48 protein-coding genes (2 of these 48 running past the window's edge) are annotated in these 56,547 nt (G+C 61.8%); 24 read left to right on the forward strand and 24 right to left on the reverse strand.

Features of this window, described 5'->3' with window-relative positions:
* On the forward strand, positions 1 to 428 hold the final stretch of the coding sequence (locus QEP12_RS00245; protein ID WP_284213144.1) for an IS5 family transposase. It extends 655 nt beyond the left edge of the window; the window shows 428 of its 1,083 coding nt (coding positions 656-1,083); its start codon lies beyond the left edge, outside the window; the stop codon is at positions 426 to 428.
* A 374-nt stretch (positions 429 to 802) separates the two neighbouring features.
* Positions 803 to 1,381 (forward strand): hypothetical protein, encoded by a 579-nt coding sequence (locus tag QEP12_RS00250; RefSeq protein WP_284212992.1) that lies wholly within the window; start codon positions 803 to 805, stop codon positions 1,379 to 1,381.
* Positions 1,382 to 1,641: 260 nt separating this feature from the next.
* Here QEP12_RS00250 and QEP12_RS00255 read toward each other — a convergent pair whose 3' ends face one another.
* Both QEP12_RS00255 and norR read right to left on the reverse strand, forming a co-directional pair.
* Positions 1,642 to 2,019 (reverse strand): hypothetical protein, encoded by a 378-nt coding sequence (locus QEP12_RS00255; protein WP_284212993.1) that lies wholly within the window; start codon positions 2,017 to 2,019, stop codon positions 1,642 to 1,644.
* Between the two features lie 311 nt (positions 2,020 to 2,330).
* Entirely contained in the window at positions 2,331 to 3,953 is a 1,623-nt protein-coding gene (gene norR / locus QEP12_RS00260; RefSeq protein ID WP_174863135.1) for a nitric oxide reductase transcriptional regulator NorR, read from the reverse strand.
* A 187-nt stretch (positions 3,954 to 4,140) separates the two neighbouring features.
* Between norR and hmpA the strand changes: the two genes are divergently transcribed.
* From hmpA to QEP12_RS00285, 5 genes are all read left to right on the forward strand, one after another.
* The gene (hmpA, locus tag QEP12_RS00265) at positions 4,141 to 5,334 is read left to right on the forward strand and encodes an NO-inducible flavohemoprotein (RefSeq protein ID WP_284213145.1); all 1,194 of its coding nucleotides are present in this window, start codon (positions 4,141 to 4,143) and stop codon (positions 5,332 to 5,334) included.
* 155 nt (positions 5,335 to 5,489) lie between these two features.
* Positions 5,490 to 6,638 (forward strand): HPP family protein, encoded by a 1,149-nt coding sequence (locus QEP12_RS00270; protein ID WP_284212994.1) that lies wholly within the window; start codon positions 5,490 to 5,492, stop codon positions 6,636 to 6,638.
* A gap of 251 nt (positions 6,639 to 6,889) precedes the next feature.
* On the forward strand, positions 6,890 to 8,314 hold the full coding sequence (locus QEP12_RS00275) for an amidohydrolase family protein (protein WP_284212995.1): 1,425 nt from the start codon (positions 6,890 to 6,892) through the stop codon (positions 8,312 to 8,314).
* A gap of 130 nt (positions 8,315 to 8,444) precedes the next feature.
* Complete coding sequence (locus tag QEP12_RS00280; RefSeq protein WP_284212996.1) at positions 8,445 to 9,812, forward strand: uracil-xanthine permease family protein; 1,368 nt, start codon at positions 8,445 to 8,447, stop codon at positions 9,810 to 9,812.
* 203 nt (positions 9,813 to 10,015) lie between these two features.
* Positions 10,016 to 10,606 carry a hypothetical protein gene (locus QEP12_RS00285; RefSeq protein ID WP_174863838.1) on the forward strand — a complete coding sequence of 197 codons (591 nt, stop codon included), beginning with the start codon at positions 10,016 to 10,018 and terminating at the stop codon, positions 10,604 to 10,606.
* A 79-nt stretch (positions 10,607 to 10,685) separates the two neighbouring features.
* Here the strand turns inward: QEP12_RS00285 and QEP12_RS00290 are convergent, their stop codons facing one another.
* The 4 genes from QEP12_RS00290 to hglS all read right to left on the reverse strand — a co-directional run bounded on the left by QEP12_RS00290 (position 10,686) and on the right by hglS (position 14,673).
* Positions 10,686 to 11,390 carry a riboflavin synthase subunit alpha gene (locus QEP12_RS00290; RefSeq protein ID WP_284212997.1) on the reverse strand — a complete coding sequence of 235 codons (705 nt, stop codon included), beginning with the start codon at positions 11,388 to 11,390 and terminating at the stop codon, positions 10,686 to 10,688.
* A gap of 87 nt (positions 11,391 to 11,477) precedes the next feature.
* Positions 11,478 to 11,879 carry a diacylglycerol kinase gene (locus QEP12_RS00295; protein ID WP_284212998.1) on the reverse strand — a complete coding sequence of 134 codons (402 nt, stop codon included), beginning with the start codon at positions 11,877 to 11,879 and terminating at the stop codon, positions 11,478 to 11,480.
* A gap of 86 nt (positions 11,880 to 11,965) precedes the next feature.
* Positions 11,966 to 13,219 (reverse strand): aminotransferase-like domain-containing protein, encoded by a 1,254-nt coding sequence (locus QEP12_RS00300; RefSeq protein WP_284212999.1) that lies wholly within the window; start codon positions 13,217 to 13,219, stop codon positions 11,966 to 11,968.
* Between the two features lie 50 nt (positions 13,220 to 13,269).
* Entirely contained in the window at positions 13,270 to 14,673 is a 1,404-nt protein-coding gene (gene hglS, locus QEP12_RS00305) for a 2-oxoadipate dioxygenase/decarboxylase HglS (RefSeq protein WP_174862536.1), read from the reverse strand.
* A gap of 205 nt (positions 14,674 to 14,878) precedes the next feature.
* Here hglS and QEP12_RS00310 point away from each other — a divergent pair, with 205 nt between their 5' ends.
* On the forward strand, positions 14,879 to 15,844 hold the full coding sequence (locus QEP12_RS00310; protein WP_284213000.1) for a LysR family transcriptional regulator: 966 nt from the start codon (positions 14,879 to 14,881) through the stop codon (positions 15,842 to 15,844).
* On the opposite strand, the gene QEP12_RS00315 is transcribed toward QEP12_RS00310, so the two are convergent.
* The 4 genes from QEP12_RS00315 to QEP12_RS00330 all read right to left on the reverse strand — a co-directional run bounded on the left by QEP12_RS00315 (position 15,834) and on the right by QEP12_RS00330 (position 19,377).
* Positions 15,834 to 16,799 (reverse strand): Bug family tripartite tricarboxylate transporter substrate binding protein, encoded by a 966-nt coding sequence (locus QEP12_RS00315; RefSeq protein ID WP_284213001.1) that lies wholly within the window; start codon positions 16,797 to 16,799, stop codon positions 15,834 to 15,836. The two genes, QEP12_RS00310 and QEP12_RS00315, sit on opposite strands and share 11 nt — an antisense overlap.
* Before the next feature lie 208 nt (positions 16,800 to 17,007).
* Entirely contained in the window at positions 17,008 to 17,904 is an 897-nt protein-coding gene (locus QEP12_RS00320; RefSeq protein ID WP_284213002.1) for a transporter substrate-binding domain-containing protein, read from the reverse strand.
* Positions 17,905 to 18,163: 259 nt separating this feature from the next.
* Positions 18,164 to 19,048 (reverse strand): hypothetical protein, encoded by an 885-nt coding sequence (locus tag QEP12_RS00325; protein ID WP_284213003.1) that lies wholly within the window; start codon positions 19,046 to 19,048, stop codon positions 18,164 to 18,166.
* A 149-nt stretch (positions 19,049 to 19,197) separates the two neighbouring features.
* A complete protein-coding gene (locus QEP12_RS00330) occupies positions 19,198 to 19,377 on the reverse strand; it encodes a hypothetical protein (RefSeq protein ID WP_284213004.1) in 180 nt (59 codons plus the stop codon).
* A gap of 306 nt (positions 19,378 to 19,683) precedes the next feature.
* Here QEP12_RS00330 and QEP12_RS00335 point away from each other — a divergent pair, with 306 nt between their 5' ends.
* Together QEP12_RS00335 and QEP12_RS00340 are read left to right on the forward strand one after the other, a co-directional pair.
* Entirely contained in the window at positions 19,684 to 20,349 is a 666-nt protein-coding gene (locus QEP12_RS00335) for a DUF2760 domain-containing protein (RefSeq protein WP_284213005.1), read from the forward strand.
* 3 nt (positions 20,350 to 20,352) lie between these two features.
* Positions 20,353 to 22,329, forward strand: a complete 1,977-nt coding sequence (locus QEP12_RS00340; protein WP_284213006.1) for an Hsp70 family protein — start codon at positions 20,353 to 20,355, stop codon at positions 22,327 to 22,329.
* Positions 22,330 to 22,667: 338 nt separating this feature from the next.
* Here QEP12_RS00340 and QEP12_RS00345 read toward each other — a convergent pair whose 3' ends face one another.
* Positions 22,668 to 23,285, reverse strand: a complete 618-nt coding sequence (locus tag QEP12_RS00345; protein ID WP_284213007.1) for a hypothetical protein — start codon at positions 23,283 to 23,285, stop codon at positions 22,668 to 22,670.
* Positions 23,286 to 23,773: 488 nt separating this feature from the next.
* Between QEP12_RS00345 and QEP12_RS00350 the strand changes: the two genes are divergently transcribed.
* The 4 genes from QEP12_RS00350 (at position 23,774) to QEP12_RS00365 (ending at position 30,429) form a co-directional block, all read left to right on the forward strand.
* Complete coding sequence (locus QEP12_RS00350; protein WP_284213008.1) at positions 23,774 to 26,665, forward strand: Hsp70 family protein; 2,892 nt, start codon at positions 23,774 to 23,776, stop codon at positions 26,663 to 26,665.
* 235 nt (positions 26,666 to 26,900) lie between these two features.
* Positions 26,901 to 27,884, forward strand: coding sequence for a Bug family tripartite tricarboxylate transporter substrate binding protein (locus QEP12_RS00355; RefSeq protein ID WP_284213009.1), 984 nt, complete (start codon positions 26,901 to 26,903; stop codon positions 27,882 to 27,884).
* A gap of 113 nt (positions 27,885 to 27,997) precedes the next feature.
* On the forward strand, positions 27,998 to 28,816 hold the full coding sequence (locus QEP12_RS00360) for an aldolase/citrate lyase family protein (RefSeq protein ID WP_284213010.1): 819 nt from the start codon (positions 27,998 to 28,000) through the stop codon (positions 28,814 to 28,816).
* 170 nt (positions 28,817 to 28,986) lie between these two features.
* Positions 28,987 to 30,429, forward strand: coding sequence for an NAD-dependent succinate-semialdehyde dehydrogenase (locus QEP12_RS00365; protein WP_174863480.1), 1,443 nt, complete (start codon positions 28,987 to 28,989; stop codon positions 30,427 to 30,429).
* A gap of 208 nt (positions 30,430 to 30,637) precedes the next feature.
* On the opposite strand, the gene QEP12_RS00370 is transcribed toward QEP12_RS00365, so the two are convergent.
* The gene (locus QEP12_RS00370; protein WP_174863481.1) at positions 30,638 to 30,910 is read right to left on the reverse strand and encodes a hypothetical protein; all 273 of its coding nucleotides are present in this window, start codon (positions 30,908 to 30,910) and stop codon (positions 30,638 to 30,640) included.
* 247 nt (positions 30,911 to 31,157) lie between these two features.
* Here QEP12_RS00370 and QEP12_RS00375 point away from each other — a divergent pair, with 247 nt between their 5' ends.
* On the forward strand, positions 31,158 to 31,427 hold the full coding sequence (locus QEP12_RS00375; protein WP_284213011.1) for a DUF2789 domain-containing protein: 270 nt from the start codon (positions 31,158 to 31,160) through the stop codon (positions 31,425 to 31,427).
* A 364-nt stretch (positions 31,428 to 31,791) separates the two neighbouring features.
* Here QEP12_RS00375 and QEP12_RS00380 read toward each other — a convergent pair whose 3' ends face one another.
* Positions 31,792 to 32,850, reverse strand: coding sequence for a YeiH family protein (locus QEP12_RS00380; RefSeq protein ID WP_284213012.1), 1,059 nt, complete (start codon positions 32,848 to 32,850; stop codon positions 31,792 to 31,794).
* 131 nt (positions 32,851 to 32,981) lie between these two features.
* Here QEP12_RS00380 and QEP12_RS00385 point away from each other — a divergent pair, with 131 nt between their 5' ends.
* Positions 32,982 to 33,911: a LysR family transcriptional regulator gene (locus QEP12_RS00385; RefSeq protein WP_174863496.1), complete on the forward strand. Its 930-nt coding sequence runs from the start codon at positions 32,982 to 32,984 to the stop codon at positions 33,909 to 33,911.
* A 101-nt stretch (positions 33,912 to 34,012) separates the two neighbouring features.
* On the opposite strand, the gene QEP12_RS00390 is transcribed toward QEP12_RS00385, so the two are convergent.
* Positions 34,013 to 34,495, reverse strand: coding sequence for a CreA family protein (locus tag QEP12_RS00390; protein ID WP_174863495.1), 483 nt, complete (start codon positions 34,493 to 34,495; stop codon positions 34,013 to 34,015).
* Positions 34,496 to 34,704: 209 nt separating this feature from the next.
* Between QEP12_RS00390 and QEP12_RS00395 the strand changes: the two genes are divergently transcribed.
* The gene (locus tag QEP12_RS00395) at positions 34,705 to 35,928 is read left to right on the forward strand and encodes an MFS transporter (protein ID WP_284213013.1); all 1,224 of its coding nucleotides are present in this window, start codon (positions 34,705 to 34,707) and stop codon (positions 35,926 to 35,928) included.
* Between the two features lie 31 nt (positions 35,929 to 35,959).
* Here QEP12_RS00395 and QEP12_RS00400 read toward each other — a convergent pair whose 3' ends face one another.
* The 3 genes from QEP12_RS00400 to QEP12_RS00410 form a co-directional block, all read right to left on the reverse strand.
* Entirely contained in the window at positions 35,960 to 36,922 is a 963-nt protein-coding gene (locus tag QEP12_RS00400; protein ID WP_284213146.1) for a sensor domain-containing diguanylate cyclase, read from the reverse strand.
* A gap of 207 nt (positions 36,923 to 37,129) precedes the next feature.
* On the reverse strand, positions 37,130 to 39,709 hold the full coding sequence (gene cphA, locus QEP12_RS00405) for a cyanophycin synthetase (RefSeq protein WP_284213014.1): 2,580 nt from the start codon (positions 39,707 to 39,709) through the stop codon (positions 37,130 to 37,132).
* A 78-nt stretch (positions 39,710 to 39,787) separates the two neighbouring features.
* Positions 39,788 to 41,788 (reverse strand): cyanophycin synthetase family protein, encoded by a 2,001-nt coding sequence (locus tag QEP12_RS00410; RefSeq protein WP_284213015.1) that lies wholly within the window; start codon positions 41,786 to 41,788, stop codon positions 39,788 to 39,790.
* Between the two features lie 221 nt (positions 41,789 to 42,009).
* Between QEP12_RS00410 and QEP12_RS00415 the strand changes: the two genes are divergently transcribed.
* The 3 genes from QEP12_RS00415 (at position 42,010) to QEP12_RS00425 (ending at position 45,379) form a co-directional block, all read left to right on the forward strand.
* Positions 42,010 to 44,310, forward strand: a complete 2,301-nt coding sequence (locus QEP12_RS00415; RefSeq protein ID WP_219162904.1) for a cyanophycin metabolism-associated ABC transporter — start codon at positions 42,010 to 42,012, stop codon at positions 44,308 to 44,310.
* The gene (locus tag QEP12_RS00420; RefSeq protein WP_284213016.1) at positions 44,307 to 44,780 is read left to right on the forward strand and encodes a cyanophycin metabolism-associated DUF1854 family protein; all 474 of its coding nucleotides are present in this window, start codon (positions 44,307 to 44,309) and stop codon (positions 44,778 to 44,780) included. The genes QEP12_RS00415 and QEP12_RS00420 overlap by 4 nt, the downstream gene beginning before the upstream one ends.
* A gap of 155 nt (positions 44,781 to 44,935) precedes the next feature.
* Complete coding sequence (locus QEP12_RS00425) at positions 44,936 to 45,379, forward strand: hypothetical protein (protein ID WP_219162902.1); 444 nt, start codon at positions 44,936 to 44,938, stop codon at positions 45,377 to 45,379.
* A 67-nt stretch (positions 45,380 to 45,446) separates the two neighbouring features.
* Here QEP12_RS00425 and QEP12_RS00430 read toward each other — a convergent pair whose 3' ends face one another.
* The 6 genes from QEP12_RS00430 to ilvA all read right to left on the reverse strand — a co-directional run bounded on the left by QEP12_RS00430 (position 45,447) and on the right by ilvA (position 50,908).
* Entirely contained in the window at positions 45,447 to 46,361 is a 915-nt protein-coding gene (locus QEP12_RS00430; RefSeq protein ID WP_284213017.1) for a 5'-nucleotidase, read from the reverse strand.
* Between the two features lie 12 nt (positions 46,362 to 46,373).
* Entirely contained in the window at positions 46,374 to 47,375 is a 1,002-nt protein-coding gene (locus QEP12_RS00435) for an LLM class flavin-dependent oxidoreductase (RefSeq protein ID WP_284213018.1), read from the reverse strand.
* A gap of 111 nt (positions 47,376 to 47,486) precedes the next feature.
* Positions 47,487 to 47,783, reverse strand: a complete 297-nt coding sequence (locus QEP12_RS00440; RefSeq protein WP_284213019.1) for a hypothetical protein — start codon at positions 47,781 to 47,783, stop codon at positions 47,487 to 47,489.
* 81 nt (positions 47,784 to 47,864) lie between these two features.
* Positions 47,865 to 48,461: a histidine phosphatase family protein gene (locus QEP12_RS00445; RefSeq protein WP_284213020.1), complete on the reverse strand. Its 597-nt coding sequence runs from the start codon at positions 48,459 to 48,461 to the stop codon at positions 47,865 to 47,867.
* A gap of 3 nt (positions 48,462 to 48,464) precedes the next feature.
* On the reverse strand, positions 48,465 to 49,280 hold the full coding sequence (locus QEP12_RS00450; RefSeq protein WP_174863488.1) for an adenosylcobinamide-GDP ribazoletransferase: 816 nt from the start codon (positions 49,278 to 49,280) through the stop codon (positions 48,465 to 48,467).
* 68 nt (positions 49,281 to 49,348) lie between these two features.
* Positions 49,349 to 50,908, reverse strand: a complete 1,560-nt coding sequence (gene ilvA, locus QEP12_RS00455) for a threonine ammonia-lyase, biosynthetic (protein ID WP_174863487.1) — start codon at positions 50,906 to 50,908, stop codon at positions 49,349 to 49,351.
* 375 nt (positions 50,909 to 51,283) lie between these two features.
* Between ilvA and QEP12_RS00460 the strand changes: the two genes are divergently transcribed.
* The 3 genes from QEP12_RS00460 to QEP12_RS00470 all read left to right on the forward strand — a co-directional run bounded on the left by QEP12_RS00460 (position 51,284) and on the right by QEP12_RS00470 (position 54,817).
* Complete coding sequence (locus QEP12_RS00460; RefSeq protein ID WP_174863486.1) at positions 51,284 to 51,733, forward strand: OsmC family protein; 450 nt, start codon at positions 51,284 to 51,286, stop codon at positions 51,731 to 51,733.
* 445 nt (positions 51,734 to 52,178) lie between these two features.
* Positions 52,179 to 53,309 (forward strand): porin, encoded by a 1,131-nt coding sequence (locus QEP12_RS00465; RefSeq protein ID WP_284213021.1) that lies wholly within the window; start codon positions 52,179 to 52,181, stop codon positions 53,307 to 53,309.
* 194 nt (positions 53,310 to 53,503) lie between these two features.
* Positions 53,504 to 54,817 (forward strand): porin, encoded by a 1,314-nt coding sequence (locus QEP12_RS00470; protein WP_284213147.1) that lies wholly within the window; start codon positions 53,504 to 53,506, stop codon positions 54,815 to 54,817.
* A gap of 231 nt (positions 54,818 to 55,048) precedes the next feature.
* Here the strand turns inward: QEP12_RS00470 and QEP12_RS00475 are convergent, their stop codons facing one another.
* The gene (locus QEP12_RS00475) at positions 55,049 to 55,897 is read right to left on the reverse strand and encodes a MurR/RpiR family transcriptional regulator (RefSeq protein ID WP_284213022.1); all 849 of its coding nucleotides are present in this window, start codon (positions 55,895 to 55,897) and stop codon (positions 55,049 to 55,051) included.
* A 153-nt stretch (positions 55,898 to 56,050) separates the two neighbouring features.
* On the opposite strand from QEP12_RS00475, the gene tal reads away from it, so the two are divergent.
* Positions 56,051 to 56,547, forward strand: the 5' portion of a protein-coding gene (tal, locus tag QEP12_RS00480; RefSeq protein WP_284213023.1) for a transaldolase. It continues 451 nt past the right edge of the window; the window shows 497 of its 948 coding nt (coding positions 1-497); its start codon is at positions 56,051 to 56,053; its stop codon lies beyond the right edge, outside the window.

Below are 56,547 nucleotides of genomic sequence, written 5' to 3' on the forward strand. Positions count from 1 at the left end.
GCACCGCCAGCGAGCACGATGGACACCACTTTGAAGAAGTGCTTGATGTCAACAACACGGGCAAAGAAGTCAACGCAGACAAAGCATACCCAAGTGCCCAGCGCTTGGCCATGCTCAAGACCTTGGGTTTCAAAGAAGGCATCCAGCGCAAGGCCCAGAAAAACAAGCCGCTGAGCGCCTGCCAGCAGCGGCGCAATCACCGCATTGCCAAGCGAAGAGCCAAGGTTGAGCACGTGTTTGCTGGCATACGGCACATGGGCGGCAAGTTCTTGCGCACCATAGGTCAAGCTAGGGCCAGTGCGACCATGGTGTTAATGGCTGCCTGCTACAACCTCAAACGCTTGGCATCGTTCTTGGAGCGAGGGGTAGATTCCTTCTACAAATCCAAGCCTTCAAAGACACAGGTGCGTGTTCAAGCAGCGAATTGATGGGCAATGCAGGCCCCAAAGGGCCTGCATTGCTTCAAATCGTCGTTTTAAACAGTTGGAACGCTCAATTCACGCCTTTGCTTCTGAAAAGCGTGGGGTTGTGAGAGGTTCCCCATAATTGAATTTTGATTTCAACCGAGGATAAGTAGGTGAAATCTGCAGACTTCTTATGCAGCCGTTGAGGTTGTATTTACAGCGCCGGTATTTCGTGTGTGTAGGTATATGCCCACGGCAGCATGCCTGCCTGCCCGACAAAATGGATTATTGGAGATCGGTAGATTCTGTTTTGTGCCACGCAAAAGTGGTCACCCCTTAATAAGTCTTGCAAAGACTATCTGGGTTCTGATAAACAGCAACGATCTAAAGGAGTGCTCATGCAGTTCACGCAAAAAATTCTCTCGGTATGTGTGGCAACACTGATGGCGTCGTCTGCCTTCGCTTTAACACCTGCGGAAAAAAATGCAGAAAAAACGCGTATTGAGGCGGAGTACAAAGCTGCCAAGCAGCAATGCAAATCGATGAAGGGCAACGCCAAAGATATATGTGAGAAGCAAGCGAGTGGTCGCGAAAAAGTGGCCAAGGCCGAGTTGAATTTTCGTGCAGACGGTAGCGAGTCCAATCGCCATAAACTTGCCAAAGCGAAGGCCGATGCGGACTACGACGTAGCCAAGCAAAAGTGTGACGATCTCTCGGGCAATGCCAAAGATGTGTGTGTAAAAGATGCCAAGGCTGCGCATGTAAAGGCCTTGGAGGCGGCCAAAGTGGCGGAGGCACGCATGGAGACCAATACCAACGCCGCCAGCAAGAAAGCGGATGTAGCCGATGCGCGCCAGGAAGCGGCGGAAAAAGTGCGTGATGCTGAGTACCAAGCCGCCAAAGAACGTTGCGATGCGATGTCAGGCAATGCAAAAGACGCTTGCGTAGCCGATGCCAAGCGCAAGTTTGCGCAATAAGCACGCGACATCAGTGCAACCTGACCCCAGGGGCCTTCGGGCCCTTTTTTATTGGCTGCGTACTGGGGGGCGGAACCCAAGCTCTCGCGGTTTGTCTTTGTGGGTCATGCGCTCAGAGAGCGAAAGTTAACGCAGGGCTTGGCTGAGACAAATCCGGTGCGCATCTTCCTTCGCGCTGGGATTTGTACGCATAAGACAGACGCATTGCCCTGCTTTCGCCACGCCAGCAAAAGCACATAGGGCGGGCTGAAAGCGCTGCCCTAAGAGGTCACAGCGTCAGGGGTCGCTTGTTTCATGGAGGGCTTGGCCCCTAGCTTGGACATCAAAATGGGGTGTGAGGGACTGCTCAAGTCTTGAATCACGAATGCACCGTCTGAGTGCAGGTACAGACACAGTCCAGAGTGCTCAATGCTCTGCAGGTGACAAGGATCGCCTTCTAGGTTTTGCCAGCCATCTTCCGCACGCAGTTGCATATGCCGAAAGGCTTCAATGTCTTTGTCCGGGGTCGCGGACTCCATATTCACCTTGAGCCAAGTGGAGTGCACCAACTCGAACGCTTCCTCTCGGGAAGCGCAGTCGGGTGCTTTTTCTAGCGCCGCCAAAAAAGCAAAGATTCGGCGTATGCGTTGCTGCGGCATATGGTCTCCCTATATTCTTGTCATAGGTCAATGTAGCTGTTTCGTCACAGCATAGCGTGAAAAAAATTAAAGGTTTTTCACAATCGGCCACAGGTAATTTTAAGATGTGATGGGCGTGCTTTTTTCTGATAAGACGCCCAGCGCTTCAAGCCTTGGCGCCTAGGGGCGGCGATGAGGGTGAACGGAATGCGCGGGGCTTGGTAAGAAACCATTTTTTCGTCGGCCGCGTGGGTGTCAGGCCGCTGTTTACGAGCATGTTTACCCAGCGCCGTCGCCTGCGCGGGCAGGGCACGCAGGCCTGGTCTTCAGGGCTATGGGGCATCGGTGGCAGGCATCAGGCCCAGCCGCTTGGCCAGGCGCTGCAAGTTAGCGCGGTCCATGTGCAAGGCCCGGGCCGCGGCGGCCCAGCGGTAACCGTGGGTTTGGAGGGCTTGCTCAACCAACTGGCGTTCGTACTGTGCCACGGCGCTGCGCAAACTCACACCGTCAGCACAAGCGGTGGGGGCGGTGAAATTTACGTCAAATTGGCCTTTGACGCTTGCTGCATCTGCGTTGGCAGCTATCAATGCGGGAGTTAATGCAAAGTCTTGGGCCGTGACCCCCAAGAACTGCCCAGTGGGGCGCGGGCGCCGCAGGGCGTGCAATACAGCGCGGCGCACGGCATGCTCCAGTTCGCGGACATTGCCGGGCCAGTGGTGGGCCAGCAGTGCGGACTGCGCATCGGCCTCCAGCCGCAGTCCATCCAGCCCGAACTGTGAGCGTGTGCGCTCCAGAAAATAGCCCGCCAGCACCAGCACATCCCCTTCGCGCGCGCGCAGCGGCGGCACCTGCAGGGGGTAGACACTGAGCCGGTGGAAGAAGTCTGCCCGCATGCGCCCGGCATGCACCGCAGCAGCCAGGTCTTGGTTGGTGGCGGCGATGATGCGCACATCCACCGTGCGTTCGCGGTCCAACCCCAGCCGCTGGATCTGTCCGCTTTGCAGCACGCGCAGCAACTTGGCCTGGGTGACCAGGGGCAGCTCTCCCACTTCATCCAGAAACAGCGTGCCTTGGTGCGCCTGCTCGAATTTGCCTTGGCGGTCACCCACGGCGCCGGTGAAGGCTCCGCGCACATGGCCAAACAGTTCGCTTTCCACCAGCGTGTCGGGCAGGGCGGCGCAGTTGATGCTGACAAAAGCCTGGTCGGCGCGGTCAGACTGGGCGTGCAGCGCCTGGGCCACCAGTTCTTTGCCCACGCCGGTTTCACCCGTGATGAGTACGGCCAGATCACTGGCCGCGACGGTGGCAATGTCGCGCTGCAAGGCACGCATGGCGGCGCTGTGCCCCAGCAGGCGTGGCGAGGCCACGGGGATGTGACGGCGAAAGTGTTCGGCGCGCTGGCGTTCGTTGTGCACGCTTTGCTCGAGCTGGCGCAGGTGGGCTGCGGTGGCGACGGTGGCTGAAGCCAGGTTGCAGAAGGCTTGCAGCGTGTTCAGGGGGCCATCCCCCGCAAAACGCCCGGGTTGCAGCGCATCCAGCGTCAGCAGCCCCCAGGGTTGCCCGTCAACCTGCAGCACGCAGCCCATGCAGTCGTGTACCGGCAGTGGTGCGCCGGAATGGTGGGCCACCAAGCCGTCATAGGGGTCGGGCAGGTCGGTGTCGGTGGGGAAACGCAGCGCTTGGCCTGCTGCCAGCAGTGCGGCAAAGCGGGGGTGCTCGGCAACGCGAAAACGCCGGCCCAGGGTGTCTGGGCTCAGGCCATCAATCGCCAGGGGGCGCAACCAGTCATCCCCGTTTTCTCCGCGCTCGCAGCGCAATAGCGCGGCGGCATCGCCGGGGAGCACGGCGCGCAGCGCAGCCAGCAAACGGCGGTAGCGCTCTGTCTCGGGCAACCGACTTGGCAACTCCGCCACCAGAGGCAGCAGGGCGTTCAGCAGGGTGGTGGGTGTTGTCATAGCGACATCATATGTTGTCGATATGACATGAATTGATGCGCGTCAAAAAGACATATTTTTAAATAAGTGATTGATATGTTTCAATAAATTTGTTGGCACAGGCTTTGCAAAGTAGATTGCATGAATGCCGATCCGCACCACGGCCCATGGGGGGCCGCACGCAGACGGCCATGGAGAGATGTTCCACATGCTGACCGACCGCCAACGCGCCATTGTCAAATCCACCGTGCCCCTGCTGGAAACCGGGGGCGAGGCGCTGACCACCCATTTCTACCGCCTGATGCTGTCTGAAAGCACCGAGGTGCAGCCCCTGTTCAACAGCGTGCACCAGCAAACAGGTGCCCAGCCGCGTGCGCTGGCCCGCAGCGTGCTGATGTACGCCAAGCACATTGATGACCTGTCCGGTTTGGGCGATCTGCCTGCGCAGATCATCCACAAGCATGTCTCGCTGCAGGTGCAGCCCGAGCATTACCCCATCGTGGGCGGCTTTTTGCTGCGTGCCATTCGCGAAGTGCTGGGTGCCGAGGTGGCCACCGATGAGGTGATTGATGCCTGGGCCGCCGCCTACGGGCAACTGGCCGACATCCTGATCGGTGCCGAAAAAGCCACGTACGACGCCAATGCCGATGCACCCGGCGGCTGGAAGGGGGCGCGCCGCTTTGTGGTGGCCGCCAAGCAGGCAGAAACGCCCGAGATCACCAGCTTCACGCTGCACCCCGAAGACGGTGGCGCCGTGCTGGCTTACCAGCCCGGGCAGTTCATTGGCCTGCGGGTGGAGGTGGACGGCAAGGAGCAGCGCCGCAACTACTCGCTGTCGCAACTGGCCGATGGCCGCAGCCTGCGCATCAGCGTCAAACGCGAAGCGCAGGGCGTGGTCTCCAACCACTTGCACCAGCAGGTGCACGTGGGGGATGTGCTGGAGGTCTTCCCGCCCGCTGGGCACTTCACCCTGGATGACACTGCCAAACCCCTGGTACTGATGGGTGCGGGCGTGGGCATTACCCCGCTGATGGCCATGCTGCAACAAGGCTTGCAGGCGGGCCGCGCCGTCACCTTCATTCATTGCGCGCGCAGCCCCGAGTTGCAGGCGTTTCGCAGCGATTTGCTGAACCTGGCCGCGCAGCACCCGCAGTTGCAACTGCGCTTTGGCTATGAGCAAGCGGCCGACCAGTTGCCTGCCCGTGGTGCCGAGGTGGCCCAAGGCATGCCCGATGCCGACTTGCTGACCCGCTGGCTGCCCGCCGAGCGCGACGTGCAGGCCTACTACCTGGGCCCGGTGGGCTTTATGCGCTTGGCCAAGCAGGTGCTGCACCGTGCGGGTGTGCCGGATGCGCAGGCGCGCTGCGAGTTTTTCGGCCCTGCCCAGACCTTGGCAGCCTGAAACCCTGCTGATGGTGGTGCCAGCAGCCTGTGGCATGCTGGCGGTGTGGGTGATCTGCACCACTGCGGTGCTTGCACCAAGGCAGCACCCACCACCTGCCCGCACTGCTGCGGGCTGACCCCGCCTTTGGGCGGGGTTTTGTCGTTTGGAATGTCATGCAATTTGGAAATGGATGGAAACCTGTCGTGGCGCCTGCTGCCCGGCTGGATGTGCTGCGCGTAGGTTTGGGTGCGGTATTGGGGCTGGCAATCGCTGCCGTACTGGTGCAATTGGCGCTGTGGCGTGGCGTGCAAGGCGGGTGGGCCTTGTTTGCCCCCTTGGGGGCTACGGCGGTGCTGGTGTTTGCCGTGCACACGGGCCCGCTGTCACAGCCGTGGTCCTGTGTGGTGGGCAATACCGTCTCGGCCCTGTGGGCCTTGCTGGTGGTGGCCTGCTGGCCTTCGCAGGCGCCGGATTGGCTGCTGCCTGCGGTGGCGGTCGGCGGGGCGGTGGCTGGCATGCAGTTCACGCGCGCCCTGCACCCGCCAGGGGGGGCGGTGGCTTTGCTGCTGGTGCTGGAAGCCCAGCACGGCGTACACCACAGCTGGAGCTATGCCTTCTTGCCGATTGGTCTGCTGACGCTGGCGCTGGTGCTGGTGGGGGTGGCCTACCACCGCGCCTGGGGCAAACACTATCCCTTGCAGGCGGCGGCGCCCCAAGCTGCGGGCAAGAAAGAGCTGCACTTGCAGTCCGATGGGCTGTCGAATGCAGATCTGCAAGCCCTGCTTGCACGCTTTGACCAAGACTACAACCTGACACCGCAAGAGCTGGGGCAACTGGTGCGTGCGGCCGAGGAGCAGGCCATCTCCCGGCGCTTGGGGAGCGTCACCTGTGCGCAGGTGATGACGGCTGCGCTGTGGACCTGCAGGCCCACGGACGATGTGGACAAGCTGGCGGCGCAATTTCGGCAACACCCTATCAAAAGCTTGCCAGTGACCGATGCACAGGGGCGCTTGCTGGGTGTGGTGGCACGCAGTGCATTGTTTGACTGGCTGTGGCAGCAGCAACCGCATGCCCGTGACAAGCAATCGCGCAGCATCTGGCGGCTGTGGGGGCGAAAACCTGCGGCGGCAGCGTCTGTACATGCGGCGGCGCTGATGGAAGATGCGCCACTGAGTGTGGAAGACCATACCCCGGTGCTGCACCTGCTGGAGACCTTGTCCCAACACAGCGTGCCTTTTGTTGCGGTGCTGCGCCAGGGCAAGCTGGTGGGCATCCTGACGCGTACGGATGTCATGCGCATTCTGATGGAGCTGGCCTTGTAACGCCCTGGGTTGGCAGTGGGCCCTGCGGTGCAGGTGCTGTGTGGAATGGCTCCCGTGTGCAGCGCTTGCTGCAGGAACCCAATGGCCGGTTATGGGCAAGCCGCGCCGTGTCTGCAAGCCACCCCTGGCACTGGGTACATTCCCCACTGCCGCACCCAGGTCTGAAGGCATGGGTGCATTTTTTTTTGTGCACTTTGCCAGCGGCAGGGTGCTTTGCTTGCGGGGGCAGCTTGGCTGCCCCGTGATTGCCCATGACTTTGTTTGCTTCCCCGCCTGCGGCTGCCGCAGCAGCTTGTGATGTGTCTGCCGCCTGGGCGCTGCAGTGCACGGCCTTTGATGCGCCTGCGTCCGACCAGTTGCGGGTGCAGGCCGATGTACTGGTCTGTGTGAATGCACAGGGCGTGATTGAGGCAGTGCTGCAGCAGGGCGACCCGCGCCGGCAGGTTGCGCAAGCCGCCCATGCGGCTGCCGGTACGCTGCGCAGTCTGCCGGCTGGCAGCTACCTGCTGCCCGGCATGGTGGATTTGCATGTGCATGCCCCCCAGTGGCCGCAAAACGGCAAAGCGCTGGATGTGCCGCTGGAAGTCTGGCTGCAGGACAACACCTTCCCGCTGGAGGCGCGCTACCGCGACCCCGCGTTTGCCAAGTGCGTGTACGACGTGGTCGTGCCTACGCTGCTGGCCAACGGCACCACCACCGTCATGTACTTTGGCACCGTGGACAACGCGGGCAACCAGGTGCTGGCCGAGCGCTGCTTGGCCTATGGCCAGCGCGCGCTGGTGGGCAAGGTGGCCATGGACGAGCCCACGCAGTGCCCACCGTATTACAAAGACGCCAGTGCGGCCCAGGCCGTGGCCGACACCCAAGCCTTTATGGACTGGCTGCGTACCCACCCTGCCAACGCGCAGCAGCGCGTGCTGCCCGTCATCACCCCGCGTTTTATTCCGTCTTGCACCGACGCGCTGTTGCAAGGCCTGGGCGATCTGGCCCAGCGCACCGGTGCCCATGTGCAAACGCATTGCTCCGAAAGCGACTGGGCCCACGGCCATGTGCTGGCGCGCACCGGCACCACCGATGCGCATGCGTTGCACCGCTTTGGTCTCATGACGCGCCGCACCGTGGTGGCCCATGCCAACTTTCTGACGCCCGAGGACGTGGCGCTGATGGCGCGTACCGGTGCTTCGGTGGCGCATTGCCCGCTGTCCAACTTCTACTTCGCCAACAGCGTGTTTCCCGCACGCACCGGCCTGCAGCAGCAACTGGGCATGGGTCTGGCCACCGACATTTCGGGCGGCTACAGCCCCAGCATGTTCGATGCCTGCCGCCATGCAATGACGGCGGCGTTGGCGCTGCACGAAGGCACCGACCCCGACCAGCCCAGCAGCGCGCGCGGTCGCGCCGCCCAAGGCCGCCCTGCCAAGATCGACCATGTGTTTGCACTGTGGCTGGCCACAGCCGCAGGGGGGCAGGCGCTGGATTTGCCGATTGGCCGTATTGAGCCCGGCTACGCCATGGATGCCATCGCCGTGGATTGCCTGGCGCCGGATTCCAACATCTGGCTGTGGGCGGGCGAGGACAGCGACGCCGATGTGCTGCAAAAAATCATGCACAACGCCACCCGCGCCAATGTGGCGCAGGTGTGGGTGCAGGGGCAGCACGTCCACGCACGCACCTGATACGTACCAGCGGGTGGCGCAGCCTTGGTTCGCCGCCTTTTTGGCCTTTTGGGATAGCGCTGTAGGAGCCTAGCCACTGTGCCTATCCCCAATTCCCTCGTTTTCTTTTTGCCCTTTCGCCCTGTCTGCCATGAACGACCCCCACACCGCTTACGAAGGGCATCTGATTGCCCGCCCTGAGGACCGTGTCACCTTCTCCAAAGCCTTGTTGCTGGGCCTGCAACACGTCATGGCCATGGATGTGTACGTAGTGCCCTTCATCATTGCCACTGCGCTGTCGCTGTCACAGGCCGATGCGGCGTCCTTCATCCAGTCCACGTTTTTGGCGGCAGGCATTGGCACCATCATTCAGACCGCGTGGTGCATGCGCATGCCGGTGGCCCAGGGGCCTTCCTACATTCCGCTGGGCGCCATTTTGGCGATTGCGTTTGCCGCAGGCGGCGGTTACGCCGGCTTGGGCACCGTGTTCGGTGCGCTGATTCCCGGTGCGCTGCTGGTCATGCTGCTGGGTATTACCGGCGGGTTCCACCGCATGGTGCGCTGGCTGGTGCCGCCGATTGTGGGCGGCACCATCATCTTGGTGGTGGGCTTGTCGCTGCTGCCGATTGCGCTGACGGCCAATGTGTTCAATGTGCACGGTGGCACCACGCTCAACCAGTCGCTGCTGCTGGCCGCCACATCGGCGGTGCTGCTGATCGTGGCCATGATGCTGGGCCTGCGCTGGAACAACCGCCTGGGGCTGTGGATGCGGGTGTCGTCCGTGGTGATTGCGCTGGTGGGCGGCACTTTGGTGGCCTGGGCCATGGGCCTGTTTTCGTGGAGCAGCATTGCCGCGGCGCCCTGGTTCACGCTGCCCAAGCTGGTGGGGGTGGACTATGCCTTGCACTTTTCGCTGCCCGCCAGCCTGACTTTTGTGGTGATTTACCTGGTGGTGATTGCTGAAACCACCGGCACCTGGTTTGCCGTGTCGGCGGTCATCGACCAGCCCATCACCGACCAGCAACTGGACCGTGGCGCGGTGGGTGAAGGCCTGAGCTGCGGCGTGGCCGCCATGGTGGGCGGCACCCCCGTCACCGGTTACTCCACCAATGCGGGCGTGATCTCCATCACCGGCGTGGCCAGCCGCATGGTGTTTGTCGCAGCCGGTCTGGTGCTGGTGGGGCTGGGCTTTTTGGGCAAATTCTCGGCGGCGATTGCGGCCATTCCTTCGCCGGTGATTGGCGGCATGTTTGCCGTGGTGTGTATCACCATTGCCATGGCGGGCATTCGCATCCTGCGCCATGTGCATCTGGATGAACGCGCCATGCTGGTGGTGGGGGTGCCCATCATCTGCTCGTTTTTTGCCACCTTGGCGCCCAAGGAGTGGGTGGCTTCGCTGCCTGACATGCTGCAGTACCTGCTGGGCTCGGCGGTGACCATCGGCGCCATGGCGGCCATGGTGCTCAACCAGATCCTGCCGCGTGCTGCGAGCGATCGCGCGCCCAAGTCTCAGGTTTAAGCGCTGCGGTGGCATGCGCTGGCGCGCTGAACGCACGTAGCCCCCACCATTGCGGCACCAGCACAGCGCCTGCCAAGGAGCGTGCTGGTGGTGTTGGTGGGGTGGCCGTTCAACGTACCGGCGGGTACTGCCTTTACACAGCGCGGTAGCGATGGGGGCGTGAAGCCGGTAGAGTGGCGCACTCTTTTAGCCTTCCTCGGGTCATGTCTCGCAAACCTTCCGCCCCACCCACCCCTGACAGTTTTGATGCTTTCTTGCAGCCTTCCGATGTAGAGCAGATTTACATCGTGCTGTCGCTGGCCAAGCAATCCCACGGCAATGATCTGGCACGTGGCATGCAGGCCCTGCTGGAGCAGCCCGCCGCATTCGCCCGCCAGGCGGTGGCGCACCAAGACCGCATTGCCAAGCGCCATTACGGCATTGCCACGCTGTTTGGTGTGATTGTGCTGGCCATGGGCTATGTGATGTACCAAGCGTTCACCACGCCGGGCGTGGGCTTGCCGGGGCTGCTGCTGCCTGCGGCCATGGCCTGTTTTGCAGCCTGGCGCATGGAGCGCTCCGTGCACCGGGGGCGCCAGGGCAATCTATTGCTGCTGCGCCTGCTGGATGCGCTGGACGGTCAGCCCTACAGCTATGACGCCGCTGCTTTCACGGCGTTTATGGCGCAGCACCCCGCATTGCACGCGGCACAGCCGCCGCAGCAAATGGCCCTGAAAGATTTGGCACGCTTGAAGTTCGATGAACTGGTGCAGCGCGGGCAGGCGGTGCAGCTTGATCCGCACATGAAAAAATAAATAGCAGCTAACGCTCATCAAAAAAGGACTTCAGAGTGTTTTGTCTCTGAAGTCCTTTTTTATTCAGCGCAGGCAGCTCTTATTTTTTAAGCACTGGCACATCCACAAAATCATCCAGGCGCAGGCCTTTCTCGGCCAGCAGTGCCTCCAGCACGGGCTTGAGCTTGCCCAGACTGGCTTGTACGGTTTCGCGCACCGTATCCACCACCACCTGCGTGCTGCGTTCGATTTCGATGTTGACCGCATCGCCCACGCGCTTGTGGCCAAACACGGTCATGCGCAGGGTTTCAGGAATCAGCCACACCTCAAACCAGCCTTCTTGGCGGCTGACTTCCGCCACCGTCAGGCTGGCGCCATTGATGGCGATATAGCCTTTGGCAAACACATAGGGGCGAAAGGCCTCGGGAATGCCAAAGCGAATCTTGTGGTTGGTGTCGGTGCGTAGCACCTGCAGCACGGGCGCGGTGAAATCCACATGGCCCGACAGCGGGTGGCCGCCAATCTCGGCACCGTCTTTGGCTGCGCGCTCCACGTTCAGCACGTCGCCCACCTGGCAGCGGCCCAGCGTGGTGATGTTCAGGCTTTGCTGCATCACATCAAAGGTGGCGCGCGTGGGCGAGAGTAGCTCGGTCACCGTCAGGCACACGCCATCGTGCGAGACGCTGGCGCCAATGGCCAAGTCCTGGCAAAAGTCTTCCGGGAATTCCATGGTGAAGGTACGCAGACCGTCTTGGTCGTGCAGCGCGGCAATCGTTGCCACGGCTTGGATGATGCCGGTGAACACGGGGTGAAGCCCTCAATCAAACAGTGAAAACAAAGGTCTGGGCGCAGTGTAAGGCGCGCTGTGGCACAGCAAGATGTGTACGGGCAATCAGGCTACAAAGCGCTGGTAGAGCGCCGCAGCCCAGACGCCGCCGCACAGCAGCAGGCACAGCAGCACGGCGCCACTGCCCACGTCTTTGGCCATTTTGGACAGGGCATGCCACTCGGGGCCAATGCGGTCAATCGCCGCTTCAATGCCGGTGTTGAGCAGCTCGGCCACCAGCACCAGCACCACCACGGCAGCCAGCAGCGCGGTTTCTACCCAGGTCTGACCCAGCCAAAAGCTGGCAGGCACCAGCAGCACGGCCAGCAGCGTCTCTTGCCGGAAGGCTGCAGATTCTTGGATTGCGGCGACCAGCCCTTGCACGGAATAGCGCCCGGCGTGCCAGATGCGCGAGAAGCCGCGGCGTTGCTTTTGAATGTTGACAGGTTCGGTGGTGGGGGTGGGCATAGCGCAGTCCAAAGCAAAAAAATCGCCACCCGCTGGTGGTGCTGTGGCGATTGTAGAAACTCTGGGCGGGGTCTGTGTGCCCAGCGCTAGGCGGATTGCGCCTGCAGGGCGGCGCGGCCCAGACGTTGCACGGCCTCGGCCATGTCCTGTGCCTCGGTAGCGGCGAATGATAGGCGTAGCGCGTGTCGCTCTGCAGCATCAGGGTAGAAGGCTTTGCCCGGCACATAGAGCACCCCGTGCTGCACGGCGGCCTCAAACAAGCGCTGCGGTGCAATGTGGGGCGCAATGTCGGCCCAGACAAACATGCCGCCTGCAGGCATGGTGCAGCGCAGGGGCTGATCGGGGATGGCATTCAAGCCCTGCACCAAGGCATGCATGCGCCGCTGGTACTCGGCGCGGGCGCGCTGCACCGTGGGCGCGTAGCGGCCGCTGTGCAAATAGCTGGTGGCCACCATCTGCGCCATGGGCGAGGTGCATAAATCTACGGTTTGCTTGGCCACTGCGCAGCGGCGCAGCAAGGCCTGGTCTGCCAGCATCCAGCCAATGCGCAGTGCCGGGGCCACGGTTTTGGACAGGCTGGAGAGGTAGACCACCGGGTTGCGCTCGACAGGGGCCAGGTGCGCAGCCATGCTGCGCAATGTGGAGGGTGTGCCACTGGCCGTGTCCTGTGCGTGGGCAAAGTGCAGCTCGCCATAAGGGTCGTCTTCCACGATCCAGAAGCCGTATTGCAGGGCCAACTGCACCAAAGCCTGGCGCCGCTGGGCACTGAGCAAACTGCCACGCGGATTGGAGAAGTTGGGCACGGTATAGAGCAGCTTTGGGCGCTGCGCCGCAGGCATCTGCGCCAGCAGTTCGGCCAGTGCATCGGTGTGCAGGCCGTCGGCATCCATGGGCACGCCCACAATGTTTGCTTGTGCCAGGCGCAGGGCTTGCAGGGTAGCGGGGTAGGCGGGCACTTCCACCAAAGCGATGTCGCCGGGCTGCAGCAGCACGCGCACCAGCAGGTCGAAGGCCTGTTGCGAGCCCGTGGTCACCAACACATCCGGTGCGCTGGCTGACATGCCGCGCGCTTGCGCTTGCTGCGCCAAGGCATCGCGCATGGCAGGCAAGCCTTCGGTGGCGCCGTATTGCAAGGCGCTGATGCCTTGGCCCAAAGCGTGGCTGGCAGCCTGTGCCAGGCCTTCGGCATCCAGCAAACTGGCCGAGGGGTAGCCGCCCGCCAGGGACATCATGCCGGGGCGGCTCAGGAGGGGAAACAGCTCCCGAATCGGTGAGCCGGCGGGCTCGGCAAACAGCGGGGCAAAAGCCGCCAGCGGCGTGAGGGTGGGCGTGGTGTTCATGCGGACCAAAAAGAGGGCCCACGGCGGATGGTGCCGTGGGCGTTGAGGGATCAGGCCGTCACACCCTGCCAGGCAGCGCGCACTTGCGCCATGGAGCGCTCCTGGGCTTGCGCGTACAGCGCAATCTCATCGTGCACCTGGGCGCCCAGTGCCGCTTCAAATACTTGCTGCGCGGCATTGGCTTGGTAGTGCTTTTGCTCGTCGCCGCCGAGGTTGGATTGGAAGATGCCTGCGGCGCTGACTGGCAAAAAGTCTTCGTAAGTAATCGGTTCTGCCTGCACCAAGCCCTGGGCAATCAGGGCCTCCCAGTCGGCCGTGCTCTGAGGAAGCTGGGCCGGTGCCGGGGCACCCGCAGGCACGCTGTAGCGGTAAAAAGCCAGACCCTGGCTGCGCAGTTGCGCATGGGTGTCAGGGAATTGCGCAAATGCCTGCTGCAGGCGCGTGCTGTAGTCAGGCGCGGCACTGCCAGCGCTGCCCATGCTGCGCACCTGGGCCAGCAGCTTGTCATACAGCGCACGGCCCTGGTGCGTCAGGGCGACGCCGCGTTGCTCAATTTCGCCAAAACGGGCGGTGTGTGCACCGTTGCTGTCGCCTTGCGCATCGGTAAAGCGGATGGCTTCCTTGAGGGCTTTGAAGCTGGTTTGGCGCAGCAAAATCGGGCAGCGGCGGCGTGGCGGGCCTTCCACCACCTCCTTGGCATCCATGCCGTGGGCAGGCATGCCTGCTTGCGCCGCGTCAATATCGAGCGTGCGTGGCGTCAGGTGGTTGATGTGCGGGCCTTTGAAGCACACCACATCTGCAATCAAGCGGTGGGCTTTTTGCAGCGCATCGTAGGTGGCTGCATCCACGGTGGCATCGCTGTGCCAGCGGAACGTCTCCAGCGCTTCTTGCACAAATGCGTTGGCATCGGCATCGCTGAGGCCGCCTTGTGCTTCCGACTGCGCAATCAGCGCCAGTGCACGCGGGGTGAAGATGTTGCGGCGCGCCAGAATGTCGCTGGCTTGCTGGCGCAAGTCGGGGTCGGCAATCAGCTCCAGGCGCAGCAGCGAGGTAAACACGCGAAACGGGTTGGCGCGCAGTGCGGCATCGCTGACCGGGCGAAAAGCGGTGGAGTGCACAGGGACCCCTGCCACCGAGAGGTCGTAGTAACCCACGGGTTCCATGCCCATGACGGCAAACAAACGGCGCAGCGTGGCCAGCTCTTGCGCCGTGCCTACGCGGATGGCGCCGTGGCGCTCGATATCCAGGCGCTCCAGCTCCCCGGTGCGCACCATCTGGGCATGCAACTCGGCGTCTGCTTGCAGCGTCTGCTGGTTCACCTCGGCCACCAGCGCCACCAGGCTGCCGTATTGCGGCACTTCGGTGCGGTACATCTGGGACATGGCGCGTGAAAAACGGGTGCGAATTTCATCGCTGGAGACGAAAGCGGCGGTGGGGTGATGCGTGGCGCTCATGAGTGGGCAGTAGGAAAGACGATGAAAAAGCAGGGTGCCCAGCGCGCAGTGATCGTATTACTACGCATGGATGCCACCCCAATTCCAAGGCATGGTGGTGCAGGCTTTGACTTTGGTCAAACGATAATCTGGTGCCGATGTCATGCAATCCAGGAATGACCTCGGATTTCTCCATGTTTGCCAGCACCTGGGTGCTGGGGTTTTTATGCAGCTATCCCGACGTTTTTTGCCCCCGATGTCTTTGTTGTGTGCGTTTGAGGCCTCGGCCCGCCACCAGAGCTTTACGGCTGCTGCGGCTGAGCTGCACCTCACGCAAAGCGCGGTCAGCCGCCAAATCCGCGCCCTGGAAGACCGGCTGGGCATAGATTTGTTTGTGCGCGAACGTCAGACAGTGCGCCTGAGCCCCGCCGGGCAGGCCTATGCCCAAGAAATTCGCGGTGCGCTGATGCGCATCTCCAACGCCACCTTGGGCTTGCGCACCAACCCGCAAGGCGGCAGCCTGAATTTGGCCATCTTGCCCACGTTTGGCACACGCTGGCTGGCACCGCGATTGCCGCAGTTTTTCAGCGCACACCCGGGCATCACCATCAATCTCACCACGCGCCTGTCGCAGTTTGACTTTCAGCTCGAAGCCGTCGATGCGGGCATCCACTTTGGCCTGCCACATTGGCCCGGCGCGGAGCTGGCGTTTTTGATGAGTGAAACCGTGGTGCCTGCCTGCAGCCCTGCAATGTGGGCGCAGCACCAGTTTGCCCAGCCGCAGGATTTGTTGCGGGCGCCGCTGCTGCACCTGGCATCACGCCCCGACGCCTGGCACCGCTGGTTTGAGCACCAGGGCCACCCCACCAGCGAGGTGCCCGGCATGCTGTTTGACCAGTTCGCTACGGCAGCGCAGGCCGCTACTGCGGGCGTTGGCGTGGCGTTGCTACCTTCTTTTTTGATAGCGCAGGAATTGGCCAGCGGAGAGCTGGTGCGCGCCCTGCCGCAGTTGCCTGAAATGGAAAGTGCCGAGCGCTATTACCTGGCCTGGCCCACCAGCCGCAGCGCTTATCCGCCCCTGCAGGCATTTCGCACCTGGATTCAAGCCTCGGCCAGCAGCTTCATGGCGCAGCATGTGCAAGGCCCTGCGACGCCCCCAGTAGCCCTGAGCGCGGCGCTGGCTAGATCCTGATGCCCGCCTTTTGGATGATGGCTGCATTGCTGGCGCTTTCTTTGCGCAGCACTTCTTCAAACGTGGCTTGATCCTGGTGCAAGGCGATGTTGTCCGTAGCTTTGAGGATGGCTTGAATGTCATCGGTTTGCACCAACTCCTGCACCAGGGTGTTGATTCGCTGGACGACCTTTGCGGGTGTGCCAGCAGGCGCCATAAAGCCAAATAGCGAGGTCAGGTTGGCTTGGGGCGCGCCGAGTTCGGCCAAGGTTGGAATATCTGGGTGGCTGGGCGCGCGCTGTGGGCCGGTGGTGGCCAGAACGCGCAGCTTGCCTTGCTCAATCAGGCTGTTAATGGTGGAAAAAGGGTTGCCCAGCATCAGCTCAAAATGCCCGCCTACCGCATCGGTCACGATCTGCCCCACGCCCCTGTAAGGCACATGGGTGAACTGCAAACCCGTTTGGGCCTGTAACTGCTCCACCATGATGTGACCAACCGAACCCATGCCCGATGTCGCAATCCGCACACTGCCCGGCTGTGCTTGGGCCTGCTGCAGCAAATCGTTCCAGCGCTTGCCCAAAAAGCTGCTGGTGGCCAGAACATATACGGGTGAATACATCATGGGAGCCACCGCAACCACATCGTTAAATGGCTGGTAGGGCAGCTTCATCAGGTGGGGTGACAACGTGAGCGGGCTGATGGCACTGAGCGCCAGCGTATAGCCATCAGGTGCGGCCTTTGCCACGTCTGCCATGCCCAGCGTGCCGCCAGCACCTCCTTTGTTTTCCACAAAAAAGCTCTGGCCCAGCGCTTGTCCCATCTTTTCCACCAACTTGCGGCCCACGCTGTCCGTGACACCTCCTGCTGCATAAGGAATCACTACGCGCACAGGCTTTTGGGGCCAAGCGCTTTGTGCCCAGACTTGGGGCAGGCCCAGTGCCAGCGCACTGGTACACAGGAAATGTCGACGATGCATCATGTTGCTCTCGGTTCGGCAGCGACCGCGCTGTGGGGGGGGGCTGTGTCCTGCCTGTGGATTCGACGCAAGACGGTGTCACAAGCGGTGGCCCCTAGAAGAAACGCAGGCGTGTTTGCACGCGCTTGCAGCGCATGCGTGGCGGTCATCTGTGGGGGACATTCAGCCACGCGGGGTTTGCAAGGTTGCAGTGCCCGCGTGGAGCGCATTACAGGCTGTACGCTTCCAGCGGCTTGTCGTTGGGCGCTTGCAGCAGCTGCTTGAGGGTGTCACCCATGGGCAGGTTCAAAGATATGTTCTTGGGGGGAATCGGCTGCACAAACCATTTGTCATAGATTTGCGCCACTTCGCCCGACTTCATCATGCTGACCAAGGCATCGTCCACTGCTTTTTTGAAGCTCGGATCATCCTTGCGAAACAGCAGTGCAATCGGCTCGGAGCCCAGCACTTCGCCCACGATTTTGTAGCCCTGCGGGTCTTTGGAATTGGCAATCACACCGGCAAGCAAGTTGTCGTCCAGCACAAAGGCTTCGGCGCGGCCCGCTTCCAGCATCATGAAGCTCTCGAAGTGATCCTTGCCCAGTTGGGTGGGCAAATTCACGTTGTGGTCCTTGGAAAACTTGCGCAGCAATTGCACCGCTGTGGTGCCTGCGGAAGCCGCCACGGTTTTGCCATCGAGCTGCTTGAACGAGGTGATGGGCGAGTCTGCGCGCACCGCCATGCGCACTTCGCTCACATAGGTGGTGACCGCAAACGACACCTGTTTTTGGCGGCTGAGGTTGTTGGTGGTGGGGCCACAGCCCATGTCCACCGTGCCGTTTTGCACCAGGGGCAATGTGTTTTGGGCCGTCATGGCCATGTACTCAATCTTGGCCTGGGGGACGATGCGGGCCAGCACCTTCTCGCACAGCTCGACGTGGTAGCCCACAAACTGGGCGTGAGAGCCCAGTGCGTACGCCATGGGCGCAGAGCTCTCGCGCACGCCGATGGTGACTTTGCCTTGTTGCTGAATTTTTTCGAGGGTGCTGCCAGTTTGGGCGTGCACGCTGAATGCCGAGGCCAAAGCGACACAGGCCAGGCTCCAGCGGGTGGAAAATTTCGTCATACCAATCTCCTTCGTGGTGTTATCAGCAATCTGCGTGCCAGGCACAGCAGATGCCGTCGTCGTCAAGGACTTGCGTCAACTATCTGGCAATTGGCGACGCAGGCATAACGATGAAACGGAAGGAGGTCATGCGGGGTGTGTATGACCTGGGGGTGACCCTAGGGGCCAGGGAGATGCGGCCTTGCTGCGTGACCGCTGCGCAGCCGCCGCCATCGTCCCCTATAGCCCCTCAGGCCCACAGCACCCAGTTGGGTGCAGCTTAAGCCCCCTGCAAGCGGGCCTCTGCAGGTGCTTCCCACCAGCCGCTGACCAGCCCCTGTGGCTTGCGCAAGGCGCGCACCCAGGCGCAATCGGGCCAGGCGGCTTGCTGCACATTCATGCCGGCAAACACGCCATAGCCTTCACCGGCCACGATGTCGCCGTCGGCCTGCATGCTCTCGCCAGCGCGAATGCTGCAGGCGGCGCGGATATCGCCCAGCGCCTTGATGCCCCAGCCTGCCTGAATGTGGTTGCCGCAGTGCAGGCTGTCCTGTGTGGCAATGCCGTGGCCCGCCTCCAGCAGGCCTTGCACGTGGATGGCACCGCCAGCGCGCACGCCCTTGGCGCATTGCAGGCTGCCTTGCACCTCAATCCCTTGGCCCGCCACGGCTTCGCCGCTCAAGCTCACATTGCCTGTGCAGCACAGCTCCCAGCCTGCGCGCACATGCTCGGCACGCATATCGTCTGCCACGTCCACACTCCACACGGCCTTGACGCTGCCGCCCGCTTGCAGCGTCTGGGCAAAGAGGGCGCCACCGCAGTGGATGTCTTCCTTGACCTCCAGCGTGCCTGCGCGAATGCCTGCCCCCACTTGCAGGCTGCGGCCCACCAGCAACTGGCCGGGCACACGCACATCGCCGCGCACGATCAGCGTGCCCGCAAACACAAAGTTATCGGCCTCCAAATGCTCCAGCTCCAGCACGGCATTGGTGCTGCCAAAGTTCTCCAGCAGCCAGCGTGCGTCGTCCACACGGCCCGCAGCCACCTGGGTGTCCATGGCCGTCTGGTAGTCACCGCCGCTCAGGTTGTTGCGCACAAACCAGCGGTAGCCCATGGCACAGGGGTTTTTGCCGCGTAAAAAAGTCTGGGTCAGTTCCATGTCCATGGGTCAAGCTCGTCGGTTCCGGGGAGAGGGGGACGGACACGTGGCTGGGGCCTGGCTGCCAATGCAGACGTGGTGGGGCCAAGGTGCGCACATGCCCTTGCTGGGTGCAAGAGGTAGAGGCCGTGCGGAGGGGATGAAGGGGTGTGGTCTTACGCCTTCCGCACGGCGGCGGAAAGCATGGCGGTGACACCGCTGAGGCTGACGAAGGCGGTCGGAATGCCGTGGCGCTGGGCCTGCTGGCGGCGCAGCGCACGCGCACAGGCCTGTGGCGCCGCTGCCAAGGCAGAGCGGCGCAGACCAGCAGCAAAAGATGCGAGCGCGTGCAGCATAAGAAGGGGGAGAAGGGCCTGTGCGGCGGAAAAAATTACCGCCTGCAATTATGGCCAGTCCCCTAATCTGGCACGGCCAGGTGCGACATTCTTGCGGCGGCCAAGCCGCAGGCCTGCATGGCGGCAGATTCCTTGCTGCCGTGCAAGGCATCGGGCTTTGGTTAACATCGCTGCCTCCTGCGGGCGCGCGCCCGTGATGGCTGGGCGCAGATGGTGCGCACCACCCTGCGCGCGCCACGCCCCCCTTTTTTTGCCTGCGTTGCGCGGTAGCGGCGCTGACGTGGGCAGGTCTTTTGAGACTGTCGTATGACCCAGAACACCCCCCCGTCCTTTTTCAGCCGCATCGCCATTGCGATCGGTAGTTTTTTTGCCATTCTCGGCAACGGCCGCCTGGCCACCGATGTGGTGCGCGTGCGCGCTGGTGAAGCCTTGGCCGCCGATGTTGCCCCCAAGGAAATCCGCGTCGAAGTTCCCGTGGAAAAGATCGTTGAAGTCCGCGTGGAAGTGCCCGTGGAGAAAGTTGTCGAAAAAACGGTGGAGCAGCGTGTCGAAGTCCCCGTTGAGAAGATCGTCGAAAAAACCGTGGAAGTGCCCACGCAAACCGCCGCGCTGCAACTGCTGGGCCTGCTGCAGCGCGAAGCGCGCTTTGTGGACTTCATCCAGGAAGACGTGGCCCCCTATACCGATGCCGAAATTGGTGCCGCTGCCCGCGTGGTGCACGAAGGTTGCCGCAAGGTGCTGCGCGAGCACTTTGCGATTCAACCCGTGCGCACCGAGGCCGAAGGCAGCCGCATCACCCTGCAAGCAGGGTTTAATGCCACCGCCGTGCGCCTGACCGGCAATGTGGTGGGCCAGGCGCCCTTCACCGGCACGCTGGGCCACCGTGGCTGGCAGGTCTCCGCTGTCAAGCTGCCCCAGCTGACCGATACCGCCGCCGCCCACGTCATCGCGCAAGCCGAAGTGGAGCTGTAAACCATGAATACGTTGGCTTCCATCGCCCAGTCGGGCCACGCGGCTGCAGCGGGTCAGGTAACTGCAAATACTGTAGCTGCCAGCGCAGATACAGCAAGCGCTACAGGCCAAAATAGCTTGAAAGCTGCCGCTGCCCAATACAGCATTGGTATTGACCTGGGCACCACGCACTGCGCGCTGTCCTTTGTCCACAAAACCGCCAGCGACGGCGAACAGGTGGTGCAGGGCGTGCTGGACATTCCCCAGCTCACTGCACCCGGCAGCGTGGAGGCCAAGTCCCTGCTGCCGTCCTTTCTGTACCTGCCGCACGAGAGCGAGTTGACCGAGGCCGAGCGCACCCTGCCCGGCGCGCCCAGCGACTGCATCACCGGTGAATTCGCGCGCAGCCGCGGCGCGGCCACGCCCATCCGCCTGGTGTCCAGCGCCAAGAGCTGGCTGTGCCACCCCGGCGTCGACCGCCGCGCAGCCATCCTGCCGGCCGATGCGCCCGAGGAAGTCAGCCGCATCTCGCCGCTGACCGCCTCTACCCGCTATCTGGAGCACCTGCGCTGCGCGTGGGAGCAGGCCCACCCCGAGGCCCCGTTTGCCCAGCAAGACATCACCGTCACCATTCCCGCCTCGTTCGACCCCGCCGCGCGCGAGCTGACGGCCGAGGCCTGCAAGGCCGCCGGCTTTGCCAATCTGACGCTGCTGGAAGAACCCCAGGCCGCGCTGTACAGCTGGATTCAGGCCAGCGGCGGCCACTGGCGCAAACAGGTCAAGCATGGCGACGTCATCCTGGTGGTGGACGTGGGCGGTGGCACCACCGACCTCTCGCTGATTGCCGTGCTGGAGCGTGATGGCAACCTGGCGCTGCAGCGCATTGCCGTGGGCGAGCACATCCTGCTGGGTGGCGACAACATGGACCTGGCGCTGGCCTACGGCGTGGCGCGCAAGCTGGCGCAAGAAGGCAAACCGCTGGACGCGTGGCAAACCCGCGCCCTGGCCCACGGCTGCCGCGCCGCCAAAGAGCAACTGCTGGCCGATGCCAACCTGCCATCCGTGCCCGTGGTCGTGCCCAGCCGGGGCAGCAAACTGATTGGCGGCAGCATCCGCACCGAAGTCACGCGCGACGAAGTGCTGGCCCTGCTGGTCGAAGGCTTCTTCCCCAAGGTCAAGGTCAGTGACAAGCCCCAGACCCGCGCCCGCGCTGCGCTCACGCAACTGGGCCTGCCCTATGCGCAAGACGCCGCCGTCACGCGCCATCTGGCCGCCTTCCTGACGCGCCAGGTCCATGCGCTGGCCGAGATTGAGGGCCTGAACATCGATCAGGTGCAAGGCTCTACCTTCCTGCACCCCACCGCCATCTTGTTCAACGGCGGTGTGCTCAAGGCCCCGCAGATCGAGCAGCGCATTCTGGACGTCATCAACGGCTGGCTGGACGACGAGGCCTGTGAGCCCGCCCGCCTGCTGGACGGCGCCAACCTGGACCTGGCCGTCGCCCGGGGCGCGGCCTACTACGGCCACATCACCACCACCGGCCGCGGCGTGCGCATCCGCGGCGGCACGGCCCAGTCGTACTACGTGGGCGTGGAAAGCAACATGCCCGCCATCCCCGGCATGGAGCCGCCCATCTCCGCCCTGTGCCTGGCCCCGTTTGGCATGGAAGAAGGCACGGCCGCTGCCGTGCCTGACCTGGAGCTGGGTCTGGTCGTGGGCGAACCCGTGCGCCTGCGCTTCTTTGGCTCCTCCGTGCGCCGCAGTGACACCGTGGGCACCATGCTGGACTTCTGGGGCTCCGAAGAGCTGGTCGAGCTGCAGGAGATCGAGCTGAACCTGCCCGCCGCAGGCCGTGCCGCTGGCGAGGTGGTGCCGGTGACGCTGGAAGCCCGCGTGACGGACATTGGCACGCTGGAGCTGAATGCGGTGCCGGTCGGTGGCTCAGAGCGCTGGAAGGTCGAGTTCGATGTGCGTGCGGAGACTACTTCCGACGAGGGGTAAGCGGCCTCGTCGCTCCAGCTTGTGAAAAGCTGTTTGCAAAGCCTGCTGGCTGATCGGTCAGTGGGCTTTTTTATTGGTGTTTTTAGGTTCTGGCGCTTATGTGGCAAGCGCTGGTAGCTCTGTTTTTATGGTTGCTGTGGCATTGCTGTCCGAGGCCGGTAGTCGACCGGCGACGACCCGATTTCTTTTGTCTTGCCAAAAGAAACCGCGGAAAGAAAAGGCGCGCCTTGCAGGCGGCTGTCCGGCGGAACTCACTGCGCTCCTGCGTCGCTACGTTCAAACAGCCGCCGGAAAAGTGAAGGACTTCCACGAACGGGGCGCGACGCTTGCGCGCGCAGCTATGTATTTATGCCTAGCTGATGTGTAATAAGAGCTATGCCAATTAAAGCGGAAATTACTGATGACCATCCTAAACAAGAAGAAATTTTAAAATAAATTTCTTTCTTAAAGGAGATTGTTTTGAATGCTTTATCTAAATCATTGTAAAAATTTGATTTTTTAATTTCGTCTGATAATTTTGAATATTTATCAGCTCTTTTTTGATATCCTAAGCTGCAAAAATAAAAATCTGCAACAGCACAGAATAGTCCCAAAAGAAAAAAAACGAAGGCGATTTTTATTTGTGTGCCTTCAATGATTTTTGCAGCCAGCAAAGCTGCACTGCCTGCGAGCGCAGCAGCGTTTATAACAGCTAGATGTTTGACAGTCTCTAAAGTCCATTCAGAGTTTCTTTGCCAATCTTGCTCTGAAGCGGTAGAGAAGTATTTTGATAAATTTTCTTTTTTATCGTTGAAACTTTCTAGATGCAGAAGCAGCACTTTTTTTATTCTGTAGTTTTCTTCTGTTTCTTTAAACCATATGTTTGCAAATTCTTTTGCAGAAATGATATCTTTTTTATTCTCAATCGCCCATCCAATCGCAATTGTTTGGGTTTGTTCTATAGAGGTTAGATTCATATTGCATGATTTTGTGAAATTTTATTGATTATGAAGAGTTCGCTTGAATTAGCAATATGTGTTTAGCCACTTCTACCCGTGCCGAGGCGCACAGCCCCAGACGGAAAAAGCCAGACGCGCTGTTTGAGGCTGCGAAGCAGCCGAGTTTGCGGCTGGCCCGGCTGGGGCGAGCACCGCAGGTTGCCCGGAGCGCAGCGCAGGGACACGGGTAGCAGGGTCGCCTTTTCTTTGCTTACTTTCCTTTGGCGAAGCAAAAGAAAGTAAGTCGCCTGCCGCGCGACAAGCGGCCAGCCAAACTCAAAACAACAACAACAAGAGACCAATCAGCCATAAACGCTTATCCAGCAAGCACCCCCAGCTAACATTCTTGAAAAGAACGTTTCACCCCTCACAGCCCTTGCAGGGCAAAAGTCACCGCCCCCCACGCGTTGTCACCGCTTGATACGATCAAGCCCCTCCGGCTTCCCTCGCCCCCGCGTTGATTTTTCATGACTGCACTGACCGCCTCTCCCACCTACGTTGTTGGCATTGACCTGGGCACCAGCCACACCGTCGTTGCCAGCGTGCCGGTGGGTGGTGTGGCGGCAGACATTGCACTGTTGCCCATTCCCCAGCGCAGCGCTGTGGGTGAGGTGGTGGCGCAGCCGCTGCTGCCTTCAGTGCGCTACCAGGCCGCGCAGGGGGAGTTGGGTGAGGCCTGGCTGCAACCCTGGCTGCCACAAGGTGCCAGCCCCGAGGCCCCCGCCGTGATTGGCCGCTGGGCGCGGGAGCTGGGCGCGGCGGTGCCGGGGCGCTTGGTGGCCAGCGCCAAAAGCTGGCTGTCGCACACGGGGGTAGACCGCTCGGCGGCCATCTTGCCCTGGGGCGCGGGGGATGAGGTGGCCAAGGTCTCGCCGCTGGCCGCATCGGCCTCGTACCTGGCGCATGTCAAAGCCGCTTGGGATGCAGCGCACCCCGGTGCCCCTTTGCAGCAGCAAAGCGTGGTGCTCACGGTGCCCGCATCGTTTGACGAAGGTGCGCGCGCCTTGACGTTGGAGGCCGCGCAGTGGGCGGGCCTGCCGCAGGTGCAACTGCTGGAAGAGCCCAAGGCCGCGTTCCACGACTGGTTGCTGCAGCAAGGCGCGCAACTGGCGCAGCAGTTGGCGGGCAGCCGCCTGGTGCTGGTGGTGGACGTGGGCGGCGGCACCACCGATTTGACGCTGATCCGCGTGGATGCCGCCGCAGACGGGGGCGTGCCCACGCTCACGCGCACAGCGGTGGGTGAGCATTTGATGCTGGGTGGCGACAACATGGATTTGGCGCTGGCCCACCAGCTGGAACCCGCATTTGCGGGCGCAGGCCAGCGCCTGCCGGCGCAGCGCTTTGCCCAGCTGGTGCAGCGCTGCCGCATGGCCAAAGAGCAGTTGCTGGCCGCCGATGCGCCGGCGCAAGTCGGCATCACCTTGCTGGGCGGTGGCAGCCAGTTGCTGGCGGCCACGCAGACGGCCACGCTGACGCGCGACCAGGTGCAGCAGCTGGTGGTGGAAGGCTTTTTGCCCGCTGCGCAGATCACCGATGGGCCCACCAAACGCCAGGGCGCGCTGCGCGGTTTTGGGCTGCCGTACCCGGCCGATGCGGCCATCAGCCGCCATCTGGCGCAGTTTCTGCGCCAGCATGCAGACGGTGCACTGCCCGATACGTTGCTGCTCAACGGCGGTGTGTTCCACGCCCATGCACTGGTGCAGCGCCTCACGCAGCAGTTGGGGGATTGGCGCGGCAGCCCGGTGCGCGTGTTGCACAACCCGCACCCCGACTGGGCCGTGGCACGAGGGGCCGCCGCCTATGGGCTGGCACGGGTGCAGACACAAGTGCCCCCAAATTCTGAATCAAATCAGCTGCTGGCGAAGGCACAGCAATCGCCAGCAGCTATCAAAACAATCATCCCGCACATTGGCGGCGGCGCAGCACGCAGCTATTGGCTGCTGCTGCCAGGCAAAGCAGGCGCAGCCCCCCAAGGCATTTGCCTGCTGCCACGCGGCACGGAAGAAGGGGTGCGCATGGTGCTCAGCGGGCGGCGCTTTGCGCTCAAGCTGGGGCAGGCCGTGCGCTTTGTGTTGCTGGCCAACAGCCGCAGCAATTTGCCGGCACAGGCCGGGCAGTTGCTGGCGCTGGAAGGCGAGGGCTGGGTGGAGCTGCCCCCGGTGGCCACGGTGCTGCCCGCCCTGCCAGGCAGCACGCAGACGCAGGTCGAAGTGCAGCTGCAAGCGTGCATGACCGAGGTGGGCACGCTGGAGGTGCGCTGCGTCAAGGTTGAGCACGGCGTGGCAGACCCTGCGCAATCGTGGTTGCTGCCGTTTGCGGTGCGCGGCGCGCTGGGCGGGCAAGAAGCCTCAGAAAGCATAGCTGCCAGCGCAGACGTAGCAAGCGCTAAAGGCCAAAAAGGCTTGTCATCGCCAGCAGGCAGGCTGCCCGAAGCGGTGGCGCTGATCGACCGGGTGTTTGGCACGCAGGCACAGGCTGTGACGGCCAAGGAAGTGCGCCAGTTGCGCCAGTCGCTGGAAAAAATCCTCGGCCCGCGCGAGGGCTGGGAGGTGGCGCTGCTGCGTGCCCTGTTCGACGCCTTGCTCGCCCGTGCCAAACGCCGCCGCCGCACGGCCGACCATGAGCGGGTGTGGTTCAACCTAGCGGGCTGGTGCCTGCGCCCCGGCGTGGGGGCTGAGCTGGATGCCTGGCGCATCACCCAGGTGTGGGCGCTGTACGGCCAAGGGCTGGGGCACGGCAAAGAGGCCGCCAATTGGACGGAGTGGTGGGTGTTCTGGCGGCGCGTGGCGGCCGGCCTGAACGAAGCGCAGCAAATGCAGCTGCTGGAAGACGTGGCGGGCCACATGCAAAAGGCAGTGCAGCAAACCACGCGCAGTGGTGGCAAAAGCAGCCACGGCAGCTATGACGACATGCTGCGCCTGTTTGCCGCGATGGAAGCGGTGCCTTGGCAGTACCGCCAGGAAATGGGCCAGTGGATGTTGCAGCGCCTGCAGCGCCCCGATGAAACCGTGCAAACCTGGTGGGCGATTGGCCGCCTGGCGGCGCGCCAGTCGCTGGCTGCCAACGCCCATCTGGTGATGCCGCCCGAGGCCGCGCAGGAGTTTGTGCATGCCACGCTGGCGCAAGACTGGCGCAAGAACGAAACCGCCATGTTTGCGGCCGTGCAAATGGCGCGCATGACGGGTGACCGCGCCCGCGATCTGCCCGATGCCCTGCGCGCACAGGTGCTGGAGAAAATGCGCGCCTCAGGTGCCCCACCGCGCTGGCAGGAACTGGTAGAGCGCGTGGTGCCCATGGAGGCGCAAGACCAGCAGCGCAGCCTGGGCGACAGCCTGCCGCCGGGGCTGGTGCTGCTGTAGCGGCCATCCCGCTGAAGCTGACAATACGCTGGCTGCGCCGGCGGCCATGGGGGCCGGTGGCGGCACGGCTCTTTATGATGCGGCGCATCCCTTCGCAGCGGGGAGCAGGCCTGGAGACCCCGGGCCTTGCTGCCCCTGTTGCCACGCCGTCGCCCACCTGGCCAGCGCGTGGCTTTGCTTGCAGGCCATAAGCAGCAAGTTCGCCTTTTTCACCTTAGACGTACTTGGTATAGCTATGAATTTGCACTTCTCTTTGTCGCGCCGCCGTGCGCTGGCTGCTGCTGCGGCAGCGTGCGTGTCGGCCGGTGCATGCCAGGCCTGGGCACAGGCCAACTGGCCCTCCAAACCCATCACCTTTGTGGTGCCGCAAAACCCCGGCGGTGCTAATGACGTGGTGGCACGCGCCGTGGCGCAGGGCCTGGAAAGCACGCTGGGCCAGCCCGTGATTGTGGAAAACCGCCCCGGTGCCAACGGCAATGTGGGCACAGGCCAGGTGGCGCGCAGCGCCGCCGATGGCTATACGTTTTTGGTCACGGCGCAAAGCGCCTACACCATCAACCCGGCGCTGTATTCCTCGGTGCCGTTTGATCCGCTCAAAGACTTCACCCCCGTGATGCAGCTGGCAGTGGCGCCGTACCTGCTGGTGGTGAACCCGAGCTTTCCGGCCCAGAATCTGAACGAGCTGGTGGCCTATGCCAAGGCCCATCCGGGCAAGGTGGAGTACGCATCGGCCGGTAACGGCACGCTCAACCACCTGCTGGGCGAGATGCTGAAAAAGCAAAAAGGCATCGACTTGCTGCACGTGCCCTACAAGGGCGCGGCCGCTGCGGCCACCGATGTGGTGGCGGGCCAGTTGCCGATGACGTTTGGCAGCTTCCCCGGCGTGATGCCTTTTGTGGCCAGCGGCAAGCTGCGCGTGCTGGGTGTGGCCTCAGACCAGCCTACGCAGCTGGCGCCGCAAGTGCCCGTGCTGGGCAAGGACTTGGCCGTGACCAGCTGGTATGGCCTGTTTGCGCCTGCGGGCACGCCCAAGCCGATTATTGACAAGGTGTACCAGGCCGTGCGCACGGTGCTGGCCACCCCGGCCATGCAAGCGCGCCTGCAAACCCTGGGTGCTGAGCGGGTGGAGTCGTCGCCAGAGAGCTTCAAGGCCAGCTTGCCTGCCGAATTGGCGCACTGGAAGCAGGTGGTGGACGCCGCAGGCGCCCGGATTGACTGAGGCTTGGCGCCCACTAGCACCGCTTTCCTGCGTAAGCCACGCGACAGCGCAAGGCTTGGCAGGTGCGGTGCGCTTTGCTAGGGTGTGGCCTTTGCAATCTTTGACATTGCCGCATGCCTACTCCCAATCTCTTTAAACGTGGCTTGCAAGCCGGTCAGCCGCAGATCGGCTTGTGGTCGACCTTGCCTGCGCCCTATGTGAGTGAGCTGCTGGCAGGCAGCGGTTTTGACTGGCTGTTGCTGGATGCCGAGCACACCCCCACCGATGTGCCGCAGATGGTGCAGCAGTTGCAGGCCGTGGCGGCTGCCCAGGTGCGCACGGGCTGTGCGCCCACGCAAGCTGTGGTGCGCCCGCCGGTGAACGACACGGTGCTCATCAAGCGCTACCTGGACATTGGCGCGCAGACGCTGTTGCTGCCCTTTGTGCAAAACGCGGAGCAGGCCAAGGCGGCCGTGGAGGCCGTGCGCTATGCCCCGCATGGGGTGCGCGGTATGGGTGGCAGCATGCGCGCTTCCAACTTTGGGCGCGATGGCGACTATGTGCACCAGGCCGCCGACGAGATTTGCCTGCTGGTGCAGGTGGAAACGCGCGATGCCTTGGTCCATCTGGAAGAGATCGCCAGTGTGGATGGCATTGACGGCGTGTTCATTGGCCCGGCCGATTTGTCGGCCAGCCTGGGCTATGCCGGCAACTCCAGCCACCCCGATATGCAGCTCATCATCAATGATGCGCTGCAGCGGGTGCGCCAATGTGGCAAGGCGCCGGGCATTTTGGTGACACAGCCCGAGCGCGTGCAAAGCTGCATCCACCACGGCGCTTTGTTTGTGGCGGTGGGCATGGACATGCTGCTGCTGCGCAGCGGTGCCGACGCGCTGGCGGCACGCTTTAAGCCGCAGCAGATTGTGCCGGCGGCAAGTGCGGCCATGTATTGAGCGCGGTCTGGCAGTTTTGCGCATGTATTGCATGCTTAGAAAACTGCAGCACCTGGCGCAGGTGTAGCATGGCTTAGAGGGCTTTTTGATCTCAAGAAGCTTGGCAAGTCTTTGGCTGCTGCCCGCAAATGCAGCGGCGTTATTGATGTTTTTTGGCGAGGTAAATCACCATGTCTCACACATACCCGGATACCCAGTTGCTCATCAACGGCCAATGGCAGCCCGCTGCCAGCGGCAAAACCATGCCCGTGCACAACCCTGCCACCGGCGAAGTGATTGGGCGGCTGGCCCATGCGGGCAAGGAAGACCTGGACCGCGCCCTCGCTGCCGCTGAAAAAGGCTTTGCCATCTGGAAGCACACCAGCGCCCATGAGCGCCAGGCCACCATGCGCAAGGCGGCAGCGCTGCTGCGCGAGCGCGCCGATGCGATTGCCGCGTTGCTCACGCAAGAGCAGGGCAAACCGCTGGCTGAAGCCCGCGTGGAAGTGCTGGCGGGCGTGGGCATCATCGAGTGGTTTGCCGATGAGGCCCTGCGCCTGTACGGTCGCATCGTGCCCGCGCGCCGGGGCGATGTGCAGCAGTTGGTGATCAAAGAGCCGGTGGGCCCCGTGGCGGCCTTCACGCCGTGGAACTTCCCCGTCAACCAGATCGTGCGCAAGATCAGCGCGGCGCTGGCCACGGGCTGCTCCTTCCTGTGCAAAGCACCCGAGGAAACACCAGCTTCGCCCGCCGCGCTGTTCCAGTGCTTTGTGGATGCGGGCGTGCCTGCGGGCGTGATTGGGCTGGTGTATGGCGACCCGCATGAAATCTCCAGCTACCTGATTCCCCACCCCGTGATCCGCAAGATCACCTTCACCGGCTCCACCCCCGTGGGCAAGCAACTGGCGGCCATGGCGGGCGCGCACATGAAGCGCTGCACCATGGAGCTGGGCGGCCACGCCCCGGTCATCATTGCCGAAGATGCCGATGTGGCGCTGGCCGTGAAGGCGGCGGGGGCCGCCAAGCTGCGCAATGCGGGGCAGGTGTGCATCTCGCCCACGCGTTTTTTGGTGCACCACAGTCTGGAAAAAGCCTTCACCGAACAGGTGGTGGCCTACTTTGAATCGATCCAGGTGGGCAACGGGCTGGAGGCGGGCACCACCATGGGGCCGCTGGCCAATCCACGCCGCATCACGGCCATGAAATCCTTGGTGGCCAATGCCCAAGCGCAGGGCGCCAAGCTGCTGCTGGGCGGCAAAACGCTGGGCGATGTCGGTAATTTTTACGCCCCCACGGTGCTGGCCGATGTGCCGCTGAGTGCCGAAGTGTTCAACAACGAGCCCTTTGGCCCTGTGGTGGCCATGCGCACTTTTGACCAGATGGATGAGGCCATTGCCGAAGCCAACCGCCTGCCCTACGGCTTGGCAGCGTATGCGTTTACCCGTTCGCTCAAGCACGCCCACCAACTGAGCCAGCAGGTGGAAACCGGCATGCTGTGGATCAACCAGCCTGCGGTGGCATCGGCGGAGATGCCATTTGGCGGGGTGAAAGACTCGGGCTATGGCTCTGAAGGTGGCAGCGAGGCACTGGAGGCCTACCTGATTCCCAAGGCCGTCTCGATTGCCATGGTGTAGCACGGCGCACGTTGGCTGACCCATTTCAAGGCCGCTGTAAGCGGCCTTGTTTTTTGAAGGGCCAAAAGCGTGTTCCCGTCCAGTGTGGGAATCGCTGTGCCCGGTGAAGGGCTAGCCTGGCTCGCCGCTGCAATGCAGCTGCCGCCCCACTGGGCGCCGCGCAATGAAAACTTTTATTCAGCGGCAGCCAAGGTTGATGTGAACACGCTTAACGGGCCGCGCGGCGGCTGCCCAGCGGGGTGCCGTCGGCCGCGCGAGCATCGGTGTCAACCAGGCCTTTTTTCAGGTCGCGGTGGGCTTGTTGCATGACTGGGTCGGGCTGGGGGGCGGTCATGTTGATGGAGGCATCGCGCTCATGGGGCAGCTTGCTGGCAGCTTCTGCATCACTGGGGCGCTGTTTGCGCTGGGTGTTGATGTGCGGCGCCTGGGAGGCTGCAGTATTGGTCGTTGGGTGAGGGGGCTTGGATGCTGAGTTGGGCATAGCGGTTCTCCTTGCTGGCAGTGTGCGCGAGGTCTGCGCACGTGGCTGTAGGGCAAGGGCGGATGGGTGCGCGCGATTGAAAAGTTCTTTTCAACGTGTGACGAACTCCCTGCGGGCCAGGTGCGGTGACCAATGCAGTCCTACAGCTGTGCCTGGCAATCTGCGGCAACATGCAGCCATGTGCAGGCAGCTTGGTGGGCTGCAGGCGCTGAAAAAAACTTTTGCCATGACACCAAGGAGGACGTGTATGACGACATTGACCCCCGGCGTATCCCAACCCGGTTTTACCGAACTGTTTGCCCAGTTGGGCTTGGACAATGATGAGGCCAGCATTCAAGCATTTTTGCGCCAGCACCACCCCCTGGCGGACGATGTGCTGCTGCACGATGCCCCGTTCTGGAGCCCCCAGCAGGCGCAGATGCTCAAGGAAAAAATCCGTTGCGACGATGACTGGGCGATTGTGGTGGACCAGTTGAGCGTGGCGCTGCGCAAAAAGCCCGATCTGCAAAAGCTGTAGCGATGACAGCGCTACCGGCAGGTGCGGCGCAGAAGCTGTGCCTGCGGCACGCGCTGCACGTGCTGCGCAGCTCGCGTGTCCATCGCAGCCACCCGCCCCCGCAGGCCGCTTTGCAGTTTTGCAAGCGGCCTGTTTTTTTGCGGAATGAGGCCCGCGCCCACCCCACCAAAATTGCCCCCTGTACGTCATTGCTTCGCGCTGGGTCTGGGTGGTAGCCGCCAACCTGCGGTGGGTTGGCTGGGTGGTGGATACGGGAACGCGTCAGCGGGATGGCTCTATGCAATATATAGCTGTTCACGCAGGCTAGATCTGCGTGAGAGGCACTTTGGAGGCTTGATCCCTGATGCCCTGGCCGTGGCCGCGATCAGCCCAGCCAGTAGGTCAGCAAGCCACCCGCACCGAGCAGCCAGGCAAACAAGATGGCTGCCAGCAGCAAGGGCTTGATGCCTGCTGCGCGCACGGCTTGCCAATGGGTGGTCAGGCCCAGGGCGGCCATGGCAATCGCCAGCAGCAGGTTGTCCAGCTCCACCCCCACACGCACTACGGCGTCGGGCAAGATGCCCAGGGAATGGATGCCTGCAACGGCCACAAATCCCAGAGCGAACCAGGGAATGCTGATGCCAGCTGCATCGCCTGCTTGGCGCAGGCTGCGTGCCAGCGCTGCCGAAAGCAGCACCAAGAAGGGGGCCAGCATCATCACGCGCACCATTTTGGCGATGACGGCGGTGTTGGTTGCTTCAGGGCTGACGGCAGCGCCCGCTGCCACCACTTGTGCCACTTCATGCACGGTGGCCCCCACATACAGGCCGTACTGCTGGGCATCCATGGGCAGCCAGCCGTGGGCGGCATTCCATTGGTACAGCGCGGGGTAGAGGAAGGTGCCGACCGTGCCAAACACCACCACGGTGGCAATCGCCATGGCCACATCCTGTGCGCGGCCTTTGGCCACAGGGGCGGTGGCCAGCACTGCAGCGGCGCCGCAGATAGAGCTGCCCGCGCCAATCAGCAAGGTGGTGCGATTGTCCAGGCCGAACACCCGCAGGCCCAGGATGCAAGCCAGGCCAAAGGTGCTGGCCAGCACCAGCGCATCCAGCGCAACGCCGGCCCAGCCGACCTGGCCAATGTCCTGGAACGTCAGGCGCAGGCCATACAGCACGATGCCGGTGCGCAGCAGTTGTTGCTTGCTCAGCGCCACGCCGGGCGTGGTGGCGTGGGCCCAGCGGGGGTACACGGTGTTGCCCAGCAGCAAACCCAGCACGATGGCCAGGGTGAGAGCGCCCAGGCCGTGCTGGGTGAACCAAGGAAGCTGTGCCAAGTAGATGGCGGTGAGCGCGACGGCGGCGCTGAGTGCCAAGCCGGGAGCGGTGCGGCGCAGCCATTGCCAGGGTTGAAAAGCCAGTGAGGAAGCAGACAAGGTGTTCATAAGCGAGCCTGTCTCCGGGGTTCAAAAAAGAGCAGGAGCCTTGCACTTTAGATAAGTTGGTTATATATGTATAACGATTAGTTTTTGTATGATTAACCGATTGCATCGATAGATAGAAAGTCCACCAAACCATGCTGCATCTCACGCTGCGCCAGCTGGAAATTTTTTGTGCCGTGGCACAAAGCGGCTCTACCGTGGCTGCGGCCGAGGTGGTGGGGTTGTCGCAATCGGCCACCAGTGCGGCGCTGCAGCAGTTAGAAGCTGTGCTGAATACCCAGGTGTTTGAGCGCGTGGGGCGCAACCTGGTGTTGAACGATGCGGGGCGTGCGCTGCTGCCGCAGGCGCTGTCGGTGCTGGAGCAGGTGCGTGGCATGGAGCAGGCTTTTGCCGGGACAGGTGGTGGTGGTTTGCCGGTGCGCTTGTGCGTGGCCGCCAGCACCACGGTGGGCAGCTATGTGCTGCCGCCGGTGCTGGCTTTGCTGGCACGCAGCCACCCGCACATCAGCGTGGATGTGCGGATTGCGAATACGCGGGAGGTGGAGCACGCCGTGCAGGCGCTGGAAGTGGATGTCGGCCTGATTGAAGGCAGCAGCCACGGCGTGGGGCTGGCGGTGCTACCGTGGATTGCCGACGAATTGGTGGTGGTGGCTGCGCCCGGTGATGCGCTGGTGCAGGCTGCGCAGACCAAACCGGTGGGCGTTGCCATGCTGCGCCAGGCGCGCTGGCTGCTGCGCGAAGAGGGTTCGGGCACGCGGGAGATGGTGGAATACGCCTTGCTGCCGCGCCTGCACCAGTTGCCCGCCGCGGCGGTGCTGGGCAGCTCCGAGGCGATTGCGCGCTGCGTGGCGCAGGGCTTGGGCATCAGCTGTTTGCCCCGGGTGCTGGTGCAATCCATGCTCAACGATGGCAGCCTGGTGGTGCTGCCCACATCGCTGCCCCGCATGGAGCGGCACTTTTGCATCGTGCAACGCGCGGGCAAGCATGTGTCTGCGGCGTTGCAGGCTTTTTTGGATGCCTGTGCCGCGCAGGCGGTGCGGCAGGCGGGTGCGGTGGAGGTTTAAAAAATAAGAGCTGCTTGCGTTGTATTTGCAAGCGTTTTCTGTGTATTTCGATATGAAATTCTTTCAAATCAAGCGCTGCCAGCTCTTATTTTTGCAGCGGTTTATTTCACCGGAATGGAGGTGCTGCGCGGCACGGGCACGGCCGCCACGCTGTTTTGGGGTGAACCCTCGATCACCCGGTCCGAATAGGTCATGTAGACCAGCGTGTTGCGCTTGGCGTCCACCATGCGCACCACGCGCAGGCGCTTGAACAGCAACGAGGTGCGCTCACTAAACACCTCTTCCTGCTGCCGGATGGGTGCGGCAAAGCTGACCGGGCCTGTGGCCTGGCAGCTGATGGAGGCCTCGGAGCGGTCTTCGGCCAGCCCCAGCCCGCCCTTGATGCCGCCCGTCTTGGCGCGCGAGACATAGCAGGTCACGCCCGCCACCTTGGGGTCGTCATAGGCGTCCACCACAATTTTGTGGTCAGGGCCGATGAACTTGAACACGGTGTCCACCGCTCCAATGGTTTCCGAGTCCGCTGCGGCATATCCGCAGCCCAGCAGGAGCAGGGCGCTGGCCACCCACAATCTTTGTGCTTTCATAACGCACAAGCATACGGCTTGCGCGCATGCTTTGCAGCGCCGTGATGCACCAGCACGGCTTGCAGGATTGCAGGCCCTGGCCTGCAGCAGGTGCCGCAGCAAGAGAAAATTGCGGTCTTGCTGTTCAGCGCCACTCCAAAGCCACGCCTTTGGGTGGGGCGCAGCGCGGCCTGTGCCCACAGGGCGTTGCTTTTATTCTGCTTTTTTCCATGTCCCGACTTTCTTCTGCGGCGCAGCCCACCGTATTGGCTGCGCCCGCTTTGCTGTTGATGGCCGTTGCCTGCGGCCTGTGCGCAGGTGGCAATTACTACAACCAGGCACTGCTGCACTCCATCGCTTTGTACTTTGGGGTGGACGATGCGGCGGCAGGCCTGTCGGTGACCGTCGCGCAGGTGGCCTATGCCGTGGGGCTGCTCTTGATTACCCCGCTGGGCGACAAGCTGGAGCGCCGCCGCATGGCCGTGGTGCTCATGTTGCTGGCGGCGGTCGGCCATGCCTTGGTGGGCTGGTCAGAGAGTTTTGCGGTGTTCATGGCGGGCACGCTGATGGCGGGGCTGTTTTCGGTGGCGGCGCAGGTGCTGTTGCCCATGGCAGCGGCCTTGGCCGCACCCGGTCATGCGGGGCGCAATGTGGGGCTGGTGCTCAGCGGTTTGCTGGTGGGTATCTTGCTCTCGCGCAGCGTAGCCGGTGGCTTGTCTGCCGTGGGTGACTGGCGGCTGGTGTACCAAGTCACCGCCGTCACCATGGTGCTGATGGCAATGGGCATGCGCAGCATCTTGCCCACTTCCCGCCACCCGCAGCCGTTGCCTTACGTGCACGTGCTGCGCTCCATGGGCCACCTGCTGCGCACCCAGCCGGCACTGCGGCTGCGCACCACCGCCAGTGCGCTGGCCTTTGCCTCGGTCAGCGTGATGTTTGCCACCATGGCGCTGGTGCTGTCGGCACAGCCTTTGCAACTGAGTGATGCACAGATTGGCTTGGTGGGGCTGGCGGGGGTGACCGGTGCACTGATTGCGCAAATGGCAGGCCGCTTGGCGGACCAAGGCCGTGGCAATGCGTTGCTGCGCTGGGGGGCGCTGACTTTGCTGCTGTCGTGGCTGCCGCTGTGGTGGGGGCAGGCTAATGTGTGGTGGTTTGTGGCCGGGGTGCTGGCGATGGACTTGGGCCTGCAAGCCGTCAATGTGACCAATCAGTCAAGCATCGCCAACTTGCTGCCGGATGCGCGCAGCCGCATGAATGCGGTCTATATGACGGGTTACTTTGCGGGTGCTTCTGCAGGCTCTGCCTTGGGGGTGTGGGCATGGAATGCAGCGGGATGGCTGGGCGCTTGCAGCATAGGCGCCGTGCTGGCCGCTTTGGCCGCCCTGAGCGTTTGGCGCGGCGTGCGCTGGAGCCAGCGCCAGGGACTGACTCAGGCAGCACCGGCGGCCTGAGCGCCGCAGTTCCCCTCTGCGTGCTTGGCCGTCACGGACTCTGAGTCAGGGACGTTGCGGCCACGTGTTCAATCCGGTTGCGGCCATGGTGCTTGGCGGCATACAGCTGCTGATCCACGGCATTCAGGAAATCGGTGTGCAGGGCCGCCTCGTCGGGCACCACGGTGCCCGCACCGATGCTGACGGTCACGCGCCGGTTGAACGGTGACAGTGCATGCACGATGGATTTTTTCTGGATCAGGCGCTGGCAACGCTCGGCCACCTTGTGCGCGACTTCGGCGTTGGCTCCGGGCAGCAGCACGATAAATTCCTCGCCGCCGTAGCGCGCCACCAGATCCCGGGGGCCGTCCAGTGCCAGACTCAGCATCTGGGCGATATCGATCAGGCAGCCATCGCCCTGGATGTGGCCGTACAGGTCGTTGTACTGCTTGAAGAAGTCCACATCGAAGAGCAGCACGGACAAGGGCTGCTGTTCGCGCTGCGCCTGCTCCCAGGCCGCTTCGAAGTGGGCATCAAAACTGCGGCGGTTGGCGATGTTGGTCAACCCATCCTTGAAGGACAGCACCTCCAGCTCCTTTTGCAGGCTCAGCAGCTTTTCCTCGGTTTTCTTGCGCTCGCTGATGTCGAACATGAAACCGACCAGCGCTTCTGCCTCACCTTGGCTGTTGCGCACCACGTGCACCACGTCGCGGATCCAGACGTAGCCGTTGTCCTTGGTCAGTGCCCGGTAGTCGGCCTCGTGGTCTATGCCCGCCTGCGACTGGGCCACGCAAAAATTCACCACCCGTTCGCGGTCGTCGGGGTGCATGCGCATGGCCCAGTCTTCCACGCTCACCCAGCTGTCGGCACTCCATCCCAGCAGTGCTTCGATCTGGGGCCCGATGTAGCTGAACTTCATTGAGGCCCAGTCAATCTTCCAGGGAATTGCCTTGGTCGACTCCAGCAGGGTCTTGTAGACGCCGTCATCGTTCTCGAAATTACCCACCTTGGACATATGCATTTCCTCTCCGGATCACTGCGGCGCCGTGTGTGTACCGCGAAGCAAGTTATGTGTGTAAATGTAGAGCATCTCGGCCGGTGCGCAACAGTCTGTAAGCGCTTGCCCGCTGAACGGTTGCTGTTACAGCGCATGGTTGGCCCATCAGGCAAAAAAAAATGGCTCCTCAAAGAGGAGCCATGCGCAGGCAATGCCGCGTGCAGATCAGGCTTTAGCCGCCTCTTGCACATGCTTGCGCAGGTGTTCGAGCGACTCCTCCACCTGGTCCACCAGCACCAGGCACAGGTCGCCCGGTTGCAGGCGGCTCAGTGCATGGTCGATGGCGATGAACTCACCGTGGATGTCGGTGCTGTAGCTGGTGCGCGTAGCGCCTTCCAGGCCCTTTTTCAGCAAGGCAATCACTTCACCGTCTTCGCGGCCACGCTGGCAGGCGTCTTGGTAGAGGATGACGTCGTCAAACGCAGCGCCCAGAATGCGGGTTTGCTCGATGATGTCCTGGTCACGGCGGTCACCGGCACCGCTGATGACCACGCTGCGGCGCTTGGCGGGGATGGCAGATACGGCCTGTGTCAGCGCGCGGATGGCGTCGGGGTTGTGACCGTAGTCGGCCACAATGGTCGCGCCCTTGTAATCCATCACATTGAAACGGCCTGGCGCATTGGCGGCATCGTTGTTGAACGAAGCCAAGCCGCGGCGAATGGTGTCCCACGGCAGGTCGGCGGCCCATGCGGCTCCCACAGAGGCCATGGCGTTGTCCACCTGAAAGCCAATCGTGCCGTTGCGCGTCAGCGGAATCTCAGCCAGCGCAATGCTTTCCTTGAATGCACCTTCGGCGCAGACGATGTGGCCGTCATCCACATACACCACGCGGTTGCCCTGGGCGCGGTGCGTGGCCATGACGTGGTGGTGGCGGTCAGCGCCAAAGTAGATGATCTTGCCTTGGCAGATATTGGCCATGGGCGCCACGTGCGGATCGATGGCATTCAGCACGGCGTAGCCCGTAGGCGCCACGTTTTGCACGATGACGCGCTTCAAGACCATCACGTCTTCCACGGTGGTGATGAAGTTCAGGCCCAGATGGTCACCTTCGCCCACGTTGGTCACCACGGCCACCTGGCAGCGGTCAAAGCCCAGCCCTTCGCGCAAGATGCCGCCGCGCGCGCATTCCAGAATGGCCGCGTCCACTTCGGGGTGGGCCAGTACATTGCGGGCACTCTTGGGGCCGGAGCAGTCACCGCTGTCGATCTGGCGGCCATTCACATACACGCCATCGGTGTTGGTCATGCCCACGCGCAGGCCTTGTGTGGCAAACAGGTGGCTGATCAAACGGGTGGTGGTGGTCTTGCCGTTGGTGCCCGTCACGGCCACCACGGGAATGCGACCATCTTCACCCGGGCCAAACAGCAGGTCGATCATGGGTGTGCCCACGTTGCGGGGCTTGCCAAACGAGGGGGCCAAATGCATGCGCAGGCCGGGCGCGGCGTTGACTTCCACAATGCCGCCGTTTTGCTCTTCCAGCGGTTTGAGCATGGTTTCGCACACCACGTCCACGCCGCAAATATCCAGGCCCACGCAAGCCGCCGCTTCAATGGCGCGGGCAGCAATGTCGGGGTGGACATCGTCCATCACGTCGGTGGCGCTGCCGCCGGTGGACAGGTTGGCGTTGTTGCGCAGCACCACACGCTGGCCTTGGGCCGGGATGGAATCGGGGGTCAGCCCTTCAGCAGCGATGCGGCCCAGGGCGATGTCGTCCAGGCGAATCTTGGTCAGTGCCGTGCCGTGGCCCGAGCCGCGGCGCGGGTCTTGGTTGACGATGTCCACCAGCTCCCGGATGGTGTGCTGGCCGTCGCCCAGCACCTGGGGCGGATCGCGGCGTGCCGCAGCCACCAAGTGGTCGCCCACCACCAGCAGGCGGAAGTCATGGCCGGGCAAGAAGCGCTCCACCATGACCACGGTGCCGAACTCCATGGAGGTGGCGTAGGCCTTTTCCAGCTGCTCGCGGGTGGTGATGTTGACCGTCACGCCCTTGCCCTGGTTGCCGTCCTGGGGTTTGACCACCACGGGCAGTCCCACTTCCAGCGCGACAGCCCAGGCATCTTCCACGTCCTTGACGGGGCGACCCATGGGCACGGGTACGCCGGCGGCGTGCAGCAGGCGCTTGGTCAGGTCTTTGTCCTGGGCAATCGATTCGGCGACAGAGCTGGTCTGGTCAACTTCCGCGGCCTGGAATTTGCGGGCTTTGCTGCCCCAGCCCAGTTGTACCAGGCTGCCTGCCGTCAAGCGGCGGAAAGGGATGCCGCGCGCAATCGCCGCGTTGAGCAGCGAGCCAGTAGAGGGGCCCACGCGTTCGTCTTCGTCGAGCGCGTGCAGCTCGGCAATCGCGGCTTTGGCGTCAAAGTCTGTATCGTTCAGCGCCGCGCGGATCAGCGCCTCGGCCAATGCCACGGCACGTTTGCCCACGGCTTCCTCGGTGTATTCCACCACCACCTGGTAGGTGCCGGTTTCCACGGTCTCGTGCGTGCGGCTGAAGGTGACGGGGCAACCGGCTTGCGCTTGCAGGGCCAAAGCCGCGGCTTCCAGGGCGTGGGCCAGGGACAAGGTGTTGTCCATGCCTTGGCCTTGCAGGCCGCCAATGGCCGGAAAACGGGCGCGCAGCTTGTCTTCAAAGCCGGGAATCAGCGTGAAATTCTGCTCCTCCGGGGTGCATTGCACGATGGATTCGATCGCAGTGTTGCGGCTCCAGAGGTTGGGGCCGCGCAGGGCGCGGGTGCGGGAAATTTCCATGGTCTGTCTTTCCGCCAACTTAATGGTCAAATTGGCATCTAACGTAGAGGTGACAAGCGCTGATAGCTATCTTTTAATTCATGCAGGCTGGTAATCAAATGTCTTGATACCGGCCGCAATCAATTCGGGGGAGATGTCCAGCGCCCACGCGGTGGCAATCGCCGCCAGCAAGGCCGAGGAGTCAGGCTCAAAACCATTGACGGGGCGCAGCGCCTCCAGCTTGCCCAAGGCGCGCTCGGTGCTGCCGTGCGCCAGCAGTACGTCGGTGCCGCTGAGCACAACGGCACGGCCACCGGCTTCGCGGTGGGCCAGCACCATGGCGCTCTTGGGGTCGTGGGTGTAGAACAGCACCTGGCCATCGCACAGGCGGGCCAGGTCTGCGGTGCGCTCATCGTCCGCGTTGAGCACGCCTGCGCCGTGGCTGAGCACCACATCAATCTGGGTGCGCATGACGCGGGTCATTTGCTCGGCTTCCAGCACATCGTGGTCAGTCAGTTGTTCAAAGCCATCCATATCGGTGACCACGCCGACTTGGCAGCGGTCATAGGCCAGGCCTTCTTCCAGGATAGAGCGGGCGGTGGTTTGAATGACGGCGGCTTCGGCCAGGCGGTTGACCAGCAGGCGGTGGGCGGCGTGCCAGTTGGTGTTGTCGCCCTTTTGCGTCAGGCGGCCTTCCAGGAAAGTGCCCTCGCTGCTGGCCACGCCGGTGCGTTTGCCGCTCAGCTGCAGCAACCAGCCCACCAAACGCGCGATGAAGGCGTTGTGGCGTGTGCCCGCAATGCCCACCACGGGAATGCGTGCGGCTTGGCCGTCGCTGTCACCGTCGGTGGTGGGGAACAGGTGCTCCACAATCGCTTGGCCCACGGGGCGCGCCACGCCCACGCTGGGTTTGAGGTGCATCAACAGACCGGGGCCGCCGTTGACTTCCAAAATCGCACCGCCTTGGGCTTGCAACGGCTGGGTGATGTCGTGGCACACCAGGTCGACGCCTGCAATATCCAGCCCCACCACCTTGGCCGACAAGGCGGCCATGTAGGCAGTTTCTGGGTGCACCGCATCGGTGCAGTCCACGGTGACCACCTTGGCGCGCGGGTTGGGGCCGCCTTCGGGGTATTCGCCGCGCGAGGCCGCCACCATCTTGCCGCCCACAATCAGCAGGCGGTGTACGTGGCCAGGAATGTGGCGCTCCACCATCACGTAGCGCGTGAGCTTGCGCGCTTCGTCATAGGCGGCGCGCACTTCGGCTTCGGTGCTCAGGTTGACGCCCACGCCTTGGCCTTTGTTGGAGTTATAGGGTTTGACCGTGACGGGCAGGCCCATGTAGTCAGCCTCTTCCCAGGCGTGGTCGGCGGACTTCACCAGCTCCCACTCGGGCACGGGCACGCCACAGGCTTTGATGAGTTGTTTGCTCAGGTCTTTGTCTTCAGCAATGCCAAAGCCAATCGCGCTGGTCTTGTCGGTCTCGGTGCTCCAGATGCGGCGCTGCGCGGCGCCATAGCCCAGCTGCACCAGATTGCCGTCGTTCAGGCGGATGCAGGGAATACGGCGTTCTGCGGCGGCATTGACGATGCTGGCGGTGCTGGGGCCGAGGTAGCGGTTTTCGATCTCGGCTTTGATGGCTTGCACGGCGGCAGGCACATCAAAAGGCAGGTCGTTGATGGCCGCCATGATGAGCGCATGGCCTTGCTGCAGGGCCACGTGGGCCACCGATTCTTCGGGGCAGCGGAACACCATCCGGTAGACGCCGTGCTGCGACACCGAGCGGGTCTGGCCAAATTCGGCCGGCATGCCGGCCATGTTCAGCAACTCGATGATGGTGTGCTCCAGCACATGGCCGCACCAGGTGCCATCGCGCAGCCGCTCCAAAAAGCCCCCGCGGTGACCCACGCCACAATGGTGCTCCATCAGGCCGGGCAACCACGCCGTCAGGCGGGGGGTAAAGCCCTCGATCTTGTTGGACGGGTAGTCTTCCAACTCGCCCAGGTCCAACCACACTTCAAGAACTGGACGGTAAGTCCAGACGCTGGGGCCACGCAGGTAGGTGGTACGAAGCAGTTGGATGTCTTTGAATGTCGCCATGAATATCAGCGTTGAAGTGAAAGGCTGGGGTCAAAGGCCACAGTCCGGAAATGAAGGGCTATTGTGTGCAGCAGGTAAAGCCAAGGCTGTTTGTCAGCCAAACTCACCCTTGATGCGTTCAAGGGAGTAGCTCCTACTTGGGTGTGCTGTGTTCTTGCAGAGAATACGCCATACCCCCACCCTTTGGCAGTGTGGCCAACGCTGGGTTCTAACGATTCAACATGCAACATCACCATCCTGTAGATACCTCTGGTGTCTTCAATGGCCCTTTGGGGGCTGAACTGCGAGCGCAACTCGCACCCCATGAAAACGTGCAAGCAGCCCTGGCGGTTGACTTGACGGTCTCGCTGCGCTTTGCACCCGGGGTGCTGGCGCTGACCGAAACCCGTATTGTGGGCAAAGATGCGGACAGTGAGTGGCTAAGTTGGCCTTTGACTGCAGATTTACAGTTGCGGCTGATAGACCACGCTGGCGTAGGCACGCTGGAGTTGCATGACAGCCACCAGCGCTTGGCCTTGTGGCGCTTTACCCTCAACCAGCAGCCGCAGGTGCTGCGCTTTTTGCAGCGTTTTGAGCAGTTGCGCGATGCCACTGCTGCTGGCACCTTGGCGCAAGCACTGGTGCAGGTGGATGAAAGCCGCTGCAGCGTGTGCAGCGAAATTTTGCCCCCCGACAGTGACGAGTGCCCCGCCTGCGCACGCCAAGCCGGGCCCAAAACCTCGACCTGGGTGTTGCTGCGCATTGGTCGTTTTGCCAAGCCTTACAAGGGTTTGCTGATTCTGGGCTTTGTGCTGACGCTGCTGTCCACCGCTGCCACCTTGGTGCCGCCTTATCTGACGATTCCGCTGATGGATGACATCCTCATCCCCTACCAAAGCGGCACGCCGATTGATCCGTGGCTGGTGTCCCTGTGCTTGGGTGGCTTGCTGCTGTCAGCGCTGCTGGCCTGGGGCTTGGGCTGGGCGCGCACCTGGGTGATGGCCAAGGTGTCCGAGCGCATTGGCGCCGACATGCGCACCACCACCTACGCCCACATGATGAAGCAGTCGCTGGAGTACTTTGGCGGCAAGCGCACGGGCGATTTGATGAGCCGTATCAGTGCCGACACGGACCGCATCAACATGTTTCTGTCGCTGTACGCGCTGGATTTTGTGACCGACGTGATCATGATCGTCATGACGGCCGTGATCTTGGCATCCATCAACCCGTGGCTGGCGCTGGTGACCTTGGTGCCGCTGCCATTCATTGCCTGGCTGATTCAAAAAGTGCGTGGCCGCCTGAGCGTGGGCTTTGACCGCATCAGCCGTGTCTGGGCGGATGTGACCAATGTGCTGTCAGACACCATTCCGGGCGTGCGCGTGGTCAAGGCGTTTGCGCAGGAAGAGCACGAAATCGAGCGTTTTCGCCAAGCCAACGTACGCAATCTGGAGGTCAATGACCGGGTGAACAAGGTCTGGTCGCTGTTCTCGCCCACCGTGGGTCTGATGACCGAAATCGGACTGCTGGTGGTCTGGGGTTTCGGTATCTGGCTGGTCTCGAACGACCAGATCACCGTCGGCGTGCTCTCGGCCTTTATTGCCTATATCGGGCGTTTCTACACACGGCTGGACTCCATGAGCCGGATTGTGAACATTACGCAAAAAGCGGCGGCCGGGGCCAAGCGCATTTTTGATGTGCTGGATCAGGTCAGCAGCGTGCCAGAGCCGACCAACCCCGTGCAGCTGCCGCAGCCGGTGAAGGGTCGCATCTCGTTGCACGATGTGGGCTTCCGCTATGGCAGTCGCCAGGTGATCCGCAATTTGAATTTGGACATTCAGCCGGGCGAGATGATCGGTCTGGTGGGCCATAGTGGCTCGGGCAAGAGCACCTTGGTCAATTTGATTAACCGCTTTTACGACGTGACTGAAGGCAGCATTCAGCTCGATGGTGTGGATGTGCGCCGCTTGGCGGTGGCAGATTACCGCCGCAATATTGGTCTGGTGCTGCAAGAGCCTTTCTTGTTCTTCGGCACCGTGGCGGAAAACATTGCCTATGGCAAACCGAATGCCACACGTGCCGAGATCGTGGCGGCGGCGCGCGCCGCCCATGCGCACGAGTTCATCCTGCGCCTGCCGCACGGCTATGACTCGGTGGTAGGTGAGCGTGGCCAGGGCCTGTCGGGCGGTGAGCGCCAGCGCATCAGCATTGCGCGAGCACTGTTGATTGACCCGCGCTTGCTGATCTTGGATGAGGCCACTTCAGCAGTCGACACCGAGACGGAAAAGGAAATCCAAAAAGCGCTGGATAACCTGGTGCAAGGGCGCACCACGATCGCGATTGCCCACCGCCTTTCCACATTGCGAAAAGCCGACCGTCTGGTGGTGATGGACCGGGGCGAGATTGTGGAAGTCGGCCCGCACGACGCACTCATGGCTGCCAAGGGCGCTTACTGGCGCCTGTACGAAGCCCAAGCCCGCCGTGCCGAGGAAGATGCGCAAGCCGCAGGCCTGACCCTGGCGGCGCATGAAGGAGAGAAAGTATGAACGCCACCGCGCTCCAGCTGAGCCGCAACTCCCATGGCCGTTTGTGCCTGACGCTGCCCAACGGCACCGTACATGAGGGGCTGACCCCCGTGCGGGCGTTCCCCATCGAAGCGCCTGAAGAAGCGATTTCTTTGGTGGGCGGCGATGGCAAAGAGGTGTGCTGGATTGCCCAGCTCAGCGAGGTACCCGCTGCCGCGCGCCAGTTGCTCGACGAAGAATTTGCGGTGCGTGAGTTTGTCCCCGAGGTGCAGCGCATTGAAGCCATTGATGCCATCTCGGTGCCCAGCGTCTGGACTGTCATGACCGACAAAGGGCCTGCGCAACTGGGCTTGAAGGCCGAGGAAGACATCCGCAAACTGCAGGGCCACCACCATTTGCTCATCACCAGCCGCGACGGGGTGCAATACCGGATTACCGATGCACGCAAACTGGACCGCCAGTCGCAAAAGTTCTTGGAGCTGTTTTTGTAAGGCGCGTAAGTGCTTGATTGGGCTTGAAAATGTCAGGTGTGGCGCGGGGCAGAAAAAAAGATGAAAATTTCTCTCAAGTTCTGTTGCAGTCTGCCGATAAAGAGGACGGAACCAATTCCTGTCGCTGTGTTTGACCGTTAACCGAGGGCCCCACCATGCAAATCCCACCTGTAGACCGTAACCCTATCCAGTGGACGAATACCCAAGGTGCCAATTTGTATTCCACGGGTGCCTCGGGGCCAGCCGCCATTCGCCCGGTGCATGCGGTGAATGCGGTGGAGTCCACCGACCAGCTGGGCGAGGGCGTCACGGTCACCATCAAAAATCCTGAAAGGCCCACCGACAAAAGCGTGCAAGATCGCGATTGGACCGAAGTGCAGGCCAAGCAGATCAAGGAAGAAGAAAAACAGCCGCCCAAAGAGCCCATCTACAAAGAGCTGATTGAGCACATCCAGTCCATGTGGCGCGCCAGCGCGATGGCGGTGGAGGCGGCCCAGGAAGCCCAGAAGGTGGACCAGCAAGAGCGCAATATGCTGCTGGTGCGCAATGAGCCGCTGACGTACGACGAGCCCAAGGTCAAGCGTACCGGCGGTTTGTAAGCAACCTTGCGAGCGACAAAAAAAGCCACCCGCAGGTGGCTTTTTTCATGAGACCAAATTTTGTGGCTCAGCGGGCACGGTTGGCAATGCCGCTGCTGACATGCCCGGCAGGCACGTGGGCGCTGGCCGATTGCACATGGCCGGTTTGGTCGTCAAAAAAGAAGTCGGGCGCAAATTCGCGCAGGAATTCGCCTTTGGAGAGGCCGCCGAGGAACATGGCCTCGTCCACCTCAATCTGCCAGTCCATCAGCGTGCGAATGGCGCGTTCGTGTGCCGGGGCGCTGCGCGCGGTGACCAGGGCAGTGCGCAAGCGCATGCCGCCCGTGGCGCCTTGGCCAGCGGCTTGCTGCAGACGGTGCAGGGCCACCAGCAAGGGTTTGAAAGGGCCGTCCGGCAGCGGCAGGGCCACGTGTTCCACTTCGTGGCGCAAAAAAGCATCCAGCCCTTGCGACTGGTAGACGCGCTCGGCCTCGTCAGAAAACAGCACGGCGTCGCCGTCAAATGCGATGCGCACCTCCTGCGGGTGGGCGTTGCTGGCGTCGGCCGATTCGGTCACCACCCGCGCAGCCGGGTAGCCCAGGCCCAGCGCTTCGGTCACATCCTCGGCGTTGGCCGAGAGAAACAGGTGCGCGCCCAGTGGCCGCAGATAGCCGAAGGGGTCGCGCCCCTGCGTGAAGACGCCGCGCTGGATGCTGTCCAGCCCGTGGGCTTTGGCGCTGCGAAACACGCGCATGCCGCTGACCGGGTCGTTGCGCGAGAGCACTACCACCTCCACGCGGCGCTGGCCATCTTGGTTGAAGGCCAGCAGCTTGCGCACCAAAGGCAGGGCCACGCCGGGCGCGGCAGGAACATCCAGCCGCTCGCGTTGCAGCTGCACATAGGCGCCCGGGTCTTGCTCAAACAACTGGTTTTCCGCTTCAAAGTTGAACAGGGCGCGCGAGGAGATGGCGACGACGAGTTGGTCTTGCAGCGAAGTGGCCATGGAGGATGGGGTTTAGGTGGATGGAACAGCTTGCGCGGCAATCTCCAGACTGCGCAGGCGCAAAGCCGGATCGTACACATCGCTGACCAAAATCAGCTCATCGGCCTCGGTGGCTTCCTGGATGCGCACAAAGCCTGCGCGCACGGTGTCGGGGCTGCCCACCACGGACATGGCCAAAAAGTCGCGGATGGCGGCTTGCTCACGCGGGCCGATGCTGTCCATAAACTCGGCGATGGGCGCTGGCAGCTTGCCGCGCTGGCCGGTCAAGATGCCCAGCACGCGCTGCTCGGTACTGCTGGCCAAGAACTGGGCTTCTGCGTCCGTCGGGGCGGCCACCACGGGCACCCCTACCATCACATAGGGCTTGGCCAGGGTGGCCGAGGGGCGAAACAGCTGGCGGTACAGCGCAATCGCCTGGTGCAAAAAGCGCGGTGCAAAGTGCGAGGCAAAGGCGTAGGGCAAGCCCTTCATGGCCGCCAGCTGGGCCGAGAACAGGCTGGAGCCCAGCAGCCAGATGGGGATGTGGGTGTCTGTGCCTGGCGTGGCGCTGATGCGGGCATGCGGGTCGGCCGGGCCCAGCAGGCGCTGCAGCTCGGCCACGTCACGGGGGAAGTCTTCCTCCGTCTCGACACGGTCGCGGCGCAGGGCGCGCATGGTGGCGCCGTCCGTGCCGGGCGCGCGGCCCAGGCCCAGGTCAATGCGGCCGGGGTACAGCTCGGCCAGCGTGCCAAAGGCTTCGGCCACGACCAGCGGTGCATGGTTGGGCAGCATGATGCCGCCCGAGCCCACGCGGATGCGCTCGGTCTTGCCGGCAATATGCCCAATCAGCACGGCAGTGGCCGAGCTGGCAATGCCCGGCATGTTGTGGTGTTCGGCCAGCCAGTAGCGGGTAAAGCCCAGCGCTTCGGCTTTTTGGGCGGTTTGCACGGCCAGATCCAGCGCTTGGCGCGTGGTGCCGCCTTCGCGCACGGCCACCAGGTCCAGCATGGAAAGCTTGGGGGTTTTGAAAGGCATAGAACACGTTCTCCCGACGATGGCTCTTGAAATGAAAGCGGCTAGTGCTTGTGGGTATTGGTTTTCAGCACTAAATGGCTGCGAAAACCAATGATTTCAAGCGCAAGCAGCTCACTTTTTTTGCATGGCGCGTGCAGTGACCGCTTTTTTGCTGATGATGGCCACGAGCACGGCCCAGGCCACAGCCACCGCAGCCACGCCCCAGTGCTGCTCGCCCAGTTCCATAGCGATGATGGTCAGCGGCAAGGCAATCAGCGCCCCCAAGCGGATAAAGCGCTGCAGCAGCACGGTGCTCAGGCGGTCACGCAAGACCAGCAACGCGATCACACTGACCACGGCCAAAAAACTGATGTAGAGAAAAGCATCGCCACCATACGGAGTGGCCCAAGTACGCAGAGATTCAAGCATGCGCACATTGTGCGGCAGAGCCGTTTTCCCCGGTCGCGGCAAAGCCTTGTGGGGCCCAGGTAATCTGGGCAACCAGGCGAATTAGGCCAGCGCCTGCAAGGCCGCGGCGTGCGCCTTCCACGGCAGCTGTTGCCACTGGCCAAAGCCTGGGGCGGGCAGTTGCCAGTCTGGCGCGCTGGGCTGGGCGTGGCCGTAGCGCAGCAGCCATTGCACGCAGCGGATCACCCCCGCATGCGTGACCCACACCACATCGCGCGTGCCCAGGCGGCTGTCGTGCTGCCAACTCTCGACCAGTGCGCTGCGCACGCGCGCCAGCATGGTGGCCAGGCTCTCGCCGTCGCCAGGGGCATGGGCATACAGGTCTTGGGACCAGGCGTCGACGGCGGCGCGGCCAATGTCGTTCCACGACTGCCCTTCCCAGCGGCCGAAATCCATTTCCTGCAAACGTGCATCCATACTCAAAAATGCCTCTGGCGCTTGCAGGGAAAGCGCAAGCTGCTCACATCTTTGCAAGGGAGAGTGGCGCACCATGGCGCCGCCTGGCATGGCTGCGGCAAAGCGCATGCCCGCTTGCAGCGTGGCGCTGGGGTCAGCCGGTACATCCAGCTGGCCGTAGCACACGCCGGGGGCAATCAGCGGTTGGGCATGGCGCAGCAGCCACAGTGATGCCTGGGCCATGGCTTAGATTACATAGGGGGCCAGCAGCAGCCCGCAGACCACATACATGGCCAGTTCACACACTTGCTGGGTGGCGCCTAGGCAATCACCCGTCATGCCGCCCAAGCGGCGCTCAAAGCGCCAGCCCATGTAGCTGGTGACCACGGCAGCCGTCAGCAGCAGGGCCCACACCGTGGTCCAGCCCAGATACACCGAGACAGCGGCCAGCGCAGGCAGGCACCACAGCATGCCCGTGGCAACGCCGCCCCAGGTCAGTGGTGTGCCCGCAATGTGCAGGGTTTTGGAGGCCGCCGGCTTGCTGACATGCGGCAGCACACGCATCAGCACCAGGGGCGCACCGCGCGAGAGCACGTGCACGCCGCACAGCAGCAGCGCCGCAGCGGCCACGTCAATCTGCACCAGCAAGGCCACGCACACCACCTTGGTCAGCAGCCCCATGCACAGCGCCATCACCCCGTAGGAGCCCAGGCGCGAGTCTTTCATCACCTCCAGCGCACGCTCAGCGGGCAGGTGGCCGCCCAGGCCATCGGCCACATCGGCCAGCCCATCTTCGTGAAAACCGCCGGTGATTGCCAGCGTGGCCAAGGTGCTGAGCGCGGCCGCCATCCACGGCAGCATGGGGTGCGTGGCCAGTGCGTAATTGCAAGCCAGCACCACGGCAGCGGCTGCCAGCCCCACCAGCCAGCCCACGCCCGGCAAATGCGCCGCGCTGGCGCGCTGCATGGCAGGGCTCCAGCCCACCCAAGCCGCCAGCCGCCCCGTCACCGGAATGCGGCTGAAGAATTGCACGGCCAGTAAAAAGTGGCGAAGCGCTTGCATGGTTGCTTAAAAAGTAGAGCTGCTAGCGCTTGCCAGATAAGCGCTAGCAGTCAAAAAGGCTGAAAACTTTATTTCAAGAACAGCTGGTAGGCTGGATTGTGGGTTTCTTCCACCCAGGGGTAGCCCAGTTGCTTGAGGAAGGTGTCGAACTTCTTGCTGTCCTTGGCGGGTACCTGCATGCCCACCAGAATGCGGCCGTAGTCCGCGCCCTGGTTGCGGTAGTGAAACAGCGAGATATTCCAGGTCGGCGCCATCAGGCTCAAAAACTTGAACAGCGCGCCCGGCCGCTCGGGGAAGACAAAGCGCAGCAGCCGCTCGTCCTGCGCCAGGGGCGAATGGCCGCCCACCATGTGGCGCAGGTGCTCTTTGGCCATCTCGTCAAATGTCAGGTCGATCGCTTCAAAGCCGTTTTTCTGGAAGTTCTTGCAGATCTTCTCGCTCTCGCCCTTGGTGGGCGTGGTCAGGCCGACAAAGACGTGGGCCTTGTTCTCGTGGCTGATGCGGTAGTTGAACTCCGTCACACTGCGGGGGCCGCCGGGAAGCTTGCCCACCACTTCGCAAAAGCGCTTGAAGCTGCCGCGCTCTTCCGGAATGGTCACGCCAAACAGAGCTTCGCGCTCTTCCCCCACCTCGGCGCGCTCGGCCACAAAGCGCAGGCGATCAAAGTTCATGTTGGCGCCGCACAAAATGGCGGCGTAGGTCTCGCCCTTGGTCTTGTGCTTGGCCACGTACTGCTTGATGGCCGCCACAGCCAGCGCGCCGGAGGGCTCGACGATGGAGCGCGTGTCCACAAAAATGTCTTTGATAGCGGCGCACACCTGGTCGGTATCGACCTCGATGTAGTCATCGACCAGGCCCTGGGCCACGCGGAAGGTTTCTTCGCCCACCAGCTTGACGGCCGTGCCATCGGAGAATAGGCCCACATCCGCCAGCTCCACCCGCTCGCCCGCCTTGATGGACTGCAGCATGGCGTTGCTGTCTTTGGTCTGCACGCCAATTACCTTGATATCGGGGCGCACGGCCTTGATGTAGTTGGCCACGCCGCTGATCAGGCCGCCCCCGCCAATCGCCACAAACACCGCATGCAGATCGCGGCTGCCCAGCTTTTGCAGCTGGCTCAGCATTTCCATGGCAATCGTGCCCTGGCCGGCGATGACGTCGGGGTCGTCAAAGGGGTGGATAAACGTCAGGCCTTCGGCTTTTTGCAGCTTCACGGCGTGCTTGTAGGCATCGGAGTAGCTGTCTCCGGCCAGCACCACTTCGCCACCCAGGGCGGCGACCGCGTCAATCTTGACCTGCGGCGTGGTGGTCGGCATCACGATCACCGCGCGGCAGCCCAGCTTTTTGGCGCCCAATGCCACGCCCTGAGCGTGGTTGCCTGCGGAGGCACAAATCACGCCCTTGGCCAGTTGGTCTTTGGTCAGGTGTGCCATCTTGTTGTACGCGCCGCGCAGCTTGAAGCTGAACACGGGCTGCTGATCCTCGCGCTTGAGCAGCACCTTGTTGTGCAGGCGGCGGCTGAGGTTCTTGGCAATGTCCAGATCCGATTCCACAGCGACGTCATAGACGCGGGCATTCAGGATTTTGGTGAGGTAGTCAAAGGGGGTGAGTGTCTTTTGCGCAGTCATACAGCGGCCATCCAAATGGGTGCAGGGGCCTTGCTAGAGGGCCTGCACAAGCCCTCCATCATAGGCATATGCCTTGTGTACCACCCATGTTCATGCTGCAGCGGCGCCATCGCGGGCAAAAAAAAGCCCCGAGCCGCGAGGGCTTGGGGCTGAATCCACCGTTAGAGGAGGTGGAGGAGACAATGGGTGCGCTACAGTTTGGGCTGTGGTGTGTCGCTTGCCGGGCAAACGATTAACGCGAGTTTGGGATTGTACGCGGATTTTGCTGCGTTGCAACAAGATTTCAATGTTTTCTGAAATTCCAGTCCTGCCGAGGGCGACAATCGATTCAGAAAACCCACTTATCCTTTTTCAGAGTTGCACAGGAGAAACACTATGGAATGCACCGTCAGCTGGACCGGCGCGGCAGGCACACGTTCGGGCATGGGCTTTATGGCAGAAACCGGCAGCGGCCACATGGTGCCTATGGATGGCGCCCCCGACGAGAAAAACCCCGCCAATGGCGGACAAAACCTGGCAGCACGCCCCATGGAACTGCTGCTGGCGGGCACCGGCGGCTGCACCGCCTATGACGTGGTACTCATCCTCAAGCGCGGTCGCCACGATGTGCGCGGCTGTTCTGTCAAACTGCAGGCAGAGCGTGCCGAGGTCGAGCCCAAGGTTTTCACCAAGATCAATATGCACTTCACAGTGACCGGCAAGGGTGTGCCTGCTACTGCGGTCGAGCGTGCGATTGCCATGAGCCACGAGAAATACTGCTCAGCCAGCATCATGCTGGGCAAGACGGCAGAAATCACCACCAGTTTCGAGCTGGTGGAGGTTTAAATCCTTCGCCCTATCTTCATGCAGCCAACCATGCAGCAAAAGCGCCTAAGTGGCGCTTTTTTTATGGAACGGTGCCCAATCACAGCATGCTGGCTGTGCGTAAAGCGCGGGCGGATGGATCATGTGCGAAATGTTCGACAGGTCGTGGGTTGCGAAATGTGAGTAATCGCTTTAGGCGCAAGCGATATTTTCCAAGAGCATCGTGCGCATTTTCAGCGTGCGATATGGGTGCGCAGCTGCAGTGTTCGCTGGGGTGTGTTGCATGGGGGCAACAGAAAACGGCGTTTTTTGCCTTGTGGAGGGGAATTTCTTTGCGCAAGGCAGTCCAGTCTGGTGCAATAACCCCCAACTTCCCCACCAGGAGGTTGGCGCGCTTGGCGGTAACAGGCTTGTTACAAAGTCAGATAAAACCGCTACGTGCCTTCAACAAACCTTGGAGTATCAAATGAAGAAATCTCTGATCGCTTTGGCAGCTGTTGCTGTTTCCGGCGCTGCTTTCGCACAATCTTCCGTGACCGTGTTCGGCGTTGTTGACAGCGCTGTGTCTTATGTGAACGGCCAAGACAACTGGTCTGGTCTGAACTCCGGCGGCAACCAAACCAGCCGTCTGGGCTTCCGTGGTGTGGAAGACCTGGGTGGTGGTCTGAAGGCCAACTTCTGGCTGGAAGCGGGTATCTTGGCTGACAACGGTTCGGGTAATTCTGGCTATTCCAAAGCTGGCGCTGGCGAAGCTGCGTCTGGTGAATTGGCTTTCAAGCGCCGCGCTACTGTGGGCTTGTCTGGCAACTTCGGTGAAGTGCGTATGGGTCGTGAGTTGACTGCTGCTTACAACGCTACCAGCCGCTACGACGTGTTTGGTCAAGTGGGCTATGGCGCTTCCAAGGTGTGGACTGACGCTGGCGTGAACGGTGACTCCACGACGCAGCGCGTGAGCAATATGGTGACTTACCTGTCGCCTGACTTCAGCGGTTTCCGTGCCAACGTGAACTACGGCTTTGGCGAAGATAAGGATGCGCAAACTGGCAAGTTCTCGAACAGCGCCAGCCGTTACATGGGCGCAGGTCTGACTTATGACAACGGTCCTCTGAGCCTGGGTCTGGGTCTGGAGCGTCGCAATGCAGGTGCTAATACTGCTGAATTCAGTGGTAACCCTGCAGTATTCGACGCTGAATACGACGTGAATGCTTGGAGCTTGGGTGGCTCTTACAACTTTGGCGTTGCTAAGCTGGCTGCTGCGTACCGCAACTCCGAAGCCAAGTGGACCGATGGCGTGAACAGCGCTAAGGATAAGACCAAGGGTTACTACGTTGGCGTATCCGCTCCTGTGGGTGCAGCTGGTGAAGTGAAGGCTTCTTACAACCGCTACGAAATCACAGAAGCTGGTGAAGCTAAGCAGAAGGCAGATCAGTTTGCTCTGGGCTATGTACACAACCTGTCCAAGCGCACTGCTGTGTACGGTACCTACGCATACATCAAAAACAAGGATGGTGCAGCAGTACGTTTGAGCAGCGACGTCCTTTTGAAGGACGGCGAAAAGCAACATGCTGTTCAAGTTGGTGTTCGCCACGCTTTCTAATTCGAAGCTGAGCTAGCCTCAGTTTTGCTTAGATAAAAAAGCCAGCCTTCGGGCTGGCTTTTTGCATTGTCGCCGCTCTGTAGCACGGGAAAACGAGTGTGGTTTCCACGCGAAAACAAGAATTAGAACGTCTGTGCTTTTCTAGAATGAATTTGCATCCTGAATCGAACAATTCACTTCAAGGAGACAAACAGATGCAAAAGAAAATCTTGGCTGCAGCCGTGGCTGCTTTGTGCGGTGTAGCTACCACGGCAATGGCGCAGCAAACAGGCGCCAGCAAGGTGGAGCTGTGGGGGATTGTGGATGCGGCCGTGCGCCACACCACCAACGAAGGGAAAGGCCAAAGCGGGTTGACCAAAATGATTGGTGGCGGCATGTCGCAAAGTCGCTGGGGCATCAAGGTGGAAGAAGATCTGGGGGGTGGATCCAAGGCGTTGGTTGAGTTGGAAAATCGCTTCAATGCGGACGATGGCAGTGTGAGTACACCATTTTTTCAACTGGCTTATGTCGGGTTGCAAGGGCCTTATGGTCGTCTGACCATGGGGCGTCAGTGGAACGTGCTGTTTGATGTAGTGAGCTCCACTTACGCGTCGTTTCCGTACTCGCCCTATATGGATGCCTATAAGCCTGAGTTGGGGATGGCGGCAGGTGCTCGTACCAGCAATGCGTTGAAGTACACCATCGCAACGCCCACGCGCAATTGGGTAGGGTCCGTGCAGTATTCATTTGCGGAAGGCAATGACAACACGGATGCCGTACGAAATGTGGGGCTCGGGATGCTGGGGATGCCTGCGGCAACGCCGCTGACTGCACCAATTAAAGCTGGGATTGATACAGATGTCGCTGCTGCCTCTGGTAGCACCACGCCGAATGCTTTGACGACGGCGGCAGGCGGGATTGCTGCAGGAGCGCTGAAAACCATGGGCGGTTTTCTTCGTTATTCCGAAAATGGAATTTCTGTGGGCGGCGGTTTCTTGCGCACGGAGTTGCCGGGTGGCTCAGACCTGGATGCCTGGACTTTGGGCGGCTCTTACCGTTCAGGGCCCCTGTATGTGAATTTGGGTTATGGGCAGAACAAGGTGAAGTGGAAGTCTGCTGGCACCCCTACGACGGTAGGCGCCTACGTTGGAGCATTGGCGAATCGGTTGGTGGACCAAGCTATTATCAATAGCATGTGGCAAGGGCAGACAAATGGCGGTTTCCAGGTCGGTGATGCTGACAAGCGGCAGATGATTAAGGTCGGTTTTGGTTATCAAATCACGCCGCAGATCAATGCAGGCATGCACTATTTCCACGCTAAGCAGTCTGGATCTACTTCGGGCGGGTATGACGGCAAAGCGCATTTCATGGTAGCAGCGGTGGATTACGCCTTTAGCAAGCGCACCGATGCTTATGCGGCGATTGACCATACGAAACTTTCGAATGGAGGTGGCAAACTCTTCATCGATTCAGCCAGTCAAGCACGCAGCCGTACAGGCTTCACTGTGGGTGTGCGCCATCGCTTCTGAAGTTGATGGATGCAACAAAAAAACCGGCAGTAATGCCGGTTTTTTTATGTCCGCAGATGCAGTAGAGATGCAGCGGTGCAGCGAAGGTGTGGGCGTACTGAGCATTTTTTTGCTCTTAAAAATAAAGCTAAAAGCGTTGGATAAAGCTGGGTTTCAATACGTTTTATGCCTTAAAGCATTGAAATATCAGCGCTGCAAGCTCCTCTTTATGAGAGTCAGCCCGCATCAGCTTTATATGCCATAGCGTTTTTGCTGTAGTTGGTTTTGCAAGTTTTGCAGGTTGTGTGCAAGGCCATCGCCCATTTTCAAGGCCACTGCTGTGGCCAAAATATCAATGATGAGCAAATGCAGCAAACGCGATGCCATGGGGCTGTACAGGTCGGAGCCCTCTAAATTATTCGCACTCAGCAGAATCTGGCTGCTGTTGGATAGGGGCGTATGGCTGGAGGTGATGGCGATGACGGTCGCACCGTTTTCGCGGGCGATACGGGCTGCATCGACCAAGTCGGTGGTGCGCCCTGAGTTGGAGATGACGATCAAACAGTCACCGCTGCGCAGCATGGTGGCGCCCATGGTCTGGATATGGGTGTCACTGGTGGCTTGGCTGCTGATACCTAAGCGAAAGAATTTGTGCTGCGCATCTTGCGCCACGACGCCGGAGTTGCCGACGCCATAAATTTCTAGCCGTTTTTTTTGCTGCCAGGCGTTCACGATGGCATTGGCGGCTTGTTCAATGGCTGCAGGGTTGGCATCGTTGCGGTATTGCAAAAAAGCGGCGACCGAGTTGTCGATGACTTTGACCATGACATCGGCTGTTTTGTCATCCACATCCACGCTGCGGTGTACAAACGGTACACCTTCGGCCACATTGCCCGCCAGCTTGAGCTTGAAGTCGGCCAGCCCGTCATAGCCCATGCTGCGGCAAAAGCGCACGACGGTCGGTTTGCTGACGTTGGCTTTGGCGGCAAGCTCCCGAACAGGTAAGCGGGCAAAGCTGTGTGGGTCTGCAAGTACGAGTTGGCCGACCCGTTGCTCTGCAGGGGCCAGAGAAGGAAGGGAAGCGGAAATTCGGTCAAGCATGCAGAGCCTTGAAAATAATGCGTGTAAAGCCGAGATTTTGCGCCAGTTGCAACAAACCAAATGCTTCACGGGATTCGCGAGATGTCTTCCCCGAGAGAGGGCACTACACTCAAATCTTCATTTTTGAAAACAGACTACAACAGCAGAGACAAGATGAACCAGCTAGAGCAATTGAAGCGTTACACCACGGTGGTTGCGGATACCGGAAGTTTTCAGCAGTTGGGACAGTTCAAGCCCCAGGACGCAACGACCAATCCTTCCCTGATTTTGAAAGCGGTGCAGCAGCCTCAATACCAGCATTTGCTGGTAGATACGGCCACTGCATGGAAGGGCAAACCACTGGATGAGGTGGTTGACCGTCTTCTGGTCAAGTTTGGCTGTGAAATTTTGTCCATTGTGCCGGGACGTGTGTCTACCGAGGTGGATGCGCGCTTGTCCTTTGACACCGAAGCAACCGTGGTACGGGCGCAGCGGTTGATTGACCTGTACCAGGCGGCAGGCATTGCCACCGAGCGTGTGCTGATCAAGATTGCCGCGACCTGGGAAGGTATTGAAGCTGCGCGCAAGCTAGAGCAGCGCGGTATTCACACCAATTTGACGCTGCTGTTTTCCCAGGTGCAGGCCATCGCTTGTGGGCATGCCAAGGTGCA

The organism is Comamonas jiangduensis (assembly GCF_030162955.1).
Lineage (GTDB): Bacteria > Pseudomonadota > Gammaproteobacteria > Burkholderiales > Burkholderiaceae_C > Comamonas > Comamonas jiangduensis.

Excerpts from the sequence above, each read along its gene's own strand:
- QEP12_RS00250 (WP_284212992.1), top strand. The coding sequence starts at position 803 with ATGCAGTTCACGCAAAAAATTCTCTCGGTATGTGTGGCAACACTGATG.
- QEP12_RS00255 (WP_284212993.1), bottom strand. The coding sequence starts at position 2,019 with ATGCCGCAGCAACGCATACGCCGAATCTTTGCTTTTTTGGCGGCGCTA.
- norR (WP_174863135.1), bottom strand. The coding sequence starts at position 3,953 with ATGACAACACCCACCACCCTGCTGAACGCCCTGCTGCCTCTGGTGGCG.
- hmpA (WP_284213145.1), top strand. The coding sequence starts at position 4,141 with ATGCTGACCGACCGCCAACGCGCCATTGTCAAATCCACCGTGCCCCTG.
- QEP12_RS00270 (WP_284212994.1), top strand. The coding sequence starts at position 5,490 with ATGCAATTTGGAAATGGATGGAAACCTGTCGTGGCGCCTGCTGCCCGG.
- QEP12_RS00275 (WP_284212995.1), top strand. The coding sequence starts at position 6,890 with ATGACTTTGTTTGCTTCCCCGCCTGCGGCTGCCGCAGCAGCTTGTGAT.
- QEP12_RS00280 (WP_284212996.1), top strand. The coding sequence starts at position 8,445 with ATGAACGACCCCCACACCGCTTACGAAGGGCATCTGATTGCCCGCCCT.
- QEP12_RS00285 (WP_174863838.1), top strand. The coding sequence starts at position 10,016 with ATGTCTCGCAAACCTTCCGCCCCACCCACCCCTGACAGTTTTGATGCT.
- QEP12_RS00295 (WP_284212998.1), bottom strand. The coding sequence starts at position 11,879 with ATGCCCACCCCCACCACCGAACCTGTCAACATTCAAAAGCAACGCCGC.
- QEP12_RS00300 (WP_284212999.1), bottom strand. The coding sequence starts at position 13,219 with ATGAACACCACGCCCACCCTCACGCCGCTGGCGGCTTTTGCCCCGCTG.
- hglS (WP_174862536.1), bottom strand. The coding sequence starts at position 14,673 with ATGAGCGCCACGCATCACCCCACCGCCGCTTTCGTCTCCAGCGATGAA.
- QEP12_RS00310 (WP_284213000.1), top strand. The coding sequence starts at position 14,879 with ATGCAGCTATCCCGACGTTTTTTGCCCCCGATGTCTTTGTTGTGTGCG.
- QEP12_RS00315 (WP_284213001.1), bottom strand. The coding sequence starts at position 16,799 with ATGCATCGTCGACATTTCCTGTGTACCAGTGCGCTGGCACTGGGCCTG.
- QEP12_RS00320 (WP_284213002.1), bottom strand. The coding sequence starts at position 17,904 with ATGACGAAATTTTCCACCCGCTGGAGCCTGGCCTGTGTCGCTTTGGCC.
- QEP12_RS00325 (WP_284213003.1), bottom strand. The coding sequence starts at position 19,048 with ATGGACATGGAACTGACCCAGACTTTTTTACGCGGCAAAAACCCCTGT.
- QEP12_RS00330 (WP_284213004.1), bottom strand. The coding sequence starts at position 19,377 with ATGCTGCACGCGCTCGCATCTTTTGCTGCTGGTCTGCGCCGCTCTGCC.
- QEP12_RS00335 (WP_284213005.1), top strand. The coding sequence starts at position 19,684 with ATGACCCAGAACACCCCCCCGTCCTTTTTCAGCCGCATCGCCATTGCG.
- QEP12_RS00340 (WP_284213006.1), top strand. The coding sequence starts at position 20,353 with ATGAATACGTTGGCTTCCATCGCCCAGTCGGGCCACGCGGCTGCAGCG.
- QEP12_RS00345 (WP_284213007.1), bottom strand. The coding sequence starts at position 23,285 with ATGAATCTAACCTCTATAGAACAAACCCAAACAATTGCGATTGGATGG.
- QEP12_RS00350 (WP_284213008.1), top strand. The coding sequence starts at position 23,774 with ATGACTGCACTGACCGCCTCTCCCACCTACGTTGTTGGCATTGACCTG.
- QEP12_RS00355 (WP_284213009.1), top strand. The coding sequence starts at position 26,901 with ATGAATTTGCACTTCTCTTTGTCGCGCCGCCGTGCGCTGGCTGCTGCT.
- QEP12_RS00360 (WP_284213010.1), top strand. The coding sequence starts at position 27,998 with ATGCCTACTCCCAATCTCTTTAAACGTGGCTTGCAAGCCGGTCAGCCG.
- QEP12_RS00365 (WP_174863480.1), top strand. The coding sequence starts at position 28,987 with ATGTCTCACACATACCCGGATACCCAGTTGCTCATCAACGGCCAATGG.
- QEP12_RS00370 (WP_174863481.1), bottom strand. The coding sequence starts at position 30,910 with ATGCCCAACTCAGCATCCAAGCCCCCTCACCCAACGACCAATACTGCA.
- QEP12_RS00375 (WP_284213011.1), top strand. The coding sequence starts at position 31,158 with ATGACGACATTGACCCCCGGCGTATCCCAACCCGGTTTTACCGAACTG.
- QEP12_RS00380 (WP_284213012.1), bottom strand. The coding sequence starts at position 32,850 with ATGAACACCTTGTCTGCTTCCTCACTGGCTTTTCAACCCTGGCAATGG.
- QEP12_RS00385 (WP_174863496.1), top strand. The coding sequence starts at position 32,982 with ATGCTGCATCTCACGCTGCGCCAGCTGGAAATTTTTTGTGCCGTGGCA.
- QEP12_RS00390 (WP_174863495.1), bottom strand. The coding sequence starts at position 34,495 with ATGAAAGCACAAAGATTGTGGGTGGCCAGCGCCCTGCTCCTGCTGGGC.
- QEP12_RS00395 (WP_284213013.1), top strand. The coding sequence starts at position 34,705 with ATGTCCCGACTTTCTTCTGCGGCGCAGCCCACCGTATTGGCTGCGCCC.
- QEP12_RS00400 (WP_284213146.1), bottom strand. The coding sequence starts at position 36,922 with ATGTCCAAGGTGGGTAATTTCGAGAACGATGACGGCGTCTACAAGACC.
- cphA (WP_284213014.1), bottom strand. The coding sequence starts at position 39,709 with ATGGAAATTTCCCGCACCCGCGCCCTGCGCGGCCCCAACCTCTGGAGC.
- QEP12_RS00410 (WP_284213015.1), bottom strand. The coding sequence starts at position 41,788 with ATGGCGACATTCAAAGACATCCAACTGCTTCGTACCACCTACCTGCGT.
- QEP12_RS00415 (WP_219162904.1), top strand. The coding sequence starts at position 42,010 with ATGCAACATCACCATCCTGTAGATACCTCTGGTGTCTTCAATGGCCCT.
- QEP12_RS00420 (WP_284213016.1), top strand. The coding sequence starts at position 44,307 with ATGAACGCCACCGCGCTCCAGCTGAGCCGCAACTCCCATGGCCGTTTG.
- QEP12_RS00425 (WP_219162902.1), top strand. The coding sequence starts at position 44,936 with ATGCAAATCCCACCTGTAGACCGTAACCCTATCCAGTGGACGAATACC.
- QEP12_RS00430 (WP_284213017.1), bottom strand. The coding sequence starts at position 46,361 with ATGGCCACTTCGCTGCAAGACCAACTCGTCGTCGCCATCTCCTCGCGC.
- QEP12_RS00435 (WP_284213018.1), bottom strand. The coding sequence starts at position 47,375 with ATGCCTTTCAAAACCCCCAAGCTTTCCATGCTGGACCTGGTGGCCGTG.
- QEP12_RS00440 (WP_284213019.1), bottom strand. The coding sequence starts at position 47,783 with ATGCTTGAATCTCTGCGTACTTGGGCCACTCCGTATGGTGGCGATGCT.
- QEP12_RS00445 (WP_284213020.1), bottom strand. The coding sequence starts at position 48,461 with ATGGCCCAGGCATCACTGTGGCTGCTGCGCCATGCCCAACCGCTGATT.
- QEP12_RS00450 (WP_174863488.1), bottom strand. The coding sequence starts at position 49,280 with ATGCAAGCGCTTCGCCACTTTTTACTGGCCGTGCAATTCTTCAGCCGC.
- ilvA (WP_174863487.1), bottom strand. The coding sequence starts at position 50,908 with ATGACTGCGCAAAAGACACTCACCCCCTTTGACTACCTCACCAAAATC.
- QEP12_RS00460 (WP_174863486.1), top strand. The coding sequence starts at position 51,284 with ATGGAATGCACCGTCAGCTGGACCGGCGCGGCAGGCACACGTTCGGGC.
- QEP12_RS00465 (WP_284213021.1), top strand. The coding sequence starts at position 52,179 with ATGAAGAAATCTCTGATCGCTTTGGCAGCTGTTGCTGTTTCCGGCGCT.
- QEP12_RS00470 (WP_284213147.1), top strand. The coding sequence starts at position 53,504 with ATGCAAAAGAAAATCTTGGCTGCAGCCGTGGCTGCTTTGTGCGGTGTA.
- QEP12_RS00475 (WP_284213022.1), bottom strand. The coding sequence starts at position 55,897 with ATGCTTGACCGAATTTCCGCTTCCCTTCCTTCTCTGGCCCCTGCAGAG.